This is a genomic window from Dyella humicola, assembly GCF_026283945.1.
GTDB lineage: Bacteria > Pseudomonadota > Gammaproteobacteria > Xanthomonadales > Rhodanobacteraceae > Dyella > Dyella humicola.
On record NZ_JAPDPC010000001.1, the window covers coordinates 171,582 to 227,634 of the forward strand.

56 protein-coding genes (2 of these 56 only partly in view) are annotated in these 56,053 nt (G+C 63.5%); 30 read left to right on the forward strand and 26 right to left on the reverse strand.

The annotated features are described in order from the left end of the window. The 6 genes from OUZ30_RS00745 to OUZ30_RS00770 form a co-directional block, all read left to right on the forward strand. On the forward strand, positions 1–159 hold the 3' portion of the coding sequence (locus OUZ30_RS00745) for a phosphopantetheine-binding protein (RefSeq protein WP_266151054.1). The gene continues 111 nt to the left of window position 1, outside the view; the window shows 159 of its 270 coding nt (coding positions 112–270); the start codon falls outside the window, past its left edge; the stop codon is at positions 157–159. Positions 160–336: 177 nt separating this feature from the next. Further along, positions 337–636 (forward strand): ApeI family dehydratase, encoded by a 300-nt coding sequence (locus OUZ30_RS00750; protein ID WP_266180241.1) that lies wholly within the window; start codon positions 337–339, stop codon positions 634–636. After that, complete coding sequence (locus tag OUZ30_RS00755) at positions 633–1,586, forward strand: lysophospholipid acyltransferase family protein (RefSeq protein ID WP_266180242.1); 954 nt, start codon at positions 633–635, stop codon at positions 1,584–1,586. Before OUZ30_RS00750 ends, OUZ30_RS00755 begins: the two co-directional genes overlap by 4 nt. Further along, positions 1,510–2,157 carry a LolA-related protein gene (locus OUZ30_RS00760; RefSeq protein ID WP_266180243.1) on the forward strand — a complete coding sequence of 216 codons (648 nt, stop codon included), beginning with the start codon at positions 1,510–1,512 and terminating at the stop codon, positions 2,155–2,157. Before OUZ30_RS00755 ends, OUZ30_RS00760 begins: the two co-directional genes overlap by 77 nt. 2 nt (positions 2,158–2,159) lie before the next feature. Next, positions 2,160–4,478 (forward strand): MMPL family transporter, encoded by a 2,319-nt coding sequence (locus OUZ30_RS00765; RefSeq protein ID WP_266180244.1) that lies wholly within the window; start codon positions 2,160–2,162, stop codon positions 4,476–4,478. Further along, positions 4,462–4,896 (forward strand): hotdog family protein, encoded by a 435-nt coding sequence (locus OUZ30_RS00770; protein WP_266180245.1) that lies wholly within the window; start codon positions 4,462–4,464, stop codon positions 4,894–4,896. The genes OUZ30_RS00765 and OUZ30_RS00770 overlap by 17 nt, the downstream gene beginning before the upstream one ends. 49 nt (positions 4,897–4,945) lie before the next feature. On the opposite strand, the gene OUZ30_RS00775 is transcribed toward OUZ30_RS00770, so the two are convergent. Genes OUZ30_RS00775 through OUZ30_RS00785 form a run of 3 tightly spaced genes read right to left on the reverse strand, consistent with a single transcriptional unit; the run spans position 4,946 to position 7,694 of the window. After that, positions 4,946–5,704 (reverse strand): glycosyltransferase family 2 protein, encoded by a 759-nt coding sequence (locus tag OUZ30_RS00775; RefSeq protein ID WP_266180246.1) that lies wholly within the window; start codon positions 5,702–5,704, stop codon positions 4,946–4,948. Continuing rightward, positions 5,701–6,498, reverse strand: a complete 798-nt coding sequence (locus OUZ30_RS00780) for a beta-ketoacyl synthase chain length factor (protein WP_266180247.1) — start codon at positions 6,496–6,498, stop codon at positions 5,701–5,703. Before OUZ30_RS00780 ends, OUZ30_RS00775 begins: the two co-directional genes overlap by 4 nt. Beyond that, complete coding sequence (locus tag OUZ30_RS00785) at positions 6,495–7,694, reverse strand: beta-ketoacyl-[acyl-carrier-protein] synthase family protein (RefSeq protein ID WP_266180248.1); 1,200 nt, start codon at positions 7,692–7,694, stop codon at positions 6,495–6,497. The genes OUZ30_RS00780 and OUZ30_RS00785 overlap by 4 nt, the downstream gene beginning before the upstream one ends. 73 nt (positions 7,695–7,767) lie before the next feature. Between OUZ30_RS00785 and OUZ30_RS00790 the strand changes: the two genes are divergently transcribed. Together OUZ30_RS00790 and hemF are read left to right on the forward strand one after the other, a co-directional pair. Next, positions 7,768–8,568: a SanA/YdcF family protein gene (locus OUZ30_RS00790; RefSeq protein ID WP_266180250.1), complete on the forward strand. Its 801-nt coding sequence runs from the start codon at positions 7,768–7,770 to the stop codon at positions 8,566–8,568. Between the two features lie 102 nt (positions 8,569–8,670). Continuing rightward, complete coding sequence (gene hemF / locus OUZ30_RS00795) at positions 8,671–9,573, forward strand: oxygen-dependent coproporphyrinogen oxidase (RefSeq protein WP_266180252.1); 903 nt, start codon at positions 8,671–8,673, stop codon at positions 9,571–9,573. A gap of 72 nt (positions 9,574–9,645) precedes the next feature. Here the strand turns inward: hemF and OUZ30_RS00800 are convergent, their stop codons facing one another. Continuing rightward, positions 9,646–10,311, reverse strand: coding sequence for a DUF4097 family beta strand repeat-containing protein (locus OUZ30_RS00800; RefSeq protein WP_266180253.1), 666 nt, complete (start codon positions 10,309–10,311; stop codon positions 9,646–9,648). Positions 10,312–10,459: 148 nt separating this feature from the next. Here OUZ30_RS00800 and gpmA point away from each other — a divergent pair, with 148 nt between their 5' ends. Continuing rightward, entirely contained in the window at positions 10,460–11,203 is a 744-nt protein-coding gene (gene gpmA / locus OUZ30_RS00805) for a 2,3-diphosphoglycerate-dependent phosphoglycerate mutase (protein WP_266180255.1), read from the forward strand. A gap of 120 nt (positions 11,204–11,323) precedes the next feature. Further along, positions 11,324–11,857 (forward strand): CcdC protein domain-containing protein, encoded by a 534-nt coding sequence (locus tag OUZ30_RS00810; RefSeq protein WP_266180257.1) that lies wholly within the window; start codon positions 11,324–11,326, stop codon positions 11,855–11,857. On the opposite strand, the gene glnK is transcribed toward OUZ30_RS00810, so the two are convergent. Then, a complete protein-coding gene (glnK, locus tag OUZ30_RS00815; RefSeq protein WP_243048302.1) occupies positions 11,854–12,192 on the reverse strand; it encodes a P-II family nitrogen regulator in 339 nt (112 codons plus the stop codon). The genes OUZ30_RS00810 and glnK overlap by 4 nt on opposite strands. A 190-nt stretch (positions 12,193–12,382) precedes the next feature. Here glnK and OUZ30_RS00820 point away from each other — a divergent pair, with 190 nt between their 5' ends. The 3 genes from OUZ30_RS00820 to OUZ30_RS00830 all read left to right on the forward strand — a co-directional run bounded on the left by OUZ30_RS00820 (position 12,383) and on the right by OUZ30_RS00830 (position 16,354). Then, a complete protein-coding gene (locus tag OUZ30_RS00820; protein ID WP_266180258.1) occupies positions 12,383–12,631 on the forward strand; it encodes an accessory factor UbiK family protein in 249 nt (82 codons plus the stop codon). A gap of 163 nt (positions 12,632–12,794) precedes the next feature. Next, complete coding sequence (locus OUZ30_RS00825) at positions 12,795–14,294, forward strand: YifB family Mg chelatase-like AAA ATPase (RefSeq protein WP_266180259.1); 1,500 nt, start codon at positions 12,795–12,797, stop codon at positions 14,292–14,294. Between the two features lie 260 nt (positions 14,295–14,554). Then, on the forward strand, positions 14,555–16,354 hold the full coding sequence (locus OUZ30_RS00830; protein ID WP_266180260.1) for a cation:proton antiporter: 1,800 nt from the start codon (positions 14,555–14,557) through the stop codon (positions 16,352–16,354). Between the two features lie 100 nt (positions 16,355–16,454). On the opposite strand, the gene aceA is transcribed toward OUZ30_RS00830, so the two are convergent. Further along, complete coding sequence (gene aceA / locus OUZ30_RS00835) at positions 16,455–17,759, reverse strand: isocitrate lyase (protein ID WP_266180261.1); 1,305 nt, start codon at positions 17,757–17,759, stop codon at positions 16,455–16,457. Between the two features lie 51 nt (positions 17,760–17,810). Beyond that, on the reverse strand, positions 17,811–19,406 hold the full coding sequence (aceB, locus tag OUZ30_RS00840) for a malate synthase A (protein ID WP_266180262.1): 1,596 nt from the start codon (positions 19,404–19,406) through the stop codon (positions 17,811–17,813). A gap of 256 nt (positions 19,407–19,662) precedes the next feature. Here aceB and OUZ30_RS00845 point away from each other — a divergent pair, with 256 nt between their 5' ends. Then, a complete protein-coding gene (locus tag OUZ30_RS00845; protein WP_266180263.1) occupies positions 19,663–20,571 on the forward strand; it encodes a LysR family transcriptional regulator in 909 nt (302 codons plus the stop codon). Between the two features lie 166 nt (positions 20,572–20,737). Here the strand turns inward: OUZ30_RS00845 and OUZ30_RS00850 are convergent, their stop codons facing one another. From OUZ30_RS00850 to OUZ30_RS00885, 8 genes are all read right to left on the reverse strand, one after another. Further along, a complete protein-coding gene (locus OUZ30_RS00850) occupies positions 20,738–21,493 on the reverse strand; it encodes a TonB family protein (protein WP_266180264.1) in 756 nt (251 codons plus the stop codon). 42 nt (positions 21,494–21,535) lie between these two features. Continuing rightward, on the reverse strand, positions 21,536–22,129 hold the full coding sequence (locus OUZ30_RS00855) for a 1-acyl-sn-glycerol-3-phosphate acyltransferase (RefSeq protein WP_266180265.1): 594 nt from the start codon (positions 22,127–22,129) through the stop codon (positions 21,536–21,538). Then, on the reverse strand, positions 22,126–22,548 hold the full coding sequence (gene arfB / locus OUZ30_RS00860; RefSeq protein WP_266180266.1) for an alternative ribosome rescue aminoacyl-tRNA hydrolase ArfB: 423 nt from the start codon (positions 22,546–22,548) through the stop codon (positions 22,126–22,128). The genes OUZ30_RS00855 and arfB overlap by 4 nt, the downstream gene beginning before the upstream one ends. A 69-nt stretch (positions 22,549–22,617) precedes the next feature. After that, the gene (locus OUZ30_RS00865) at positions 22,618–23,319 is read right to left on the reverse strand and encodes a pseudouridine synthase (protein WP_266180267.1); all 702 of its coding nucleotides are present in this window, start codon (positions 23,317–23,319) and stop codon (positions 22,618–22,620) included. A gap of 120 nt (positions 23,320–23,439) precedes the next feature. After that, positions 23,440–25,077, reverse strand: coding sequence for a ubiquinone biosynthesis regulatory protein kinase UbiB (ubiB, locus tag OUZ30_RS00870; RefSeq protein WP_283255923.1), 1,638 nt, complete (start codon positions 25,075–25,077; stop codon positions 23,440–23,442). A gap of 8 nt (positions 25,078–25,085) precedes the next feature. Next, positions 25,086–25,739: a ubiquinone biosynthesis accessory factor UbiJ gene (locus OUZ30_RS00875; RefSeq protein ID WP_266180269.1), complete on the reverse strand. Its 654-nt coding sequence runs from the start codon at positions 25,737–25,739 to the stop codon at positions 25,086–25,088. A gap of 70 nt (positions 25,740–25,809) precedes the next feature. Further along, complete coding sequence (trmL, locus tag OUZ30_RS00880) at positions 25,810–26,274, reverse strand: tRNA (uridine(34)/cytosine(34)/5-carboxymethylaminomethyluridine(34)-2'-O)-methyltransferase TrmL (protein WP_266180270.1); 465 nt, start codon at positions 26,272–26,274, stop codon at positions 25,810–25,812. 63 nt (positions 26,275–26,337) lie between these two features. Further along, on the reverse strand, positions 26,338–26,541 hold the full coding sequence (locus OUZ30_RS00885; RefSeq protein WP_266180271.1) for a hypothetical protein: 204 nt from the start codon (positions 26,539–26,541) through the stop codon (positions 26,338–26,340). Between the two features lie 272 nt (positions 26,542–26,813). Between OUZ30_RS00885 and OUZ30_RS00890 the strand changes: the two genes are divergently transcribed. The 6 genes from OUZ30_RS00890 (at position 26,814) to OUZ30_RS00915 (ending at position 34,212) form a co-directional block, all read left to right on the forward strand. Further along, on the forward strand, positions 26,814–29,687 hold the full coding sequence (locus OUZ30_RS00890) for a M16 family metallopeptidase (protein WP_266180272.1): 2,874 nt from the start codon (positions 26,814–26,816) through the stop codon (positions 29,685–29,687). A 93-nt stretch (positions 29,688–29,780) separates the two neighbouring features. After that, entirely contained in the window at positions 29,781–30,191 is a 411-nt protein-coding gene (locus tag OUZ30_RS00895; RefSeq protein ID WP_266180273.1) for a DUF4156 domain-containing protein, read from the forward strand. Positions 30,192–30,332: 141 nt separating this feature from the next. Further along, positions 30,333–30,827 carry a MarR family transcriptional regulator gene (locus OUZ30_RS00900; protein WP_266180274.1) on the forward strand — a complete coding sequence of 165 codons (495 nt, stop codon included), beginning with the start codon at positions 30,333–30,335 and terminating at the stop codon, positions 30,825–30,827. Positions 30,828–30,830: 3 nt separating this feature from the next. Then, a complete protein-coding gene (locus tag OUZ30_RS00905) occupies positions 30,831–32,972 on the forward strand; it encodes an FUSC family protein (protein ID WP_266180275.1) in 2,142 nt (713 codons plus the stop codon). Further along, the gene (locus OUZ30_RS00910) at positions 32,962–33,162 is read left to right on the forward strand and encodes a DUF1656 domain-containing protein (RefSeq protein WP_266180276.1); all 201 of its coding nucleotides are present in this window, start codon (positions 32,962–32,964) and stop codon (positions 33,160–33,162) included. The genes OUZ30_RS00905 and OUZ30_RS00910 overlap by 11 nt, the downstream gene beginning before the upstream one ends. 9 nt (positions 33,163–33,171) lie before the next feature. Continuing rightward, positions 33,172–34,212 (forward strand): HlyD family secretion protein, encoded by a 1,041-nt coding sequence (locus tag OUZ30_RS00915; protein ID WP_266180277.1) that lies wholly within the window; start codon positions 33,172–33,174, stop codon positions 34,210–34,212. Between the two features lie 99 nt (positions 34,213–34,311). On the opposite strand, the gene OUZ30_RS00920 is transcribed toward OUZ30_RS00915, so the two are convergent. Beyond that, positions 34,312–34,806, reverse strand: coding sequence for a hypothetical protein (locus OUZ30_RS00920; protein ID WP_266180278.1), 495 nt, complete (start codon positions 34,804–34,806; stop codon positions 34,312–34,314). A gap of 388 nt (positions 34,807–35,194) precedes the next feature. On the opposite strand from OUZ30_RS00920, the gene OUZ30_RS00925 reads away from it, so the two are divergent. After that, a complete protein-coding gene (locus OUZ30_RS00925; protein ID WP_266180279.1) occupies positions 35,195–36,124 on the forward strand; it encodes an MBL fold metallo-hydrolase in 930 nt (309 codons plus the stop codon). An 88-nt stretch (positions 36,125–36,212) separates the two neighbouring features. Here OUZ30_RS00925 and OUZ30_RS00930 read toward each other — a convergent pair whose 3' ends face one another. Together OUZ30_RS00930 and OUZ30_RS00935 are read right to left on the reverse strand one after the other, a co-directional pair. Continuing rightward, positions 36,213–37,676: a DUF2252 domain-containing protein gene (locus OUZ30_RS00930; RefSeq protein WP_266180280.1), complete on the reverse strand. Its 1,464-nt coding sequence runs from the start codon at positions 37,674–37,676 to the stop codon at positions 36,213–36,215. A 319-nt stretch (positions 37,677–37,995) separates the two neighbouring features. Further along, on the reverse strand, positions 37,996–39,333 hold the full coding sequence (locus OUZ30_RS00935; RefSeq protein ID WP_266180281.1) for an MFS transporter: 1,338 nt from the start codon (positions 39,331–39,333) through the stop codon (positions 37,996–37,998). Positions 39,334–39,481: 148 nt separating this feature from the next. On the opposite strand from OUZ30_RS00935, the gene cyoA reads away from it, so the two are divergent. The 5 genes from cyoA to OUZ30_RS00960 are packed head-to-tail and all read left to right on the forward strand — an operon-like array spanning position 39,482 to position 44,354. Continuing rightward, on the forward strand, positions 39,482–40,450 hold the full coding sequence (cyoA, locus tag OUZ30_RS00940) for a ubiquinol oxidase subunit II (protein ID WP_266180282.1): 969 nt from the start codon (positions 39,482–39,484) through the stop codon (positions 40,448–40,450). A gap of 36 nt (positions 40,451–40,486) precedes the next feature. Then, on the forward strand, positions 40,487–42,490 hold the full coding sequence (gene cyoB, locus OUZ30_RS00945; protein ID WP_266180283.1) for a cytochrome o ubiquinol oxidase subunit I: 2,004 nt from the start codon (positions 40,487–40,489) through the stop codon (positions 42,488–42,490). Between the two features lie 7 nt (positions 42,491–42,497). Further along, positions 42,498–43,121, forward strand: coding sequence for a cytochrome o ubiquinol oxidase subunit III (gene cyoC, locus OUZ30_RS00950; protein WP_425601502.1), 624 nt, complete (start codon positions 42,498–42,500; stop codon positions 43,119–43,121). Then, positions 43,118–43,516: a cytochrome o ubiquinol oxidase subunit IV gene (gene cyoD / locus OUZ30_RS00955; protein WP_266180285.1), complete on the forward strand. Its 399-nt coding sequence runs from the start codon at positions 43,118–43,120 to the stop codon at positions 43,514–43,516. Before cyoC ends, cyoD begins: the two co-directional genes overlap by 4 nt. 34 nt (positions 43,517–43,550) lie before the next feature. Further along, on the forward strand, positions 43,551–44,354 hold the full coding sequence (locus OUZ30_RS00960) for an SURF1 family protein (protein ID WP_266180286.1): 804 nt from the start codon (positions 43,551–43,553) through the stop codon (positions 44,352–44,354). A 33-nt stretch (positions 44,355–44,387) separates the two neighbouring features. Here the strand turns inward: OUZ30_RS00960 and OUZ30_RS00965 are convergent, their stop codons facing one another. The 3 genes from OUZ30_RS00965 to OUZ30_RS00975 form a co-directional block, all read right to left on the reverse strand. After that, positions 44,388–44,828, reverse strand: coding sequence for a hypothetical protein (locus tag OUZ30_RS00965; protein WP_266180287.1), 441 nt, complete (start codon positions 44,826–44,828; stop codon positions 44,388–44,390). A gap of 294 nt (positions 44,829–45,122) precedes the next feature. Further along, complete coding sequence (locus OUZ30_RS00970; RefSeq protein ID WP_266180288.1) at positions 45,123–45,719, reverse strand: GNAT family N-acetyltransferase; 597 nt, start codon at positions 45,717–45,719, stop codon at positions 45,123–45,125. A gap of 311 nt (positions 45,720–46,030) precedes the next feature. Further along, on the reverse strand, positions 46,031–46,237 hold the full coding sequence (locus OUZ30_RS00975; RefSeq protein WP_266151005.1) for a YdcH family protein: 207 nt from the start codon (positions 46,235–46,237) through the stop codon (positions 46,031–46,033). A gap of 100 nt (positions 46,238–46,337) precedes the next feature. Between OUZ30_RS00975 and ttcA the strand changes: the two genes are divergently transcribed. The 4 genes from ttcA (at position 46,338) to OUZ30_RS00995 (ending at position 50,494) form a co-directional block, all read left to right on the forward strand. Next, complete coding sequence (gene ttcA / locus OUZ30_RS00980; RefSeq protein WP_266180289.1) at positions 46,338–47,201, forward strand: tRNA 2-thiocytidine(32) synthetase TtcA; 864 nt, start codon at positions 46,338–46,340, stop codon at positions 47,199–47,201. Positions 47,202–47,230: 29 nt separating this feature from the next. Next, positions 47,231–48,430, forward strand: a complete 1,200-nt coding sequence (locus tag OUZ30_RS00985; protein ID WP_266180290.1) for an amino acid aminotransferase — start codon at positions 47,231–47,233, stop codon at positions 48,428–48,430. Positions 48,431–48,589: 159 nt separating this feature from the next. Continuing rightward, positions 48,590–49,507, forward strand: a complete 918-nt coding sequence (locus tag OUZ30_RS00990) for a recombination-associated protein RdgC (RefSeq protein WP_266180291.1) — start codon at positions 48,590–48,592, stop codon at positions 49,505–49,507. 216 nt (positions 49,508–49,723) lie between these two features. Beyond that, positions 49,724–50,494 (forward strand): M48 family metallopeptidase, encoded by a 771-nt coding sequence (locus OUZ30_RS00995; RefSeq protein ID WP_266180292.1) that lies wholly within the window; start codon positions 49,724–49,726, stop codon positions 50,492–50,494. A 7-nt stretch (positions 50,495–50,501) separates the two neighbouring features. On the opposite strand, the gene OUZ30_RS01000 is transcribed toward OUZ30_RS00995, so the two are convergent. The 5 genes from OUZ30_RS01000 to OUZ30_RS01020 form a co-directional block, all read right to left on the reverse strand. Then, positions 50,502–51,728: a porin family protein gene (locus tag OUZ30_RS01000; protein WP_266180293.1), complete on the reverse strand. Its 1,227-nt coding sequence runs from the start codon at positions 51,726–51,728 to the stop codon at positions 50,502–50,504. Continuing rightward, on the reverse strand, positions 51,725–54,031 hold the full coding sequence (locus tag OUZ30_RS01005) for a putative bifunctional diguanylate cyclase/phosphodiesterase (protein WP_266180294.1): 2,307 nt from the start codon (positions 54,029–54,031) through the stop codon (positions 51,725–51,727). The genes OUZ30_RS01000 and OUZ30_RS01005 overlap by 4 nt, the downstream gene beginning before the upstream one ends. A gap of 30 nt (positions 54,032–54,061) precedes the next feature. Continuing rightward, positions 54,062–54,733: a cupredoxin domain-containing protein gene (locus tag OUZ30_RS01010; protein ID WP_266180295.1), complete on the reverse strand. Its 672-nt coding sequence runs from the start codon at positions 54,731–54,733 to the stop codon at positions 54,062–54,064. A 180-nt stretch (positions 54,734–54,913) separates the two neighbouring features. Then, on the reverse strand, positions 54,914–55,915 hold the full coding sequence (locus tag OUZ30_RS01015; protein ID WP_266180296.1) for an alpha/beta fold hydrolase: 1,002 nt from the start codon (positions 55,913–55,915) through the stop codon (positions 54,914–54,916). A 96-nt stretch (positions 55,916–56,011) separates the two neighbouring features. Continuing rightward, positions 56,012–56,053: the end of a M1 family metallopeptidase gene (locus OUZ30_RS01020; RefSeq protein ID WP_266180297.1), read on the reverse strand. It continues 1,824 nt past the right edge of the window; 42 of the gene's 1,866 nt are visible here — the last part of the coding sequence; the start codon falls outside the window, past its right edge — the gene reads right to left on this strand; its stop codon occupies positions 56,012–56,014.

Consider the following 56,053-nt stretch of genomic DNA (forward strand, 5'->3'; position numbering starts at 1 on the left):
GGTGACCTCGGTCTGGATTCCATCGACGCGCTGGAGATCGCGCTGGCCGTGTCCAAGCGCTACGGCTTTCAGCTGCGCTCGGACAATCCGGAAAACCGCCAGATCTTTACCAGCCTGCGTACGCTGTCCGAACACATCGAACAGCACCGCGCGGCCTAACCCCCATGGGGCATGATGCGGTCAGAGCCTGCAGCTTTCCTCCGCCGTCGCCGGTTTAGCGAACAGGCAGATCCCGCCATGTCGTTCTCTCTCTCCTCGCACCAGAAGACTACGTCGCGGCTGTGGCATGGCGGCAGCTTGGCCCCAGCGGGCGCGTGGTAATGGCTCCACGTTGCCATGAGTAGCACCGTCTATCAGCGCGACATCTGCGTCGCGGCAGATCATCCCAGCCTGCCCGGGCACTTCCCTGGTGCGCCGCTGGTGCCGGGCGTGGTGCTGCTGGAGCAGGTGGCGCAGGCGTTGCGGGAGTGGCGCGATCTGCGCATGGCGCGCGTATTGGAAGTCAAGTTCGTGGCACCGCTGCTGCCGGATGAACGTGCCACGCTGGACTTGATCGACGCGGCCGGCCGCGTGCGCTTCGAAATACGTCGCGACGGCACCTTGCTGGCGCGCGGCCTGATCGAGGGGGCGCCGTGAGCGAACACTGGCAGAGCCGCCCTGAAGGTGGTGGACGTTTCGCGTTGTGGCTGATCCGCACGATCGCGTTGCGTGGTGGCCGCCCACTTGGCCGTCTATGCCTCTATCCGATCACACTCTATTTTTTCCTGCGGCGTGGGCCTGAACGGCTTGCCTCGCGGCGCTTTCTGGAGCGAGTCCAGGGCCGGCCGGTTTCCGCCTGGCATGTGATGAAGCACATCCACAGCTTTGCCGCGACCCTTCTCGATCGGATCTTCCTGCTGGCGCACGGCGAGAAGGGTTTCGATATTTCGGTGGAAGGGCTGGACGAACTCGAGGTCTGCCTTGCGCAGGGGCGTGGCTTGCTGTTGCTGGGAACCCATCAGGGCAGCTTCGAAGCCTTGCGCGCGTTGCGATCGCGGCGGCCGGAGGCTTCGCTGCGCGTCGTACTCGACAAGCAGAAAACACCTGCCATGACCGAGTTGCTGGAAGCGCTCGCTCCCGAAGTCGGCGACCAGGTGATCGATGCATCGCTGGGCGGCGCATCCATAACGCTCGCGGTGGCCGAAGCCTGTGAGCAGGGTGCCATGGTGGCCTTGCTGGCCGACCGTGGGCGCGAGCACGAAGTGTTGCGACGTACCCCCTTCCTCGGTGAACCCGCGCCCTTCCCCGTGGGTCCCTGGTTGTTGGCGCACTCGCTGAAAGTGCCGGTGATGCTGTGCTTCGGCCTTTACGAAGGCGGTAACCGCTACCGCCTCATCTTCGAACCGTTCGCCGAACGCGTGGAGATTCCGCGCCACGACCGCGCGCATGCGCTGGACGCGGTTATCGCCCGTTACGCCCTTCGCGTGGAACATTACGCGCAGGTTGCCCCCTACAACTGGTTCAATTTCTATGACTTCTGGCAGCAAGATGCTGGTGTTCCTGTCTGGAACGATGCTGTCGCTGTGCGTAAACGCGTCGGCGCCTGAAGACGCCGCCACGGCACGCGCGCTGGTGAACTCGCTAGGTCGTCCTGCGCCTGCGCGCACGGCCTTCGCCGAGGCACGTTTCCTCAAGTTGCTGGATCAACCACTGGTCGTGTCCGGCGAGTTGGCCTGGTTGGGCGGCGATCGCCTTGAGCGCCACGTGGAACACCCCAATCGCGAAGTCTCGAGCATCGCCGATGGCGAAGTAACCCAGCAGCGCGAGGGTCGTCCGCCGCGTCGCTTCTCGCTCAAGCGCGCGCCGCAGCTGCAGATCATGCTCGACAGCTTTGTCGCCTTGCTCGGCGGCGATTCCGCACGCCTGGAGCAGGCCTTTGCCATCCAGCATACCGTCGACGATTCGAAGCGCTGGACCCTGACGCTCACGCCGCGCGACCCGACCCTGGTGCGCACGGTCAGTCGCATCGAGATTGACGGACAGGGCAACGAGCCGCGCTGCATACGCATGCAGGAGGCGGACGGCGATCTCGCCATTGATCTGCTGGGTGACCTCGCCGCCAGCATGCCGGCGGCGCCCACGCGCGACGCCCTGGTGGCGCTCTGCCAGGGCGGATGAGCATGCATCGCGGCAGGCGACTGGTCCTGCTGGTGCTGTGGCTGGCGACGCTGGCCGCACTGGGCTGGATGGTGTCCCAGCGTCTGCGCATCAGCACCGATTTGCGCAGCTTCATGCCGGCGCCGACCACACCCGATCAACGCCTGTTGATGGAACAGGTCGGCGAAGGCCCCGGTTCACGGCTGTTGCTGCTCGCTATCGCGGGCAAGTTCGAGGATCAGCTCGCGGCATTGAGCCAGGCGTTGGCGGCGGCGCTGCGCAAGGATGACCACTACAGTCAGGTGATCAACGGCAGTTTCGACACCGCCTCGCTCGACGACAGGCTGTTGCCCTATCGCTATCTGTTGTCGCCGACGCTGGACACCCAGCGCCTGGATGCCGCGTTCCTGCGCGATGAACTGCAGCAACGGCTGGAAGATCTGTCCTCGCCGGCCGCCAGCTTGCTGAAGGGTTTGCTGCCGCGGGATCCCACGCTTGAAGTCCTGAAGCTGGCCGAGCGCTGGACGCCACCGACGTCGCCGGACGTGCGCAACGGCGTGTGGTTCTCGGCGCAGAATGAGGCTTTGCTGCTGGTGCAGACGCAGGCGCCAGGCTTCGACCCGGATGCGCAGACGATCGCCATCGACGGCATTCGCCGCGCTTTCGATGCTCTGCCCGGCCATCAGGGCGCCGCGCTCACGCTGAGCGGTCCTGGCTATTTCAGCGTGGTGGTGAACGCGCAAACGCGCGGCCAGGCCGAATGGATCGGTCGCATCTCCACCGTGGGTTTCGTCCTGTTGCTGCTGTTGGCTTACCGCAGTGTCAGCTCGCTACTGCTGTCGGCCCTGCCGATCGCCAGCGCTGCGCTGGCGGGCATCGCTGCGCTGGTGTGGTTGTTTCCTCAAGTGCACGGCATCACGCTGGCGTTTGGCTTCACCCTGTTGGGCGTGGCGCAGGAGTATCCGATACGCGTTCTCAGTCATCGCCGCGCCGGCGAGGACGCTGTGCAAAGCGTGCGCGAATTGTGGCCGCTGTTGATGACGGCCATCGCATCGGCCTGCATCGCTTATGCCGCGTTCTACGCCTCGGGCGTGAATGGATTGCGTCAGCTGGCGGTGTTCACCGTCACCGGGCTGCTAGTGGCGGGATGCAGCACGCGCTATCTGCTGCCTTATTTGTTGCCCGAGCGGGTGCGTGACGTGGCCGATATGCCGTGGTTGATCGCCGCGCGCCGAATCGTCGATGGGCTGCCGCGGCCGCGCTGGATTCCGCTGGTGGTCGCGCTGGCTACCGTACTGATGCTGGTCTTTGCGCAAGGCCCGTTCTGGCAAAACGATCTGGCTGCGCTCACACCGTTGCCGCGGGATCTGCTGCAGCGCGACGCGCGCCTGCGCGAGGCCCTGGGCGCGCCGGATGTGCGCTACTTGTTGATCCTGGCGTCATCGAGCGAGCAAGGCGTGCTGGAGCTATCCGAGTACATCGAGCCGGCGATCGTGGCTCTGGTGGCGCGACATGCGGTGGATGCGGTCGAGTTGCCATCGCGCTATCTCCCCAGCGAGGCCGTGCAGCGTGGGCGCCAACAGAAGCTACCGGCTCGTGCGCCGTTGCAGCAGGCGCTGAACGTGGCCTTGCAAGGCCTGCCGTTCCAGCCCGGGCTATTCGCCCCCTTCGTGGATGACGTGCAGAAGGCGCGCGAATGGCCGCCGCTCACGCCGACACGCTTTGCGGCGTCACCCTTGGGGCAACGCCTGTCGGCCATGCTGGTGCAGCGTGATGACCAGTGGCTGGGTCTGGCTACGCTCAGCGGACTGCACGACGTGGCAGCATTGCAGGCATGGGCGCAGGAAAGCGGTGGGGCCGTGCGTGTGCTCGATCTGAAGGATGCTGCAGAGTCATTGGTCGTCGATTATCGCGCACGCATTCTGCACGCCTTGCTTGCCGCAACAGTATTGCTTGCGTTGGTCATCACCTTCGCTTTGCGCAGCGTCCGCCGCGCCTGGCACGTGCTGGCGCCGATGACCCTGGCCACGTTCCTGGTGCTGGGGGTCGAGCGGGTGGCCGGCGTCGAGATCTCGCTGTTCCATCTGGTTGCCCTGATCCTCGCGGCCGGTCTCGGCCTGCACTATGCACTGTTCTTCGAGCGCGACACGGGAGATGCGGCCGAGCAGCGGCGTACCCTGCACGCCACCCTTGTCTGCGTGTTGTCGGCCCTGCTGGTGTTTGGCATGCTCGCATGGAGCTCCATTCCCGTGCTGCGCGCCATTGGACTGACAGTGAGCCTGGGTGTGGCCTTCCATTTCTGCCTTTCGATCGTCATGGCTCCGCATGCTCGCAAAGACTGACTGGGCGCAACTCATCCCTCATCAAGGCACGATGTGCCTGTTGGATGCCGTGCAGGCATGGGATGCCACCACCATCCACGCCACGACCATCGGCCATGCCAACGCCGACCATCCTTTGCGCGGCAAACACGGCCTGCACGCAGTCAACCTCGTCGAGTTCGGCGCGCAGGCCATGGCGGTGCACAGCGCATTGCTTTCGCGTGAGCGTGGCGTAATGGAGTCGCGCCAGGGCCGTCTGGTCAGCGTGCGGGACGTGGCGCTTTCAGTCGAGTTCGTCGACAAGCTCGATGGGCATTTGGACGTCCATGCGCAGTGCCTGTATGCCGACGACACGGGTGCGCAGTATGCATTCCGCGTGGAACATCGTGGTCAGGTGCTTGCGAGTGGGCGCGCCGCCGTTATCCATCCCGCCGCATGACCCATGACGAGTACTTTCCACCCGGCGACAGCGCCGGGTGCAGCTACCATCACGTTGCAGCCGTGTCGTAGACGAGCGGCTGCGACGCGCGTGAGCGCCGATAGCTGGCGAGGACGTTGCCGTTGTGAATTAGCTGGCCGATGGTGTAGCCGGTGATGCGCGCGATGTCGCGTACCGGGCTGAAGTGGCTGACGCGAAACTCGCGGTGGTAGCGCGACGCGATCGGCACGGAGACGACACCCAGGTTCTTCATGCGCGACGCCGTGATGAGAATGGCTGCCTCGAACACGAAGTTCTCGGCGGGCAGGTCGACCAGATCGAGGGCTGCACGTGGGTACCAGCGTTGTCCGCTCTGTGTATCGGCCACGGGCTGCGCACAGGCCCAGGAGATAGCCCAATCTGCGACCGCGTTGGCGCGACGGCGACCCTTCGGTTGCTGTTCGCGATCGAGCAGGCGCGCGCCGATCACGATATGGTCAGGAAAGCGTTGCGCAGCGGCGGCGATGCGCGGGATGTCGCTGGCCAGATGCTGTCCGTCGCCATCCATGGTGATGACGGCATCGAAACCTTGGCGCACGGCTTCACGGAAACCGGTACGCAGCGCTTCGCCCTTGCCCCTGCGCTGCGGATGACTCAGCAAGGTGACGGGCAGCGAGCCCACGATCTGTGGGGTGCGATCGTCCGAGCCATCGTCCACGACGATGACCGGTACGTTGAGTGCCAGCACCGATTCGACCACGCCTTGAATCGCCGCTTCCTCGTTGAGGCAGGGGATCAACACGCACCAGCGGGCGTCGGATGTATTCAAGCAACCTTCTCCAGTGAGACTCGCAAGGCCAGGGTCGCAGCCGCGGCGAGCGTACAGTGTCCCTCGCCATGTGCAAGATTTTGTAACAGCGGCCACGCCGATGCAGCGGTGGGATTGGCTTCGTGCCAGGCACCGGTGGGCGGTCCCGGGTGCAGAGCCAGGCCGGCATGCGGTTCGAGCGTCAGGACGAGCTTGCCGAGGCTGCGCAGGCCCTGCTCCGGTGCCAGTACCAGCGCGCAACCAAAGCTGGTGCGTGAGCCGCTCACCTCTCCCACCGGGCCGCTACCTGCGATGTCGCTACAGACCAACAGCACCGGACGCTGTTCGGCCTGACTCAAGGTGGCCGCCTCCAGCAAGCTCGCGCCAAAACTGGCGGGGCCAGCGCAGATGGCGCTGGATGTGGCGTGGCAGCCGGTCGCCATGGTCCAGTAGCCCGCAGGCGCGTTGTGCACCGAATTGTGGAAGCGCGTGGGCGAGAGTTCGGCGGGTGCCCGGGCGAGCGTGGCGCACATGTAGTCGGAAATCAGCTGGTCGCCATAGGCGGAGCTGAACACGCACGGCAGTTCGCTGGCCGAACGTTCACTCATGGCGACGGCTTGCCCGGCCACTTCGATGGCCAGCAAGACACTTTCCGGCGCGCGGCGCCGTTCGTTGGCGGGTAGGAACGTGGCCGGCGGTTTGGCCGAGGGCGGTGTCACCGCGTCACCCTTTTCCAGTGCCTGCAGCGCGGCGAAATCTCCCAGGGCCGTCGACCACAGGCCGATACCTTCGACGAAAACCGGCAGGGTGTTCATGCCGGTGCCCTGCCGAAGGCCAGGCAGGCGTTGTTGCCGCCGAAGCCGAAGGAGTTGCTCAGCGCTACATCGATTTGCCGCCGCTCGTTTTCCAGCGCCAACTGGGGACCGCATGCGGCATCGGGCGTCGTGCAGCCCAGGCTGCCCGGAACCAGGCCGTGTTGAATCGCCAAGAGCGCGAACACGGCTTCGAGAATGCCCGCGGCGCCCAGCGTGTGGCCCGTGAAGCCCTTGGTCGAGCTGGCCCGGGTGGACGCCGGAAAGGTCCGCGCGATGAGTGCGGCTTCCACTTCGTCGTTCTTGCGGCTGGCCGTGCCGTGCAGGTTGATGTAGTCGACCTGGTCCGCGCGCAAGCCGGCACGATCGAGAGCATCGCGCAGGGCGAGTTCGGCGCCCAGCCCCTCCGGATGCGGCGTTGACATGTGATGGGCATCGCTGGACTCGCCGTAGCCGAGCAAGCGCAATGCGCGGGGTGCGGCGTCGATGCGTTCGAGCAGGGCGAACCCGGCCGCCTCACCGACCGAGATGCCGCCGCGGCCCTGGTCGAACGGCCGGCACGGTTCCGGCGACACCAGTTCGAGCGCGTTGAACCCGAACAGCACGCTGTCGCAGAGGGTGTCGACACCACCGACGACGGCGGCATCCACCAGGCCCAGCCGGATCAGTCGCTCGGCATTCGCGAACACCTTGGCGCTGGACGAGCATGCCGTGGAGACGGTCAGGCAGGGCCCTTCCAGGCCGAGCGCCTCGGCGACGAAGCCCGCCAGCGAGTGCGGGGAATGGATCAGCGGGCGCCGCAGGTCCGGCGGCATATGGCCTTGCGCATCGAGGCGGCGATAGGCCTCCTCGGTGGCACCCATACTCGCGGTGGAGGTCGCCAGTACCAGGGCGACGCGCGCGGCACCGTAGCGCTGACGCGCGTCCAGCGCACGCTCCAGGAAATGGTCCTGATGCAGGCCCAGCCAGGCAAGGCGGTTGTTACGGCATTCCCACACGGCATGCGCGGCCGGCAGCGAGGCCTCTTCCACGCCATCCACACGGCCGATCCAGCAGGCCAGCGGCGCACTGCTGAAATCGTTCGGACGAAGTCCGCCGCGCGAGGCGGCAAGGGCGGCGACGTGGCTTTCAAGACCATGGCCAAGCGCCGAAGTGGCCGTAAAGGCACTGACGGCCAGGGGTTGGATCGGTACTGACATCGCGGGAGCCTAACCAGCGATCGTGGTATTTCCTAGTCTGGACAAACGGCGGTCGGGGCCGGCATTCATCTTTGTGCAGGGGCTGGCCACGGGCCGCGATTGCGTCTGCATCGCCAGCTGCGCACACTCGGGCACCGAGTTTGCCGTCGCCGCTGCCCTACCCGTGTCGCCCATCATCGCCCCCTTCAAACGTGGTCCCTGGCGCTATCTAAGCGATCGGGACGTGCTGCATGCCGCGGCAGTGACGCTAGTCGCACTGGTGCTGAGCCTGGGCTTGGTCTGGGTCGGCTATCTCATTCATGTGTGGCGCGTGGCGGTGCGTAGTCCGTTGACCCTGCCACGACGGATGACCGTACTGGTGTTCGGCCGTCGACTGGTGCACGACCAGCCCGAGCCGGAGTACCAACAGCGCCTGTCGCGCGCGCTGACCCTGATGCGGGCCGACCAGACCGACCACGTGTTGCTGCTGGGCGGTCGCAGTGGTGGCAGTGTCAGCGAAGCCGCCGCCGGACGTGCCTGGCTGCTTAAGCATGAGCTTCCGGCCGGGGTGACGCTGCAACTGGAACAGGCGTCGGTGGATTCGCTAGAAAATCTGCGCCACGCGCGCAGTCTGCTGCAGGAGGACGGCCCATTGATGCGGATGCTACCGCCCGTGGCTCTGGTCACCAGTCGCTATCACCTGGCGCGCTGTCAGCTGCTGGCGCGACGACTCGGCTTCGACTGCGTGCCGGTCGCCGCCGAACCGGCGCTCGTGCTCAGCCGGCGCTATCTGCTGCGGATGCTCGCCGAATCGGGTTATCTGATGTGGATCGACCTGGGTGCGCGCTGGGCGAATTTGATCGGCCACCGCCGCATCGTCGAGCGACTCAGCTAAAGCTACCGAAGCGGGTTGAAAGAGCGCGCGACGCCAGGTCGCATCGGTCGTCGCGCCGGGGCTTGTTAAGCTTGGCGAGTTCAGACGACGCCGAGTCCACCGATGAGCCAACAAGCCGATCTCGCCGAAACCTTCCTGCGCGACCTGCAGGACCGCATCTGCGCGGCCATCGAGCAGGTCGACGGCCAGGCCCGTTTCGAGGAGGACGCCTGGACCCGCCCCGCGGGCGGGGGCGGACGCACGCGCGTGCTGCGCGATGGTGCGATCTTCGAACAGGCCGGCGTTAACTTCTCCCGCGTCTACGGCCATCAGTTGCCGCCAAGCGCCACGGCCCATCGGCCCGACCTGGCCGGCGGCAGCTTTGTGGCCACCGGCGTGTCGCTGGTACTGCATCCGCGCAATCCACACATACCCACCACGCACGCCAACGTGCGCTACTTTGAGGCGAGCAAGGAGGGCGTGGAGCCGGTGTGGTGGTTCGGTGGTGGCTTCGACCTGACCCCGTTCTATCCGCACGACGAGGACGTGGTGCACTGGCATAGCGTGGCGCGCGACCTGTGCGAACCCTATGGCGCGGACGTCTATCCGCGCTACAAGAAGTGGTGCGACGAATACTTCTATCTCAAGCACCGTAACGAGACGCGCGGTGTCGGCGGCCTGTTCTACGACGACGTCAACGAAGGCGGCTTCGAGCGCTGCTTCGCCTTTACGCGCGATGTCGGCCAGGGCTTTCTCGACGCCTACTTGCCGATCGTGGAGCGCCGCAAGGACACGCCGTATGGTGAGCGCGAGCGCGAGTTCCAGCTCTATCGCCGCGGCCGCTACGTGGAATTCAATCTGGTATACGACCGCGGCACGCTGTTTGGCCTGCAATCGGGCGGGCGCACCGAATCGATCCTGATGAGCCTGCCGCCGCGTGTGCGCTTTGAATACGCTTATGAACCCGAGGCCGGTTCGCCGGAAGCGCGGCTCAGTGATTACCTGAAGCCGCGCGACTGGGTTTAAGCAGCGCCCCATCTTGAATCGTCATTCCAGCGAAAGCGGGGATGACAGAGCTATGCCTTGATGCTCCTGCCTTCAGTTCGCCGGCGGTGCATCGCCACTGAACTTCACCGGCGTAGCGCCCTTCACCGGACCGATCTGCGCGGAATCGCTCACCTGCAGCACCACGTCACGACGAAACTCCAGCGGACCCTGCACGACGGCGTGCGGGCCGATCACTACGTGCGGCAGCCGGTTGTTGCTGTTCCAGTTGAACCAGCCACCCGGCTTGTCAACCAGGATGCCGCCCTCGACATGGGAGTTGGCGCCGACCGTAATGTCGCCGTTGGTCGTCTGGATGCCGCCGCCTACATGAGCGGCATCAAGGGTAATGCCGCCGTTGACGGTGCTGGTCTTGCCGGCGACGTCGGTATGTTCACCCAGGCGAATGCCGCCATTGGTGGTGCTCACCGGGCCGGTGACGCGATCGCTGGCGCCCAGGGTGACCGAGCCGTTCACGGTATCGACGGCCGTCGCCTGGGATTTGTCGCCAAGCTCCACTGAGCCGTTGACGGTACTGGCCTTGAGTATGGTTGCGTTGTCGCCGACGCGGACAGCGCCGTTCACCGTGCTTACGTTGCCGGCTTGTTGGCCGGATTCGACATGCACGGTGCCATTGACCTTGCTGACGTCGTTATCCGCCGCCAGCGCGGACAAGGGCAGGGCCAGGCCAAAGGCAATCGTGATCAGGTTACGGCGCATAACAAACTCCACGTAGAGATATTGACCGCCGTAGGATGCCTGCCGGCAGCTGCGGGTTTAGCATGACCTTCGACAGGGGCCGGCCGGTCATTTGACGTACTCGGGGTCGAGCCTCACCATTTCACGTTTCTGGTTGCGAATTCCCGCCATGCACAAGCTCGTACTCATCCGACACGGCCAGTCCCAGTGGAACCTCGACAATCGCTTCAGCGGCTGGGCCGACGTGGATCTCACCGAACAGGGCATGGCCGAAGCCGCCGAGGCGGGTCGTTTGCTCAAGGCCGAAGGCTACACCTTCGATGTGGCCCACACCTCGGTACTCAAGCGTGCCGTGCGTACGCTGTGGGGCGTGCAGGACGCCATGGACCTGATGTGGATACCGGTGCATTTCGAATGGCGTCTCAACGAGCGCCATTACGGCGCGCTCACCGGCCTGAACAAGGCCGAGACCGCGGCGAAGTTCGGCGAGGACCAGGTCAAGGTCTGGCGCCGCAGCTACGACATCCCGCCGCCGCCGCTCGATCGCGCCGCCAACGAGTCGGTCACCGATCCGCGCTATGCCAAGCTGGACCCGAAGGACATCCCGGATACCGAGTGCCTCAAGGACACCGTCGCCCGCGTGCTGCCGTACTGGCATGAGGTGCTGGCGCCCGCGATCCGCGCTGGCCAGCGTGTCGTGGTGGCCGCACACGGCAATTCGCTGCGCGCGCTGGTGAAGTATCTGGACAACATCTCCGACGACGACATCGTCGAGCTGAACATCCCCAATGGCGTGCCGCTGGTGTACGAATTCGACGCCGACCTCAAGCCGCTGCGCCACTACTACCTCGGCGATGCCGAAGCGATTGCGGCCAAGATGGCCGCCGTGGCCAACCAGGGCAAGGCCAAGTAAGAGGCTGCCTAGCACCATCGTGGGTGACAGCTGTCACCCACGATGGCTGTGCCATGCCCATCGCCACCGCGGTGGGGGGTCCGATAAGCTGCGAAGCCTGTTCCCAGCGAAGGACTGCCCGTGGCTCCGACTGTGATTCCCTTCATCATGGTGCCGTTGATGGCGTTTGCCGTCTGGCGCCGCGTGCGCGGCAGCTTTGGGCGGCAGCCGATCCGCCGCCAGCGCATGACCGTTCGCATCGCCATCTTCGCGGTGCTTGGCGTGGTGCTCGCTGTTGGCGGTCTGCACAACCCGCGTTTGCTGGAAGGCCTGCTGGGAGGCGCCCTGGGCGGCGCCGTCCTGGGGCTGGTGGGGTTACGGCTGACCCGTTTCGAGCGCGACGCGAATGGCGCCGACGCCTATCTGCCCAACCCCTGGATCGGCGGTTTGCTGACTGTGCTGCTGGTTGCACGTCTCGGCTGGCGCTACCTGGTGTTGATGCCCCAGCTGCAACATCCGGCCATGGCCAACACCGCGCCCGGGTTCGGCAACAGCCCGCTGACCCTGGCCGTGTTCGGGCTACTGATCGGTTACTACATCACCTATTTCGCCGGCCTGCTGGTGCATCACCGCCGCTTCGAGCGCTCCCAGGCAGCGGCGCCTGCACGCTCTTAAAGCGCGTCGTTGTCCAACTCGCCGGTGCGGATGCGGATCACCTGCTCCAGCGAGCTGACGAAGATCTTGCCGTCACCGATCTTGCCGGTACGGGCGGACTGCTGGATGGCTTCGACCACGCGATCGAGCTGATCGTCGGCCACTGCTACCTCGAGTTTGATCTTGGGTAGGAAATCGACGACATATTCCGCGCCGCGGTACAGCTCGGTATGGCCTTTCTGGCGACCAAAGCCCTTCACCTCGGTGACGGTAATGCCCTGGACCCCCACTTCCGCCAGGGCTTCGCGTACATCGTCCAGTTTGAACGGCTTGATGACCGCAACCACCAGCTTCATGGGCATTCCTTCAAATCGTTGTGTTCGGCACCTCGTGCCGTGAGGCGCCATTTTGCCTGCCCGCAGCCCGAGCTGTCGCCTGGGTGCTTAGCGTGTAGGACAATGCCTACATCTTCTAGCGGAGCAAGCTGATGGTGGCGTTTAAAGAGATGAATCTACACTGCCCCCCGACGAGCTCGAGGTGCTGTCCATGATGGATAGGCAGGATATCGACCAACTTGCCCAGCGTCTTGTTTCGTTGGTTCCAAATGGATTGACCCAGGCGCACCAGGATTTGCGCACCAACTTCAGCGATGTTCTGGCGCAGGGATTGCGCCGCCTTGATCTAGTCACCCGCGAGGAGTTTGACGTCCAGAGCCAGGTCCTGGCGCGTACCCGCGCCAAAGTCGAGGCGTTGGAGAAACGAATCGCCGATCTTGAGGCCGGCGCTGCCACCTAAGGGGCGTAGCGCGGGTCCACGTCCCGGGAGCCGCCCCCGATCTGTCACCCTCACCCCGAGAACGATCGGGGGCGGCTGTTTTTATTCACAGGTCGCTTGAGGGATCCAACCCTGTGCTTCAACCTGGCAGTTGCGCTCGTCTCGCTCGTTCTGTGCCGGCGCCATGAGCCTCGCCGTTACGCTTAGCCGTGCCCAGGAAGGCGTGACGGCACCGCAGGTGATGGTCGAGGTTCATCTGTCCGGTGGCTCGCCGGACACCAATATCGTGGGTCTGCCTGAAGCCGCCGTTCGCGAGGCGCGCGACCGCGTGCGAGTGGCGATCCAGAACACCTCTTTTGAGTACCCGAATCGAAGGGTCACCGTGAATCTGGCGCCGGCCGAGCTGCCGAAGGATGGCGGCCGCTTCGATCTCGCCATTGCGCTGGGCATCCTGGCCGCCGGGGGGCAGGTGCCGCGCGAGAAGCTGGACGACTGCGAGTTTCTGGGCGAACTGGCGCTGTCAGGCGCGCTGCGCGGCGTGTCGGGCGTGCTGCCGGCGCTGTTGCGGGCTCGGGCACGCGGGCGTCGCGTCGTCGTGCCGCGCGCAAACGCGGCCGAGGCCGCCCTGGTTTCCGATGCCGATGTGCTGGTGGCCGACACGTTGGCCGAAGTATGCGGCTGGTTGCGCGGGGCACAGGATCTCGCTCTTCCGGCCGAAGCGCCTGAGGCCTGCACAGAATTGGCTGGTCCGGACCTCGCCGACGTACGCGGGCAGCTACAAGCGCGACGTGCGCTGGAGATCGCTGCCACCGGTGGCCATCATTTGCTGCTGGCAGGGCCGCCGGGCACTGGCAAGACCATGCTGGCCGAGCGCTTGCCCGGCATTCTGCCGCCGATGACCGAGCTAGAAGCGCTGGAAACCTGCGCGGTGTTGTCGGTGGCCGGACAGGCCGTGGACCCCTCGCGTTGGCGTCGGCGCCCGTTCCGGGCGCCCCATCACACGACATCGGCCATCGCGCTGGTGGGCGGTGGCTCGGTGCCTCGGCCGGGCGAGATTTCGCTGGCGCATAACGGCGTGCTGTTCCTGGACGAGCTGCCCGAATTCGGTCGGCATTTACTGGATGTATTGCGGGAGCCGATGGAGTCCGGTCATATCGTGATCTCCCGGGCGGCGCGGCAATCGGCCTTCCCGGCCCAGTTCCAGCTGGTGGCGGCGATGAACCCCTGCCCCTGCGGCTACGCCGGCGATCCGCGTAAGCATTGTCAATGTACGCCGGACCAGATCCAGCGTTACCGCGCACGTATTTCGGGACCGCTGCTGGACCGCATCGACCTGAGTCTGGAAGTGCCGCGCGTACCACTGAGCGAATTGGATACGCCACGCGGTGAGCACGACGAGGACTCGGCCACGGTCCGGGCCCGGGTGGTGCGGGCGCGGAAGCATGCCTTGATGCGGGCAGGTCGCTCCAATGCCGAAATCAGCACGCGCGAACTGGAACGGGACTGCGCCCTGGGGCCGGCCGAGCGGCGTTGGTTCGATGCAGCGCTGGAGCGCCTGGGCTTATCGGCCCGCGCTTATCACCGCACGTTGCGGGTGGCTCGCACCATTGCCGACCTCGATGGCGGGGCAGCCTTGCTGGACCGCTCGCACCTTGCCGAGGCGTTGACCTACCGGCATTTCTGAGGGGGCGCCGGCTGGCGCGAGGCAATTGTTGTACTGATGGGTATTGACTTGTTCGGCAAGCGGGGTAATATTTGTACCCGCTAGTTCGCAAATGAACTATGCCCGCCACCCCGGTATCGGTACTCCCTCCCCCTCCCCCGTCCGATACCGGGGCTTGGCCCCCTTCCTCCCCCTTCATGTTCATCGGTCCGCCAAATGGTGGACGTTGCTGCTGCGCGCGTGCTCCGATAGGTCCCTGACGGGCACGCGAAGGATGGCGCATGGCGGCTGACCTTGGACTGTTGCTGGTTTGCCTGCTGGGCATCGGTTTCTTTTGCCAGTGGCTGGCATGGCGGGTAAGGCTGCCGGCGATCCTGTTCCTGCTGTTGGCGGGCATCCTGCTTGGGCCGGTGGGTCATGTGGTGGCGCCGGATCAACTGCTGGGGCCACTGCTGTTCCCGGTGGTGTCGCTGGCCGTGGCGGTGATCCTGTTCGAAGGCAGCCTTACCTTGCGCTTCAGCGAATTGCCCGGCATCGGCGGCGTGGTCCGTGGGCTGGTGACCTATGGCGCCGTGGTCGCCGTGCTGCTGCTGGCGCTGGCTGCCCACTACCTGGCGGACTTGAGCTGGGAGGTCTCCCTGCTATTTGGTGCGCTCACCTGCGTCACCGGGCCGACGGTGATTGCGCCGATGCTGCGCACGGTGCGGCCGAACGCGCGTATCGCCAACACGCTGCGCTGGGAGGGCATCGTGATCGATCCGCTCGGCGCGCTGTTCGCCGTGCTGGTGTACGAAGCGATCGTGACGCACGAGCAAGGCCACACCCTTGGCGTGTTCCTGCTGGTGATCGGTTGTGGCATGGCAATCGGTCTGGCCTCGGCCTGGCTGCTGGCCGCCCTGCTGCGCCGTCACATGATTCCCGAGTACCTGCAGAACTACGGCGCGCTGGTGACCGTGTTGCTCGCGTTCTCGTTCTCCAACACCATCACCCACGAGTCCGGCCTGCTGGCGGTCACGGTGATGGGCATCGCGCTGGGCAATATGCGCGATGTGCATATCGAGGACATTCTCGACTTCAAGGAAAACCTCACCACCCTGCTGGCCTCGGTGCTGTTCATCCTGCTCGCGGCGCGACTGGATTGGCCCTTGCCCGATGGCGTGTTGTGGTCGGGCATCGCGATCTTCATCGCGGCACAACTGGTGGTGCGTCCGCTCACGGTGGCGATTGCCAGCGCCGGCAGCTCGCTAAGTTGGCGCGAGCGTGCCTTGATTGCGTGGGTGGCGCCGCGTGGCATCGTCGCGGCGGCGGTGTCCGCCCTGTTTGCGCTGCGGCTGGATGATCTGCAGCTGCCGGGTGCCGAGGCGCTGGTACCGTTGGTGTTCATCCTGATCGTCGGTACGGTGGTATTGCAGAGCGCCACCGCGCGCCCTTTGGCACGCTGGCTGAGAGTCGCCGAACCCGATCCCAACGGCGTGTTGATCTATGGTTCGGATCAAGCGGCGCGCGCGGTAGCGCGAGCACTGGCCGATGCCGGGTTCCGCGTGATCGTGGCGGATGAGCAGTGGGAAGGTATCCGTCAGGCGCGCATGGATGGATTGACCGCGTTTTATGGCCATCCCGCCAGCGCCTATGCGGAGCGACATCTCGACCTCACCGGTATCGGTCGCTTGCTGGCGATGTCGACGCATCGCGAGCGCAACACGCTCGCCTGTGTGCACTACCGCCGGGACTTTGGGCGCGAACGCGTCTATCGATTGCGCAACGAAGATCCACAGGACGCGAGTGAGCGAGGCGAGCTGGTGCGGAGTCTGCTGGCGCCGCCGCTATTCGCTGCCGACATGACGCATCAGCGTTTCATCCAGCTGCTGGCGCAAGGCTGGCGCATCAAGTCGACACGCCTCACGGTCACCTTCGACTGGCCGCACTTCATCGAACAGTATGGTTCCGACACCGTGTTGTTGTTCGGCGTGGAAGAAAAGGGCGCGCTGCGCGTGGCGTCGGTGAAGCGAGAGCTGGAACCTCGTCCTGGCTGGACTGTGACTACGCTGGTGCCACCGGAAGCGACCGAGCGATCTGGCTGATCGGCGCGGGCCGCCCTTCCCTGCGTAGCGTGCGCGGAGAGCCTGGCTCTCCGCGCACACGCCGGCATCCTTGCTGGCTCACGCGACGCGCTGCATCGCGTCAGGCCGCGCTTGCCTGTCGCGACGCGTGGAACTGTTGCTCTTCGGTGGAGCCCTTGAGCGCCGTGGTGGACGACTGGCCCTGCTGGATCGCCTGGGTCACGGCATCAAAGTAGCCGGTGCCCACTTCACGCTGATGCTTCACCGCGGTGAAGCCCCGCTCGGCAGCGGCGAACTCGCGCTCCTGCAGTTCGACGAAGGCGCTCATCTGGCGGCGTGCGTAGCCGTGGGCCAGATCGAACATGCCGTAGTTGAGGCTGTGGAAGCCGGCCAGGGTGATGAATTGGAACTTGTAGCCCATCGCGCCGAGTTCCTTCTGGAACTTGGCGATCGTGGCGTCGTCGAGGTTCTTCCTCCAGTTAAAGCTGGGCGAGCAGTTGTAGGCAAGCAGCTTGCCCGGGTACTTGGCGTGGATGGCTTCGGCGAACTTGCGCGCCTCTTCTAGGTTCGGCTTGCTGGTTTCGCACCACACCAGGTCGGCGTAGGGCGCATAGGCGAGGCCGCGGCTGATCGCCTGGTCCAGGCCCGGACGCACGCGGAAGAAGCCTTCCACCGTGCGCTCGCCGGTGATGAACGGCCGGTCGTTCTCATCGATATCGGAGGTGATCAGGTCGGCGGCATCGGCATCGGTGCGCGCCACCAGCAGGGTCGGCACGCCGAGCACATCGGCAGCCAGGCGCGCGGCGTTGAGCTTGTCCACCGCTTCGCGTGTTGGCACCAGCACCTTGCCACCCATGTGGCCGCACTTCTTCACCGAGGCGAGCTGGTCTTCGAAGTGAACGCCAGCCGCGCCGGCTTCGATCATCGCCTTCATCAGTTCGAACGCATTGAGTACACCGCCGAAACCGGCTTCCGCATCGGCCACGATCGGCACCATCCAATCGATGTCGTGCAGATCTTCCGCGTGATGCAACTGGTCGGCGCGCAGCAAGGTGTTGTTGATGCGCTTGACCACCAGCGGCACCGAGTTCGCCGGATACAGCGACTGGTCCGGGTACATCTCGCCAGCGACGTTGGCGTCCGCCGCGACCTGCCAGCCACTGAGATAGATCGCCTGCAGGCCGGCCTTCACCTGCTGCATGGCCTGGTTGCCAGTGAGCGCGCCGAGTGCGTTGACGAAGTCTTCCTTGTTCAGCGATTGCCACAGACGCTCGGCGCCACGACGGGCGAGCGAATGTTCCACCGCCACCGTGCCGCGCAGACGCACCACGTCGGCGGCGGAGTAATGGCGCTGGATACCGCTCCAGCGAGGGTTGTTGCTCCAGTCGAGAGCGATCTGGTCGGCAGTGGGCAGCGAGTTCTTCATGAGCGTGTCTCCCTTGCTTATCGGTGATGCCTTGATGCCATCAGTGGAAGGTCAGAGCTGCGCGTAGGCGGCCAGGGTGAGGAAGTCGCCGAGCTGATCGGCATGAGTCAGTTTGGAAAGCAGGGCGGCGGCCTCGTCGGCGCGAGCGGCGTAAGCCGCGCTGCTGTCGCGCATGCGATGGGTGTGCTTGGCGAGTGCGTGATCGAACAGGGCCAAGTCGATTGGCGCGTGATCGGTGAACTCCAGCGGGCCGTGGTGCAGCCACTGCCACACCTGTGCACGTGCGATCTCGGCGGTGGCGGCGTCTTCCATCAGGTGATGGATGGGCACACAACCCTGGCCATCGAGCCACGAAGCGGTGTAGCGCAGCGCCACTTCGACGTTGTTGTCGAAGCCGGCACGGCTGATCGAGCCGCTGCAGGGTGCGATCAGGTGGTTGCGTGTCACGCAGACATCGGCACGTACGACGCCCAGTTGGTTCGGCGAAGGCATGTATTGGTCGAACACCTCCTGCGCCACCGGCACCAGCGCGGGATGAGCCACCCAGGTGCCGTCGTGGCCGGCCTGCACTTCGCGCAGCTTGTCGGCGCGCACCTTGGCCAAGGCAGCCTCGTTCGCGGCCTCGTCGCCCTTGATCGGAATCTGCGCCGCCATGCCGCCCATGGCGAACGCGCCGCGGCGATGACAGGTCTGGATCAGCAGCTCCGAATACGACTTCAGGAACGGCACCGTCATCAGCACCTGGCTGCGATCCGGCAACAACCGATCGCCGTGGGCGCGGAAGGTCTTCAAGTAGGAAAAGATGTAGTCCCAGCGTCCGCAGTTGAGGCCGACGATGCGGCCGCGCAGCGCGTGCAGGATTTCGTGCATCTGGAACGCGGCCGGCAACGTCTCGATCAGCACCGTGGCCTTCATGCTGTCCGGCGGCAGGTCCAGCTCACTTTCGGCGGCGGACATCACCTCGTTCCACAGCGCGGCCTCTTCCATCGCTTCGAGCTTGGGCAGGTAGAAGTACGGCCCGCGATCGCGCGCCTGCAGGTGGCGGGCGTTGTGGAAAACGTACAGGCCGAAATCGACCAGGGCGCCAGCCATCGGCTCACCGTCCACGCTGATATGGCGTTCCGGCAAGTGCCAGCCGCGCGGACGCACCACCAGCACGGCGGGGTTCTGCTTGACCCGGTACTGCTTGCCGTCGTGCGAGACGTATTCGATCGAGCCATTCACGGCGTCGCGCAGGTTGATCTGGCCGTCGATCTGGTTGGCGAAGGTGGGGGCGGAGGAATCCTCGAAGTCCGCCATGAACACCTTCGCGCCGGAGTTGAGCGCGTTGATGATCATCTTGCGCTCGACCGGGCCGGTGATTTCCACGCGGCGGTCGCGCAGGGCGGCCGGGATCGGTGCGACCGTCCAGTGGCCCTCGCGGATGGCGACGGTGTCCGTGCGGAAATCGGGCAACTCGCCAGCGTCATAACGGGCCTGGCGCAGCTTGCGGGCGGCCAGCAGTTCCAGGCGCCGCGCGTCGAAACGACGGTGCAGGTCAGCCAGGAAGGCCAGCGCATCGGGGGTGAGGATGGCGTCGTGCTCCGGCCCGGTAGCGCCATGGACCTGGGCCGGCTGGGTGAGGACGCGTTCCTTGGGGACGGCCATGGCAAATCTCCGTGATGACGATGCGATGACACTAGGTCACGGAGAATTGCTTTGACAAAGCAAATGTTTCAATTTTTGATATTATATTTATCAATACATGTTGCAACTTATTGAGTCGCAAGCCATGAAACCGGTCCGGTCGGCGCCAAAAAAGGCAAAAAAAGCACCTGTTGAGCCGCCAAGACGGCGAAAAGGCGATGAGTCGACCGCCAGCGAGTCGGGTCGGTTTTATTACAAGGGCAACCGCCAGAAGCAGATGCGGGCCTTTGTCTACACGGTGAAGCTGGGCACCCTGACGCGAGCTGCCGAAGCGCTCTATTTGTCTCAGCCATCGGTGAGCCTGCAGTTGCAGGCCTTGGAGCGCGAACTGGGGGTGAGCCTGCTCGAGCGTCGGCGCCGCCGTATCAATCTCACCGACGCGGGCGAAGCCCTTTACGAACTGGCGCGACCGCTGGTCGAGGGCTGGGAGAACCTGGATCGCGATTTCCAGGCCAGGGTGAAGGGTATGCAGGGCGGCCGCCTGACCATCGCGGCGGGCAGTTCGACCATTCAATACCTGCTGCCCGACCTGGTGCGCCGCTATCGCGAACGCTTTCCTTCGGTGCATCTGCAGTTGGCCAATGTGACGGGCAAGGATGGGCTGGCGCTGCTACGTGCGGATGAGGCGGATTTTGCCGTTGGCTCCATGCTCGACGTGCCCAACGACATCGCCTGGGCCCCGGTGCATCACTACGACCCCATGCTGATCACGCCGCTGGATCATCCATTGGCCGCCAAGGACAGGATCACGCTCGAGGATTTATCGCCCTTCGGTCTGATCCTGCCGCCGCAGCGACTGTCCACCTATCGACTGGTGGATCTGGTCTTCCAGCAACGCCAGGTGCCCTACAGCGTGGCCATCGAAGTGGGCGGCTGGGATGTGATCAAGGAATACGTGGCGATGGGCCTGGGCATCTCCATCGTCACCGGCATCTGCATCACCGAGGCTGACCGTTCGCGTTTGGCCGTCCGCAACATGAAGCAGTATTTCCCGCAGCGCAGCTACGGCGTGGTGATGCGCAAGGGGAAGTTTCTCAGTGAAGAGGCGCGGGCGTTCGTCGACCTGGTGCGTCCGGGCTTACTGACGCATCGCGACTACGATGAGCCCGGCCACTCGGAACGCTAAAGTGTTCCGTCATTCCGGTGAACGATGGGAACCGGAGGGTTCACAAACGCACAACAAACCGCTGCATTCCAGCTTTGGCTTGAATGACGATCATGAAATGGATCGGCACTTGGCCGGCGCGACGAGACTATGAGCGGGCTCTAAGCGCCTCGTCGGAAAAGCGCGATCAGGGTGATTGGTTCTTCAATTTCAGCGGGCTGTCCAAAGCCAGAGCCTGCACGCCGGCATCCGTCTTGGGCCCGTCAGCAGGGGAATCGACCGCTCGCTCCAGCTGCAGATCGATGCGAAGGTCGTTAACGTTATTTTGTAAGTAATAGGTAATGGGCATGCGCACCCAGGTTGCTACGGCATGTCCCGCGACCGTTTCGGGTTTGGCATGCCAGTCCTTCATGGCGATCGTCGCGCTGCGCACGAATTCATTGACCGGGTGTTTCAGCGTACTGCTGGCTGATTCGAGGCGAATGTTGCTGAGTGAGCCATCCGGTTGTACCTGGGCGAGCATGGTCAGCTCGGCCTGGATGCGGGCATGGATCATGTCGACTGGATACCTGAGGGAAGACGACTTTTCGATCATCGGGCCATTGCTGAGATAGCGAACGCGGGCGTCATAGTCGCGTCCGTTCTTGCGAAGCTGGAAGTTGACGTGCAGGTACGTATGCGCAGGAGCCGGGGCGCCATTGAGTGTCGCTGGCACGAACTCCCATTGCCGCATGGTCGTTTCGGCCAGAGTGGTTAACGAAGCCGGAAGCTTCTGATTCGCCGCAGGGAGTATTTCCAGCTTCGATATTTTGCCCTGAGAGTCGACGTCGACGACAGCAGTGGCAAACAACGTCGAGTCATACCAGCCATCATCTTTGGCCACTTCGGCGTGCAGAGCGAATGCTGCCAATGACGAGGCTGCGTACAAACTCCACTTCCTCATACCTTTCCCCTCGCATGAAAGCGGTGATATCAACCCAGCTGATCAATTGGCGTTGCGATGCTTTCCTCGATACGGCGTAAACAGCTCGCGGATCTTCGCCATGTCCGCATCATGGTCGTCCGTGGCGCGTATCACGGGGCCGAAGGTGAAGGTCTTGCTGGGATAGTCGATAAAAAGGGTCTGGATCGGCACGTTGGCGTCGTGTGCGATGCGTAGGAAGCCGGACTTCCAGTGCGTGACCTTCTTGCGCGTTCCTTCCGGCGTAATGCCCAGCCACATCCGTTCGCGCTCGTTGAAACGCTGCACCATCTGGCCCACCACATTGAGCGCCGCGCTGCGATTGATCGCGATCATGCCGATCGGGCGCAGGATGATGCCCAGCGGGCCATCCAGCACTTCGCGCTTGATCATGATGTTGATGTCGACGCCCAGCCCGATCTTCATCAGCAGGCCGTAGTAGCCGTCCCAGTAGGACGAATGCGGCGCGCCGATCAGGATCAGCTTGCGCTCGTTCGCCGGTTCGCCGAGCAGGCGCCAGCCGCTCAGGCGCAGCAGTACACGCGCCAGCCAGGGCCAGAATCGGCTATTGAGCTTGGGTGCTTCGGGCGGGGCGGATGGCAACATCCGGTTACTCATTCACGACTCCAGTCACGCGAACGCGTCTGCTTGATCTTGCCTCGCTGCTGTTTGCCGGCGAGGCGCCGCTCTTTCGAGCCGCGGGTGGGCTTGGTGGCGATGCGTGCCTTGGGGGGCACCAGCACGCCGCGGATGATCTCGACCAGTCTTTCGCGCGCGTCTTCGCGGTTGCGGGCCTGGTCGCGGAAGCGCCGCGCCTGGATCACCAGCACCCCGTCGTCGGTGAGGCGGCGATCGCGGCGGGCCAGCAGGCGCTCACGCACGGGTTCGGGCAAGGACGGCGAGTGCACCACGTCAAAGCGCAGCTCGACCGCACTTTCGGTGCGATTGACGTGCTGGCCACCCGGACCGTCGGCACGCAGGAAGCGCTCGGTCAGTTCGGTCTCGGGTAGGGCAATGGATCGGCTGACGGTGAGCATGGCGTGCAGTTTAGCGGGCGCGCATCATACGCTGCCATGGCTCGCGGCAAAGCGCGCCGACAACCGGCCTCAGCCAGCGGGCAGGGTCCAGCTGAAGCGATCGAGCAAGGCCTGGTAGGCGGTGTCCAACGGTGCGTCGATACGCATGGGCGCGCCGGAGACCGGATGGGAAAAACTCAGGCGCCAGGCGTGCAACAGCATGCGATGGCAGCTGAAATACTGCTTGTACAGGCGGTTGTGATCGCCGCGGCCGTGCTGGCAGTCACCAATGATCGGGTGATGGATATGCGCCATGTGCTTGCGGATCTGGCGAAAGCGACCCGTCTCCGGCTCCGCCAGTACCAGGGCATAGCGTTGCTGTGGATAACGGCCGAGCTCGATGGGTACTTCCACTGTGGCCAGGCGCTGGAAGCGGGTGCGCGCATCGCGTCGCGGGCCGGTGTCGCGTGAGCCGGGCAGGGCATAGTCGATCAGCCCTTCCTCTGGCTCCGGCCAGCCACGCACTACGGCCAGATACTGCTTGTGCACATCGCGCCCCATGAACTGCTCGCCCAACGTGGCCGCAATCTCGGACGAGCGCGCGATCAGCAGGACCCCGCTGGTGGCACGATCCAGCCGGTGCGCCAGATACACGATGCCACCGACCTGCTCGCGCAGCTGGTCGATCAGGAATTCCTCGGCGTTGCCGACCATCTTGGAGCGGTGCACGGCCAAGCCCGCGGGCTTGTTCACCGCGATCAGGGCGTCGTCTTGGTAGAGGATGTCGAGCATGAGTGGCCGGATAAGTCTGCTTTCATGAAGGTGGCGGCGCATCCACCGACCAAAGTCGCCATCCCAGCGGCTCTCAACAGCCGGATGGCTGGTCACACTGGGATGACGGTGGCTTACGAATCAGCGTCGAGGCCAGCCGATGGCGAACGCGAAGACGCCAATAACGGCTGTTGCAAGTGAGGGCCAGACACCATGTTCCGCTGCTTGCGTCCACAGCACCGCGCTGCAAATCAGCAAACTGCTACCCAGCAGCCCATAGGCCAGCGCGCGTTGGCTGCGCTGCGCATCGTCGCGCTGCTGCGCCAGTGCGTTCGGATCGCTGACGCTGCGCTGCTCGCCGCGCGCGACCTGCCGCAGCGCATCGCGGATCAGTTCCGGAAATTCCGGAGCGGCATGCAGCCATTCCGGCAGGCGGCGGCGGACCGTGCGCAGGGTCCGTAGCGGACTGTAGCGTTCACGCAGGATGCGCTTAAGCACCGGGTGCGCCACGGCCCAGATGTCGATCTCGGGATCGAGCATGCGGCCCACGCCTTCGATATTCAGCAAGGTCTTTTGCAGCAGGATCAACTGCGGCTGCAAAGTCAGCTGATAGCGGCGCGCGGTCTGGAACAGTTTGACCACCAGCTCGGCCAGCGAAATCTGCGATAGCGGTCGTGTGAAATACGGCTCGCATACGGTGCGTACCGCAGCGGTCAGCTCGTCCAGTCGCACGGTGGAGGGCATCCAGCCAGCATCGACGTGCAACTGCGCGATGCGCGCGTAATCGCGTTCAAACAGGGCGATGAAGTTCTGCGCGAGCCAGTACTGGTCCTCTTCCGGCAGCGAGCCCATGATGCCGAAATCCAGCGCGATGAAGCGCGGTTCGGTCGGTCGCGTGGTATCCACCCAGATGTTGCCCGGGTGCGCGTCAGCGTGGAAAAAGTTGTCGCGGAATACCTGCTCGTAAAACAGGCGCACGCCTTTCACCGCGAGCGCCTTGCGATCAATGCCTGCCGCATCAATGGCGGCAATATCGTCGCTGCTGACGCCGCGCACGCGTTCCAGCGTAAGCACGCCGCCCGTGGTCAGCTCCCAATGCACGGCCGGCACGTACAGATCGACGCCACTCTCGAAGTTGCGCCGAAGCAGGCTGGCGCTGGCGCCTTCACGCTGCAGATCCAGCTCGTTTTCCAGCATCTTCTCGACTTCGGCGACCACGTCGAGCGGGCGGATCTTGTCGGCATTGGGGTGCCAGCGCTGTGCCAGTTCACCCAGCGAGCGCAGCAGTTTTACGTCGCGATCGATGCGCTTTTCGATGCCCGGACGCAACACTTTCACCACGACCTCGCTGCCGTCGTGCAGGGTAGCAGCGTGTACCTGCGCGATCGACGCCGAGGCGAGAGGCGTTTCGTCGAAGCGGGCATAGAGCTGGCTGATCGGCGCCTTCAGCTCCCGCTCGACAATGGCGCGAGCTTCCGCGCCCGCGAAAGGTGGCACCTGATCCTGTAGTTGGGACAGCTCGTCGGCGATATCGGCCGGCACCAGATCGCGGCGCGTGGACAATACCTGGCCGGCCTTGACGAAGATCGGCCCGAGCTCGGTCAGCGCCAGACGCAGGCGTTCGCCGCGCGGCATGCTGCGCACGTCGGCACGTGGCCGGGCCACGAACGGGCGCACCACTTTGAGCGGGCGGAACAGATGCGCCGCATCGACCAGTTCGTCGAGCCGATAGGCCAGCAGCACGGAAGCGACACGCAAGACGCGCGGCACGACGTTCAAAGGTGTCGTCACGCGGCGGGTCCTTTGCGCAGACGTTGTTCGAGGCGAGCGAGCCGTGCTTCGAGCCGGTCGCTGCGTTCGCGCAGTTCGTCGACACCGTCGAGGAAGGTTTCCACTTCGCCCGGCGCTGCGACCACGCGTACTTCGTCACGCAGCCAGTCCGCCGTGTCGGTGGTCAGGTGGCTGGCTGTCTCGCGGGCGTGGGCGAGCGCTTTGCGCACGGCCTTGGCCAGCGGCACGCCGAGCACGTCGCCGAACGTGCGCGCGAACGCTTCCTCGAAATCCGGTGCGAATTTGCTGGCGAGTTTCTCCAGGCGCCGCGCGAGTTCGGCGTCGCCCGCGATCTCCACCTTGCCTGGCGCCACGCCGTCGTCGTCGCGCTTGAGCAGCATGGCGAGCAGGCTGCCCGGCGTCGCGGCTACGCGCAGATGGCTATCGTCCTGGGCGGGTCCGACCTTCAGGCGGTCACCGTCGACGGTGACGGATAGCGCCAGCTCGGGGCCGCGCAGATGCAGTTGCACGCTGCGGCCATCGAGCGCGGCCAGGCGCGAAACCGTATCCGGATCGAGCGACAAGGTGTGGTTGAGCGCGGTTTCCAGCGCGCGTCCGGCGAGAGCGCGAAGCGGGCGAGGGAGCAGGGAGCGGGAGACGGCTTCAGTCATGGCGGACATTGTAGCGGCTCACCGCTTAGTACCTCCTCTCCCCTTCGGGTCGCCCGGCGGGGAGAGGGAGTCAGGTAGCGCCAAGGAATCCAAGTTGACGCCAAGCCTCATAGACCGCCACAGCAACGGTATTGGAAAGGTTGAGGCTGCGACTGTTCGCTCGCATCGGCAGGCGCAGACGCTGAGCCTCGGGAATGGCATCGAGCACGTCGCCGGGCAGGCCGGCCGTTTCGCAACCAAACAGCAAGGCGTCGCCTTCAGTAAACCGGGCATCCACGTGGGCAACGCGGCCGCGTGTCGAGAACGCAAAGACGCGTGGCTGGCCGACGCTCTGCAGGCAGCTGGCAAGATCGTCATGCACGGCCAGCTGCGCATATTCGTGATAGTCGAGGCCTGCGCGTCGCAGGCGGGCATCGTCCAACTCGAATCCCAGCGGGCGGATCAGGTGCAAGGTCGCGCCGGTGTTGGCGCAAAGCCTGATCACATTGCCGGTGTTCGGCGGTATCTCGGGTCTGAAAAGAATGACATGCAACATCCGGCCATTATCGGGGTTCGTGCGCGCCCCTTACAGCACCGGAACGGATGAGCGTCCCGGCGCTCAGCCGTTGATCCGCGGGCACACGATGCCGTCGGGCGGCAGGGCGCAGGTGGTGGGGGCGGCGATCAGCAGTTGGCCTGCGCTACCGGCGGCGGCGAGACGAACGGCGTCCGGCGAAGCGGTTACCATGGCGCCAAGCACCAGGCCGCAAACCAGAAGGCAGACGACGAAGAGGCCGCGCAGCATCAAGGTTTCGAATTTCATGATCATATCTCCGATGAAAGTGGGTGAGTCCTACATCGGATATGTGGCAAGCAGCGTGCCAACCCCTGATGGCGATCTAAGCTAAGGAATTTATTGAGTTTGTTTGCGTGGTGGCGCGTGCGCATGGCTGTCCGCGGACAGCGGCCGAGCAGAACCGGACAGCCCGGCGGACAGTCCGGCAGGCCTTAGACACCCCTGTCATTGGTCATTTGCCAAGGTGGAAGGGCACCGATAGCCTCCGAGTGTTCATTCTGCGAAACAGGAGTGTCTCCATGGCAAGAAAGCCCCTCGCCCTGCTCGTGGCAGGACTGCTCAGCGTGTCGACCGGGTTGCCGGCGATCGCGGCGCCGAATCTGGCGACCGAGCAGGCCGCCCATGCTGTTCCGGACATCGCCTATACCCGCTTCACCCTGCCCAACGGACTGACCGTGGTGGTCCATGAGGACCACAAGGCGCCGGTGGTTGCGGTGAGCATCTGGTATCACGTCGGTTCCGCCGACGAGCCCAAGGGCAAGACCGGCTTCGCTCACCTGTTCGAGCATTTGATGTTCTCCGGCTCGGAGAACCACAAGGGCACGTACTTCCAGCCGTTCGAGCTGGCCGGTGCGACGGACATGAATGGCACTACTTGGTTCGACCGCACCAATTATTTCGAAACCGTACCCACCACGGCGCTGGATATGGCGCTGTGGATGGAGTCAGATCGCATGGGCCATCTGCTCGGCGCGATCGGCCAGAAAGAGCTCGATACGCAGCGCGGCGTGGTGCAGAACGAAAAGCGCCAGGGCGAGAACCGCCCTTACGGCCGCGTCGACCAGAACATCCTGTCCAACACCTATCCGGGCAATCACCCCTACCAGCACGACACCATCGGTTCGATGGCCGACCTCAATGCGGCGTCGCTGGCCGATGTGAAGCAGTGGTTCCACGACTATTACGGCGCCGCCAACACCACCCTGGTGCTGGCCGGCGACATCACCGTGGAACAGGCCCGGGCGAAGGCCGAGAAGTATTTCGGTGATATTCCGGCCGGTCCGGCCGTGCCGCGTCAGCAGGCATGGATCACGCCGCTGACCAAATCCACCCGTGGTGTGCAGCACGATCACGTGGCGCAGCCGCGCATCTATCGCACCTGGGTCGTGCCGCAGCTGGGCAGCGACGATTCGATCCAGCTCGATTTGGCTTCCACCGTGCTGGGCGGCGGCAAGACCTCGCGTCTGTATCAGCGCCTGGTCTATCAGGACAAGCTGGTGGATAGCGTGTCGGCGAGCATCGCACCGTTCGCGTTGGCCACCCATTTCCAGATCCAGGCCGACGTGAAGGACGGCGTGGACCCGGCCAAGGTCGAAGCCGTCATCACCGAGGAGCTCAACAAGTTCCTCGCTGAAGGTCCGACGGCGGACGAGCTGGAGCGGGCCAAGATCGGCAATCGCGCGGGCTTCGTGCGCGGGCTTGAGAAGGTCGGTGGCTTTGGTGGCAAGGCGGTGATCCTGGCCGAAGGTCAGGTGTACCGCGGCGATCCTGGTGCCTACAAAAAGGACCTCGAGCGCGCCGATACCGCCACCCAGGCCAGCGTGAAGGCGGCCGCCAACAAGTGGTTGAGCAAGGGCGATTACCTCCTCACCGTGCTGCCCGCCGGCAAGGACTTCAATCCGGACACGGAAGACGCCAAAGTCGTCGCGCTCAGCGCGGCTGACGATCGCCCGACGCCCAAGTTGCCGGCAAAGCACGACTACACCGTGGCCAAGAGCCAGCTCGACCGCAGCACGGGCGTGCCCCAGGTCAGTCAGTTCCCCGACCTCAGCTTCCCGACGCTGGAGCGCGGCAAGCTCAAGAACGGCATCGAAGTCGTGCTGGCCCAACGTCACACCATTCCGGTGACGCATGTGCAGCTGATGTTCGACGCCGGCTACGCCGCCGATCAGGGGCACAAGCTCGGCACGGCCAGCTTCACCACCACGCTGATGAACGAGAGCACCAAGGATCTCGACTCCGTGGAAGTGGCCAAACGCAAGCAGCGCCTGGGCGCGATCACCCGCGTCGGTTGCGGGCTGGATGCCTGCTCAGCCTCGCTCAATGCGATGAACGACCAACTGCAGCCCTCGCTGGAGCTGTTTGCCGATATCGTGCGCAACCCGGCGTTCAAGGCGGAGGACATCGAGCGCATCCGGGGCCAATGGCTGGCTACGATCGCGCAGGAAAAGACCCAGCCGTCGGCCCTTGCACTGCGTACCTTGCCGCCGCTGATCTACGGCGCGAATCACGCCTACGGCATTCCATTCACGGGTACCGGCACGGAGCAGGCGATCAAGTCGATGCAGGCTGTCGATCTGGCCGCGTTCCAGAAAGACTGGCTGCGCCCGGACAACGTGAAGATTCTGATTGCGGGTGACACCACGCTGCAGCAGATCATTCCTCAGCTTGAAGCTGCCTTTGGTGACTGGAAGGCGCCTGCAAGCGCGGTACCGAAAAAGAACATCGCCAAGGTGACCGCACAGCCCAAGCCGCGCGTGTTCCTGATCGACAAGCCGGATGCGCCGCAGTCGCTGGTGCTCGCCGGTCTGCTGGCGCCATCGAGCAAGGCGCCCAACGAGCTCGCCATCGACATTGCCAATGGTGCCTTCGGCGGCAGCTTCACCTCGCGCCTCAACATGAACCTGCGTGAGGACAAGCGCTGGGCCTATGGCGCCTTCAGCTTCATGCGCGATGCCATTGGCCAGCGCCCGTTCCTGATGTACGCCCCGGTGCAGACGGACAAGACTGCGGAATCCGCACAGGAAGTGCTGAAGGAGGCCACCGAGGTCATCGGTCCGCGTCCGCTGACCACGCAGGAAGTGAACAAGATCAAGGACTCGAACATTCGCGGCCTGCCCGGCAGCTTCGAGACCAGCGCCGCGGTACTGGGCGCGATGAGCGAGATCGTGCAGTTCGGCCGCCCGGACGACTATGTGCAGACGCTCAAGGCCCGTACCGAGGCGGTCGGTCAACCCGATGCTCAGGCGGCGATCAAGGAGATCATCGAGCCCGGCGCCCTGACCTGGGTCATCGTGGGCGATCTCAAGAAGATTGAGCAGCCGGTGCGTGCGCTCAACCTGGGCGAGCTGCAAGTGATCGACGGTGACGGCAAGCCTGTACCATCGAAGTAAGTTCCTGTGGGGACCTGTTCACGTCCCCGCGTTAGGATGGAGGCCGGACGGGCGACCGCCCGGCTTCTTCATATCCATGTTGCGGAGTAACCCATGCGCAAGACCCTGCTGCTGCTCGTTCCCATCGCGCTACTCGGCGCCTGCACCTGGGGCATCACCCTGGACGATGCTGCGAAGAACGTCCGCACGGCCTGGACCGGTGATGTGTCCTCCTGCCATGACCTGGGCAAGGTGACGGTGTCGGTGATGGACCATGTCGGTCCGGTCAACCGCAATGACATCAAGGTGCGTGACGAGCTGGAAGTGATGGCTCGCAATGAAGCGGCCAAAATGCATGCCGACACGATCAAGCCGCTGGGTGACTTGACCGACGGTTCGCAGCCCTGGGGTGCCTACCAGTGCGGCACCGCGCAGCTGGCGCCGAGCAACCATCCCGCTGGCAAGCCGCCCGGCCCTGCCAGCGCACCTGGCTCGGCGGAGACGTTTCCGGTCAAGGGCGGATGAGCCGACCAGCATTCCCTGAAAAAAAGGCGCCCTCGTGGCGCCTTTTTCACATCCAAGAGATGACGCTCTTGCACGTACTCCGCGACAGCCATAAAATTCACTTATATATATTACATATATGTATTAATTAGGCCGAGCGCCATGAGCAGCTTCCTCCCCACCGAACAGCGACTGGATATCACCTGCCAGCGGCATCCAGCGTTTCCGCGCGAGCCAGCGGTGCTGATTCGGTTGATCAAGCACATCTACAAGCGTGTGCATGACGACGCCAACGCCATGTTGCGGCCATACGGCATCAATCATCCGGAGTACAACCTGCTGATGATGCTCTACGGCACGGCGAGCTATACGCTGCACCCCACTGAGTTGGCTGATGCAGCGGGCGAGAAGTCCGCCAACATCACCCGCCTTACTAACGAGCTTTGCGACAAGGGGTTGATCGCGCGTCACGCCAGCGACGAGGATCGCCGCAAGGTGTCGCTCACGCTGACTGCCGAAGGGGTGGCTGTGATCGAGAGTTTTCTGCCCGATGTGTGCGCGCTGTTGGAGCGGCAGGTGGGCGGACTGCATCCGCGCGATATGGCCCAGTTGGAGCGCCTGCTGAAGAAATTCAGCGCACAGCTGGAGCGCGAATAGGCCATGTCAGCCGTTTCCCACGACCTCCCGGCGAATCGACGCTGGCCCTGGCTGGCCGAGTTCCTCATCGGCGAGCGGCAGTCGTGGATCTTCGTATTCAAATGCATGCTCGCTTTCTACATCGTCGCCTGGCTGGCGATGGTGTTCCAGTTGGAGCAGCCATCGACGGCGATGATCACCGTATCGATCGTGATGCATCCGCAAAGCGGCATCGTGCTGGCCAAGAGCTTCTATCGCGCCATCGGCACGGTGGCCGGCAGCTTGTGTGGTTTGCTGATGTTGGCGGCCTTTCCGCAGCAGCGCGAATTGTTCCTTTTCAGCCTCTCGCTATGGGTCGGCGTGTGTTCGGGCGGCGCCGTGCTGTACCGCAACTTCATGTCCTACGGCTTCGTGCTGGCGGGGTATACCGCGGCGATCGTGACGTTGCCGGCGATCAACAACCCGTACAACGTCTTCTACTCCGCGGTCCTACGCGTGAGCGAAGTGATGCTGGGCATCATCGTTGCCGGCGTGATCAGCGATATCGTGCTGCCCGTACGCCTGCGCGACGTGCTACTCAGGAGTGCCCGCGAGCAATATCAGCACTTCATCGAATTCGCTCGCGGCAGCCTGGGTGGCCATATTCCGCGTTCCGAGATGGAGCAGGCGCAACTGCGCGTTGTACGAGCCGCCGTGCAGCTGGAAGACCTGCGCTCGTCCGTGATCTTCGAAGACCCTGAGGCACGCGCGCGCAGCAGCCGATTGCAGCTGCTCAACCTGCGTTACATGGCGGCCGCCACCAGCTTCCAATCATTGCATCATCTGATCAACCGCTTGCAGCGCAATAACCATCCACGTACGGCGGACGCGGTGATCAAGCTTTATGCGCCCGTCGGCGAGGCGCTTTCGCTGGACCCCGTCGAGCGCACCGAGCCGCGGCTGTTGACCGCCCGCCTGGAGGCAAGCGAGGCCAGGCTGCCGGCCTTAGCCGCGGAACTACGTGGTGAGCTGCGCCAGGACCCGGAGCTGCTGCTGGAATTCGACACGGGTGCCATGCTGCTGCGCCGCTTTGTCAGGGAGCTGTGCGACTTCACGGCGCTCAAGGTGACGGTGCGCGAGACCCAAGGACGCTTGCAAGGTACGGTGGAGCGCGTCGAATTCAAGCGCGCCAACGACTATGCTCCGCCACTGATTGCCGTGGTGCGCACCTTCCTCACCATGCTCACGCTGGGCGTGTTCTGGTTTGCTACGGCATGGCCGTTTGGTCCCAGTGCGATGTTGCTGGCGACCGTCTTCAGCGGTCTGCTGGCCACGTCGCCAACGCCGGTATTGGCCACGGTCAACACATGGATAGGCTACGCCATGGGCTTGGCCGGTGCCTATGTGGTGACGTTCTGGTTGCTGCCGGGCAGCGACGGTTTCGTGATGCTGATGCTCGCCACCACGCCGCTGCTGCTGATCGGGCCTTACCTGACGGCGCGCAACGCGACCCTCCCGGGCGTCGGCGCCGGCTATACCCTGGGCTTCGTCTATATTTTGGCGTTGAAGAACCCGATGGAGTACAACCCGGAGCGTTTCATCAACGACAGCATCGCCTCGCTGTTCGGCCTGATGATGAGCGGGGCGGCCTTCATGGTGATCCCGACGGTGATCGGCACGCAGTGGTTGCGCCGTCGACAGCTGCAACGGCTGCGCCGACAAGTGACGTTTGCCGCCACCGCCCCGATGGCAGGCCTCCTCTACCGATTCGAGAGTGCCAACCGCGATCTGTTCCATCAGATCGTCTCCTTCACCCAACCCAAGAGCGCAGAATCCAAGGAGCTGTTGGCCTGGGCCCTGGCCGTGAACGACTGCGGCCGCGCCGTGATCGAGTTGCGCCAGGACATGCTGCATGCGGAGCTGCCGCCGCCGCTGATGGAAGTGATGCAGAAAGCGGTACTTGCGCTCGCCCAACTGTACGACGAGCCCGACTCCGCGCGCTGGCAGCAAGCGGATGACGCCATCGACCATGCACTTACCTTGACCATGCAGACCCTACCGCTGGCACGCGCGAGCTGTCAGCCTGCGCTGGCGCACCTGTTGCAACTGCGCACGGCGCTGCGCGATGACCAGTCTGCGCTTGGGCCCTACATCATCAAGGCACCGGAGACGTCCCATGCCCCGTGAAATCGCCCTCGCCGACGCGTTGGTCCCTAGCATTCTGCTGGTGTATCTCGGCTGCCTGCTGGTGCTGTGGGTGGTTGACACCATCGTCGGTCGTTATGGTCTGTACCGCTATGTCTGGCATCCGTCCCTGTTCCGTGTCGCCTTGTTCTTCTGCCTGTTCGGCGCGGTCGGCCTGTTGTTGTACCCCTGAGTCACCGATATGAAGATCCAGACCCAGCCTTTGCTTCGCTTTCTCATCACGGCCTCCGTCGTCGTCCTTGCGCTAGTGCTCGGCCACGCGCTGTGGCGGCACTACCTGTATTCGCCATGGACGCGCGATGGCCGCGTTCGCGCCGAAGTTGCACGTATTGCCCCCGACGTTTCAGGTCTGGTCACCCGGGTGGCCGTCGTCGACAACCAGATCGTGAACAAGGGCGATGTGCTCTTCGTCATCGATCCCGAGCGCTTCCATATCGCGCTGGCGCAGGCCGAAGCCAACCTCGCTGCCGCCAAGGCCAGCGCTCGCGCGGCCGGTGCCAATATCGATGCGGTGTTGGCCAGCGCCTCCGCGCGTAGGGCCGAGTACGACATGCGCCAGGATCAGGCACGGCGCAGACAGGACCTGGCCGACGTGGTGCCAAAGGAAGAGCGCACCGACGCCCGCTCTGCCGCCGATACCGCGCGCGCCGTCTGGCAGCAAGCCCAGGCCAGTGGCCACCAGGCCACGGCGTCGCGTGAACAGGCAGAGGCCGCCGTGGTGCAGGCGCAAGTTGCCGTGGATCGCGCCCAGCTGGATATCGCGCGTACCGAAGTGCGCGCACCGGTGGACGGTTACGTGACCAACCTGGATGTACGCGTGGGCGATTACGCCGCCGCTGGCAGTCCGCGCCTGGCCCTGATCGATCGCCACAGCTATTACATCTACGGCTACTTCGAGGAAACCAAGTTGCCGAGCATCCGCGTGGGCGATCCCGTCAGCATCCGTCTGCTGAGTGGCGGCACGCGCCTGACGGGCCGCATCACCGGCGTGGCACGGGGCATCACCGATCGTGACAACCCCACCGGCAGGGATCTGCTGGCCGACGTCAATCCGACCTTCAACTGGGTGCGTCTGGCCCAGCGCGTCCCGGTGCGCATCGACATCGATGAATCCAGCATTCCCGCCGATGTCGTGCTGGCAGCCGGCATGACGGCGAGCATCGATGTGCAGCCACGGCGAGTGCTGGATCGGGATAGGAGCCAGGGCAAATCCTCGCCCTAGTGAAACGCCCGGCGCGCGGACCAGGCGTGCCAGGCGTTCTCATCATGCTATCCACCGATGGGCGGCGTGGCGAGGCCAGGCCGTCTGCCAGCCGGCCGATCAGCCCTCGGAGGGCGCCACATTCATGCAGGTTTCGACGTGGTCGAAGAACCACGAGTCGTCTGTCGGAAAATGCGAGTAGTACTTGGCGATAGTATTTGCACCTACTGGCTTGATGTCGACAAGAGCGATGACGGGACTGTTTGCGGTTTCCCGAATTTCAATCGTCGTCCCGCTGTACAGCACGATTCTTTGCAGGCTGAGCGACTTTTCCGACCAGGCATTGACGACGCAATCGGCCACTGCTTCGGCGCTGCCAATGCCGGCATAAGTGGCGGTTGGCGCCGAATCACGCAACGACAGCACGTTGGTACATCCTGTGAGGAGTGTCGCGATAACAGCGCATGCCAAATATTTCTTCATCGTTACTTCTTCCGTTGGATTCACATTACTACGGCAGGGAAACGCGGTTATCCCGTTCCACGCCTGACCGTCGATGGGCTGGGTCGAACGATTGTACTTGCGCCGTAGAATATTGCCTTTCAGTCGGCGCATCTTTCTCAGGAACGTTCGTATGGGAACCGTGGAGTACATCCCCGGCGAAATCGTGGCGGCATGTTCTGGCGCCGGTGTGGGGCAGCAGAGGGTCGGCCGTGAATGACAACGCAAAACCACGCAGCGTGTTCAGTCCCATCGCGCTGTTGGGATTCATCCTCTTCTGTTGCCTGCTTGGCTGGGGTGTGGCCACGCACTCACGGGCGCTTGGCGTAGGGTTGATGTTTGTCTACGCGGGATGGCTCGTGGTTGGCTCGGGCGCCGTGGTCTGGCGCTGGTGGAGACGGGGCCAACCCGAATAGACGGGGCGTCATCCGGGCAGACGATCACGCTAGCATGACTGGCGACGTCGCTTGATATGGGGTCCATACACGTCTGGGGAACGCCCATGTTCAAGCTGACCCTCGTTGCCGCGATCCTGATATTCGCCACTGTCAGCAGTGTTGCCGCGCCGGTTGCACCGCCCCTGGAGCTGGTGGTGCTTGGGTCCGGTGGTCCCGGGGCGACCGGGCGTGCCGGGGCGGGGTACATCGTGCTGGTCGACGGCGAGCCTCGCATCGTGGTGGATGCTGGGCCCGGGACGTTTGTGCGCCTGGGCGAGGCCAAGCTGTCATTGGACAAGATCGATATCGTCTTGCTGACGCATCTGCACATCGATCACACCGGCGAATTGCCTGGGTTGTTCAAAGCGCGAGCGATCTCAGCCGGTGGTCCGGTCAATCTTCGGGTCTTTGGTCCTACAGGACATCATGGCGAAGGCGACGATGCCACCTTCCCATCCACCAGCCGCTTTATCGATCTGCTATTCGGACCTGCGGGTGCGTATAGCTACTTGCGCGACTTTGCCGCGCCGATGACGATCAAAGCGACGGATATCGATGCGTCGGCGAATGCCCCGAAGACACCGAAGATCATTTATTCAGAGCATGGCCTGGATATCGGCGCGATAGCGGGTCACCATGGCGATGCGCCCGCAGTGATCTATCGCATCGACTATCGCCATCAGAGCATCACCTTCAGCGGTGACATCGATGCCAAGGGCATCGACAATCTGGGTCGTATTGCGCAACACACCAACCTGCTGGTGTTCAATTGCGTGGTGCTCGATCCACCGGGCTCAAGGCCCGTGCTCTATACCTTGCACACCCCGCCCAAGACGATTGGCGTGGTGGCCGCCGACAGCGAAACGAAAAGACTGCTGCTCAGTCATTTGTCACCCTCGATTGATCAACAGCGTGCCAATGTGGAGGCATCCATCCGTGCGCATTATCAGGGGCCGGTCGTGTTCGCCGAAGATGGCATGCGTTTGCAGCCTTAGGCGCCTTTCGCTCCGGCGCTGATCCTCGCGCTGGCATTCCAGCGCGAAGACGTCCGTGGCTCGCCATGGTGGGTCAGCCGCTGCTGCCTTAGTCGATCGTTGCGGCCTGGATGCGTCCCGCCCTGGCTGCCTTGACCATGGCGGCATGGTCGCGGTCGTTTTGGTCGGCGTAGGCCACGGAAAATGATGCGATGGCGTCGGCGAAGGCATCGCTCTTGCCGAGGTAGGCGGCCAGAAGCACGGCATCTCCTGATCGCGCGTGCGCCCGTGCCAGGGTGTGTGCACACAGTCGGCCATAACGACGCAGGTTCGCCGCGCCCATCAGTTCGACCTGCGGCGAGATCTTGGCGTCGCGTAGTTGGCGTATATAGAAATGGCGCTTCGGCCCTTCCGTCCAGCCAAGGAAAATATCGCTCGCCGATTGCATCAGCCGCTGGCCGGCAACGACGCGTTGCCCCTGGTGCGCATAAGGGTTCCTGCCGACAAACGGGTCGATCACCGACTGCCGCGCCTCCTTGAACTGCAGGAACAGGGGGTCGCCGCTACCGGATACGAACAGGATGATGCCGCAGTAGGTGCCCACGCTGCCAACGCCGACGACCTTGACGGCGGCGTCGACAGACTCAAAGCGCTCCAGCAGGATTCTTCGTTCCGGTTGCAGCGAATCTAAATAGAGCTCGAATGCGCGCGCACGCACTTCCGGGCTGATCACGTTTTGCATTTCGGCGTCGTGATAGAGCAAGGGTGGCTCGTCCTGGATCCGTGCAGGAGAGCCGCCAGTCACCGTCAACTTGACGAATTCCTTCATGTGAGCGGTGTGCTCCTTCGCCTTGCGCACGTTCTTGCTAGCCAGCTTTTTCATCTGCTCGTCCTGCATGCGGCCGATCACCGCCTCCAGGTCGATGTGGTCATACCAGGCGTCGAGCAGCGGCATGTCCGCGTACTCGGCCAGGTGGTCACGATACGAGGAGGCGGCCGCCCACGCGATGTCCTGCGCATCATCAGCCGAGCAGGCATTGGCGCGCGCAGCGACGACTAGGCTGGCGCAGAGCCGCTTCACATCCCATTCCCACGGACCGATGGTGGTCTCGTCGAAATCGTTGATGTCGAATACCAGCTTGCGTTCGGGCGTGGCAAAGCCGCCAAAGTTCACCAAGTGGCAATCCCCGCAGATCTGCAGATGGATGCCCGTGTTGGCGGTCGAGGAAAGATCACTGGCCATGATCGCGGCAGCGCCCCGGTAAAAGGCGAAGGGCGAAGCCATCATGCGGCCATAACGGATCGGCACCAGCGACTCGACCCGGCCTTTCGATGTTTCGATCAGGATATCGACGGGGTCCCGCCGGGGTTTCGGCGCCCGCCAGCCACCCAGCGACTTTCGTGAGCACTTGTCACGTATGGCTCTCGCCATTTCCTGCCTTATTTCCACCGCTTGATGAAAGCTGTCCTGCGACAGGTGCGAACCTTTGCTTGCCGCAGACTTGGGCTTGGCGTCACGGGCCTTGTGCTTGGATGCGCGCTTGGCGGTGCGCTGTTCGGGTGCGGCGGACATGCGTGCCCCCTCGTCGGAAAAGAGCGTGGGTCGAAACGGGCTGGCCTACTGACCAGTGCTCCATTTGACACCTGGGCCAGGTAAAGAAAAACCGTAGAACTACGGTGAATCGCACGAAGTCGTGAAAACGCAGCCTCTCGGCGAAAGGCCCGACGCGCTGGCTGCGTCTCGGGTTTTGACCAGAGGCGCCTCGTCGCTCTCCTTGATCCGTAAGTGATGCCGTCTCTCACGGCGCGCACGCCCTCGATGGGCGATAAGCAAGAGTGCATCTGGCTGCTGGCTGAGTGCCACCGGGTCCCGCTGACCATTTCGTGGCAAGTCAGTCGCGTGTTGCCAGTGCGCGATTGACCCTCAAAGCCACCAGTGTGCAGGCCACGCCGGAGAGAAGATAGGCGCTGACGGCGACCAGGCCGAATCGGGTCGACAAGCCGAGCGCCACCAAAGGTGCGAAGGCTGCGCCGATCAACCAGGCGAAGTCGGTGGTCAATGCTGCGCCGGTATAGCGAAAGCGGGACTCGAAATTGGATGTAACGCTGCCGGCGGCCTGGCCGTACGACAGCCCAAGCAAGGCGAATCCCACGATGATGAAGGTGTTCTGCGCGTGACGATCGCCGCCCAGCAGCCAGGGTGCAAACAGCGCAAAGATGCCGATCAGCGCGGCGGCCATTCCAAGTGTAGTGCGGCGGCCGATGCGGTCGGCGATGAGTCCGGATGCGATCACCCCAAGAATGCAGGCCACGCCGCCGACGATCTGCACGACCAGTACGGCGTCGATCGATTGCGTCGTGCCCAGCGAAATCCAGGACAGCGGAAAAATCGAGACCAGGTGGAAGAGCGCGTAGCTGGCCAGTGCGGCAAAGGCGCCAAGGAAAATATTGCCACCCTGTGCGCGCAGCATGTCGAACATGCCGATGGGTTCGAGCTCGCGCTCTTCCATCAATCGCGTGTATTCCTCCGTGACGACGAGTCGCAGCCGGGCAAACAAAGCGACCACGTTGATCGCGAACGCGACGAAGAACGGATAGCGCCATCCCCAGTCGATGAAGTCGTCGTGGTCGAGGTTGGCATGCAGGAACAGGAACAGGGCGCTCGCGACCATGAAGCCGATGGGCGCGCTCAACTGCCCAAGCATGGCGTACCAGCCGCGCCGTTGCGGCGGCGTATTGAGTGCGAGCAGGGATGGCAGCCCGTCCCACGAACCACCGAGCGCAATGCCTTGAAGGATGCGGAACAGGATCAGCAAGGCAATTGCCCACGCGCCAATGTCCTTATAGCTGGGCAGGAAGGCGATGCCTGCGGTTGCGCTGCCAAGCAGGAACAATGCGATCGTGAGCTTGGTGCCACGACTCCACCGGCGCTGGAAAAGCATGAACACAGCGGTGCCCAGCGGCCGCGCGATGAAGGCCAGTGAAAATATCGTGAAGGCATACAGCATGCCGTTCAACTGCGTTTCGAACGGAAACAGGACGGTCGGAAAGACCAGCACGCAGGAGATGCCGAACACGAAGAAGTCAAAGTATTCCGACGTTCGGCCAATAACCACGCCAATGGCGATTTCGCCCGGCGCGACCTTCGCGTGAGTCTGCAAGCGCCGGATTTCCTCGGCCGTGGTGCCGCCGGGCGGGCGATGATCTTCCTGCATGGTGCTTGACATCATCGTTACTCAGAATGAGGGAGGATGTGGCCGCCGCAGTATGGCACCGCCGCGCCTCACAGCGTTATTGGAAAGTGGCCTGTTCCGGTATCGCGCCGATTGGCGTACCGTTTTCAACCATCCTTTGTCGGTTGCGTCGTCGGTTATGTCCATGAAGGCTCTCCGCGGACTGCTGCTACCTATCGCTACCTTGCTCACGGGCTGTAGCACCGTGCTCATGTCGCCGTCCGGCGACCTCGCGCTGCAGCAACGCAACCTGATCATCATCTCGACACTGCTCATGATGATCATCATCGTGCCGGTGATCGCGCTCACGCTGCTGTTTGCATGGCACTACCGGGCGTCCAACAAAAAAGCCACTTACGATCCGGAATGGTCTCATTCCACCATGCTCGAGCTGCTGATCTGGTCGGCTCCGCTGCTGATCATCATCGCGCTCGGTGCGGTGACCTGGGTCAGTACGCACAAGCTTGACCCGTTCCGTCCACTCGAACGCCTGTCGTACGGCCGTCCAGTTCCAGCGGGTGTCGAACCGTTGACGGTCGAGGTCGTAGCGCTCGATTGGAAGTGGCTATTCATATACCCCGAGCAAGGCATTGCCACCGTGAACGAACTTGCCGCGCCAGTGGATCGTCCGATCCAGTTCAAGATTACGGCGTCGACGGTGATGAACTCGTTCTTCATTCCGGCCCTGGCCGGCCAGATCTACGCGATGCCCGGCATGGAAACCAAGCTGCAGGCGGTGATCAACAAACCCGGTGCGTTTCAAGGCTTCTCGGCCAATTACAGCGGCGAGGGTTTTTCAGGCATGCACTTTCTCTTCCACGGCGTGAGCGAGGAAGGGTTCGCCCAGTGGGTTCAGCGTGCGAAAGCCGACGGCGGTTCCCTGGATCGTGAAGCCTATGTGAAGCTCGCCGAGCCAAGCCAGAATGATCCCGTACGTCGTTACGCAGCGGTAGAGCCAGGTCTTTTCCTGGCGATCGTCACCCGCTGCGTGCAACCCGATAGTCCCTCGTGCATGAAGCCCATGAAGGTGCAGGCTGCGGGCAACGAGGGTGCCTCTCGCGCTGACCAAGAACCGGAAGGCGTGAAAGCCATCACCATGGCCCATCCCAAGTGATCCCACTGACCGTCTAATCGCGCTGCGGTGTCCAAGATGTCTGACCATCTCGACCTTACCAAGCTGATCTTCGGTCGCCTCACCTTGCAGGAGCTGCCGCTGCATGTGCCGATCGTGCTGGGGACGTTCGTCGTAGTGATGCTCGGCGCCATCGCCTTGATTGGCGTGATCACCTATTACCGCTTGTGGGGCTACCTGTGGCGGGAGTGGTTCACCAGCATCGACCACAAGAAGATCGGGATCATGTACATGATCCTGGGCATCGTAATGCTGCTGCGTGGTTTCTCGGACGCGATCATGATGCGTGCGCAGCAAGCTATCGCCTTCGGTGATTCAGCGGGCTATCTGCCGCCCGAGCATTACGACCAGATCTTCACGGCGCATGGGGTGATCATGATCTTCTTCGTTGCCATGCCGATGGTGACGGGCATGATGAATTTCGTCATGCCGCTGCAGATCGGCGCGCGCGATGTGGCGTTCCCCTTTCTCAACAACTTCAGTTTCTGGATGACCGTCGCCGGTGCGATGCTGGTGATGTCATCGTTGTTCATCGGCGAATTCGCCCGTACCGGCTGGCTGGCCTATCCACCGCTGTCCGATATCGCGTCGAGTCCTGATGCGGGCGTGGATTACTACATCTGGTCCTTGCAGATTGCGGGCATCGGCACCTTGCTTTCGGGCATCAACCTGCTGGTAACCATCATCAAGATGCGTGCGCCTGGCATGACATTGATGAAGATGCCGATCTTCACCTGGACGGCGCTGTGCACCAATGTGCTGATTGTCGCCGCCTTCCCGGTGCTGACGGCCGTGTTGGCCATGCTGGCGCTGGATCGCTACGTAGGCACCAACTTCTTCACTACCGAGCTTGGCGGCAACGCCATGATGTACGTGAACTTGATCTGGATCTGGGGCCATCCCGAGGTCTACATCCTGGTGTTGCCTGCGTTTGGCATTTTCTCCGAAGTGACCTCCACCTTCAGTCGCAAGCCGCTGTTCGGTTACGCGTCGATGGTGTACGCCACGGTCGTGATAACGGTGTTGTCCTACTTGGTATGGCTGCATCATTTCTTCACCATGGGCTCGGGTGCCAGCGTCAATTCGTTCTTCGGCATCACCACGATGATCATCTCGATTCCCACGGGAGCAAAGATCTTCAACTGGCTGTTCACCATGTATCGCGGCCGCGTGGTGTTCGAAGTACCGATGCTATGGACGGTGGCCTTCATGGTCACGTTCGTGATTGGCGGCATGACCGGTGTGATGCTGGCGGTACCACCGGCAGATTTCTCACTGCACAACAGCCTGTTCCTGGTCGCGCACTTCCACAATGTGATCATCGGCGGCGTGATATTCGGGCTGTTCGCGGGAATCAACTATTGGTTCCCGAAAGCGTTCGGCTACAAGCTCGATCCGTTCTGGGGCAAGTGCTCGTTCTGGTTCTGGGTGGTGGGTTTCTATTTCGCCTTCTTCCCGCTGTACTGGCTTGGTTTCATGGGCGTGACGCGCCGGCTTAGCCACTTCGACGATCCTTCGTTGCAGATCTGGTTCCAGATCGCCGCGTTCGGTGCCTTCCTGATCCTTCTCGGCATCTTCAGCATGCTGATGCAGTTCTGGGTCAGCTTCCGCCGTCGCCATGAGTTGCGCGATGTCACGGGCGATCCCTGGGGCGGACGCACGCTGGAATGGTCGACGTCGTCACCGCCGCCACAATACAACTTCGCGTTCACCCCGCAGGTGCATCAGGGCGATGCGTGGTGGCAGATGAAGCAGCACCACTATCAGCGGCCGACAGATGGCTTCCTGCCCATCCATATGCCGTTGAACACATCGGCCGGCATCATTCTCGGCGGCCTTAGTTTCGTGTTTGGCTTCGCAATGATCTGGTACATGTGGCCACTGGCGGCCGTGTCCTTCGTGGCGCTGCTGGCGGTGGCCATCGGCCACACCTTCAACTACCACCGCGACTACTACATACCGGCCGACGAAGTGCACCGCGTCGAAGCATCCCGCTCAGAGCTGCTGGCCAACCATGTCTGACACATCGATCACCATGGCGGCAGGCGGCGGCTCGCCGGAGGCCTTGAGCTTCCACGTGGCGGGCGATCATCACCCGGAGAACGGCACTTTGCTGGGCTTCTGGGTGTACCTGATGAGCGACTGCCTCATCTTCGCGTGCCTGTTTGCGGCGTACGGCGTACTTGGCCGGGAATTTGCGGGAGGACCGACCGCTGCCGAGGTTCTCGAGCTTCCCACCGTTGCGATAAACACGACGCTGTTGCTGCTGTCATCGATCACCTATGGCTTTGCGGTGCTCGAAATGCAGCGCGATCGGCAAAAACCGATGATGTTGTGGCTGGCCATCACCGGGCTGCTGGGTGCCGGATTCATAACGCTGGAGCTGAGGGAATTCGCGCACCTGATCTCGATCGGCGCCGGTCCGCAGCGCAGCGCCTTCCTGTCATCGTTCTTCGCTTTGGTTGGGACGCACGGCCTGCACGTAAGCAGCGGTATCCTGTGGCTCATCGTCTTGATGGTACAAGTGAGCAAGAAGGGCCTGATTTCAGCCAATAAGCGGCGGTTGATGTGCCTGTCGATGTTTTGGCATTTTCTTGACCTTGTATGGGTCGGCGTCTTCAGCTTTGTCTACCTGATGGGGGTGCTGCCATGAGTGCTCACACCGAGTCGGAACATGGCCACGGCGAGACCGCTGAGCATGCTCACGACGACCTGGGCATCCATGCCACCCTGAAGGGGTACCTCACCGGCTTTGTGCTGGCTGCGATCCTCACTATCATTCCGTTCTGGTTGGTGATGAGCGGCGGCTTCGAAAAGTCGAGCACCACGGCCCTCGTGGTGTTGGCGTTTGCCGCGGTGCAGATCGTGGTGCACATGATCTATTTCCTGCACATGAATACGAAATCCGAGGGTGGCTGGAACATGTTGGCCCTGGTCTTTACCATCGTGCTCGTCGTCATCACCTTGAGTGGATCGATCTGGATCATGTACCACCTCAACAGCAACATGATGCCTTCGCAGATGCAGGATCCGGCGAACCTGCCGTGACGCCGCGCGCAGATAACGCGATCATCGCTCGGTCATGACATCCACCACGGCACCACCTGACGAGGTCGTACGCGGCCCGCGAGGTCCACTTGGGCTGAGCTTGCTCGCAGCCTTCGCGCTGCTGCTGTTCGCTGGCTTCGTGGCCCTGGGTACGTGGCAGGTCAAGCGCCTCGCCTGGAAGCGCGATCTCATCGCCCACGTCGATCAGCGCGTGCACGCGCCTCCCGTCGCCGCACCGGGTCCTGAGCAATGGGCCCATGTCACCGCCGATGCCGATGAGTACCGGCATGTCAGCCTCACCGGCGTGTTTCTGCATGATCGGCAGACGTTGGTATGGGCCGCGACCGATCTGGGCAGCGGCTATTGGGTAGTGACGCCGCTACGGATGGCTGACGGCGACATCGTGTTGGTCAATCGAGGCTTCGTGCCGACCGACTGGTGCGCTCTGCGCGGCCAATGCGCGCCCGGGCCTGGCGGCGAAGTGACGCTTACCGGTCTGCTGCGCATGAGCGAGCCGTCAGTGATGCTTCGTCGCAACGATCCCGCGCAAAACCGCTGGTATACGCGTGACGTGGCGGCGATAGCCCAAGCCCGGGGGCTGCAGCGGGTTGCGCCTTACTTCGTCGACGCCGACGCTGCGCCGACTCTTGCAGCGGATGGCAAACCCTCATGGCCGACAGGTGGCCTCACGGTCATTGCCTTCCCCAACAATCATCTCGTCTACCTGATCACCTGGTACCTGCTCGCCCTGATGGTGGCGGCCGCCGCCTTCTACGTGGGGCGCGAGGAATATCGCCTGCGACGCAAGGCGCGAGCCGGGGCAGGTCAGTCAATTTAATCGATGCTGCGCTTTGACGGCCGAGCCAAGGGATCAGAGCCCGAATGATTCGAACAGCGGCGAGAGCTGCAATTCGCCTGCAGGTTCCGCAAACGTAGCAGCCGCGGCATCGAGCAGTTGATGGTCTACCGGGTGCAAGGCGTAGACGTGCGCGTTGGAGGCTACTTCATCGAGGATCAAGCCAAGCGCGAAGGTGTACGAGGATCGAAGCGCTTCGTTGTTGCGATAGGCCTCAAGACGCGTGCCGGCAGCCAAGGCAATCGCGGCAATGGCAACCCGATGGGGTTTCGGACCGATCCTTCCTTCAAACAGCTCAGGCTTCTGCGCCCACACCTGGGTCACCAGTTGGCTGGCGAGGGTCTTGGGATCGCCTTGCAGGAGTCCGATCCTGAGCTGCTGATCCAGCAGCGATTCGATGGCGGTGACCGCCTCGGCGCTGGTCCCGGCGCTGCCCTTGGCTTCGAAAAGGTCCACGATCGTGCTCCTTCCTGGCCGCGGTGCCGAGCACGGGCATTCCGCGCTCGCCCGAGGGCAGGGGGGATTGTCGCAATGAATTACGCTGTGGACGAGACTTTCTTTCGATATAGAACCAAACTTTGCGATGACCGTCGCTAAACGGCAGGATCTTGGCGGTCAAAACCTCGGTCTTTTCCTCTGACGAACGCCGCCCAGACGGGTGCTTGTGCAGGCTTTCTGAAGGACGCCTGCCGTTTCTGTCGCCGTCGCACGCTTTGCCGCCAAGGCCATTCCGATGGCGATCCTGGCAACTCAGCCCGCCAGCCGCTCCAGTCGCAAGCTCAGCCATCGCGATACGTCCGGCCATTCACTGGCGATGACGCTGTAGCACACCGTATCTCGCAGGCTGCCATCCGGGCGCCGCTTATGTGCGCGGAGCACGCCATCACGACGTGCGCCCAGGCGTTCAATGGCGCGCTGCGAGTCGAGGTTGCGACCGTCGGTGTGAAACTCCACCGCCACGCAATCAAGCGATTCGAAGGCATGTCGCAACAACAGGCGCTTGCAGGCCGTGTTGACGTGGCTTTTCTGCCAGCGCCTGGCGTACCAGGTATAGCCGATGGCAATGCGAGGTAGTTCCGGCGCGAATTCGTAGAAGCGCGTGGTGCCGATGATCTCGCCCGTCGTCTTCTCACGTATCGCGAACGGCAGCATATGGCCCGCAGCATGTCCCTCAAGTGCCTTGGCGATGTACGAGGCCGCTTCGCCCGGTGCAGGGGCACTGGTAAACCACAGTTTCCACAGCTCGCCATCGGCCGCCGCCGCTTCCAGTGTGGGCGCGTGCTCCATCGTCAAGGGTTCAAGCAGAACATAGGCATCTTGCAGATGGAGCGGGGCGAGCGAGGGCATGGGGTCTCCGGTACGACTGAAGTCATCCACGTAGACGATAAGCGAGAGCGGACGCTATGTCTTCAATGCCGCCGCCACCACCAGTACGCGCGGCGATACAGGCGTAGGCGTAGGTGCCGGCATAGTTTGGTACTCAGGCAGTACCAACGCCTTCGCCAAGCGGCGAAGGGTGCGTACGCTATTGCTCTGGGTACTAGAAGGCCTATCTTTCGCTTCGCCTTCGGCCGGGTGCCCGGCGACTGCGCATCCATATGAGCAAGACAAAACGCAGGACTTTGGTCCCGCGCTTTTTTTCGGGGCGATTTTCGCGTTCAGGCGTCCAGATCGGGAATCAGCCTGCTTTCCAGGCGCGCGATGTGGTCTTTCAACAACAGCTTGCGCTTCTTGAGCCGGGTAAGTTGCAACTCGTCGCGTCCGAGCGAGTCGGCCAGGTGCTCGATGGCAACGTCGAGATCGCGGTGTTCGACACGTAATTCGGCCAGCAGATGGGCGATCTCGGCTTGGTCCTGGACCTGCATGTGGGCGGCGGCAGCTAGGTAATAGTGGCCGATTGTACCGCTGACGGACCGCGGGCGGTCAGCCGGCTACAATGGGAGGCCGACCCGCTCGATCCTGATCATGTCCGCCCAGCCCGACTCCACTCGCAAGCAGCATCACGAGGCCGCCAAGCTGGCCAAGCGCCTGCGCCACCAGGTGGGCCAGGCCATTGCCGACTTCAGCATGATTGAAGGCGGCGACAAGGTGATGGTCTGCCTTTCCGGCGGCAAGGATTCTTACACCTTGCTCGACATCCTGCTGTCACTGCAGGCCAAGGCGCCCGTTCGCTTCGACTTGATCGCGGTGAACCTGGACCAGAAGCAGCCCGGGTTTCCCGAGCATGTGCTGCCGGAATACCTCACCGGGCGCGGCGTGCCTTTTCATATCATCGAGCAGGACACCTACAGCACAGTCACCCGCGTCATCCCCGAGGGCAAGACCATGTGCAGTTTGTGCTCGCGCCTGCGGCGCGGTGCGCTGTATCAGTGGGCCGCCAACAACGGTGTCACCAAGATCGCGCTAGGCCATCACCGTGACGATATCCTCGCCACGTTTTTCCTGAACATGTTCTATCAGGCCCAGCTCAAGGCCATGCCGCCCAAGTTGCGCTCGGACGATGGCCGCCACGTGGTGATCCGGCCACTGGCCTATAGTCGGGAAAGTGATATCGCCGAGTTCGCGACGCAGCAGCAATTTCCGATCATTCCGTGCAATCTTTGCGGGTCGCAGGAAAACCTCCAGCGCAAGGCGGTTCGGCGCATGATGGAGGACTGGGAAAAGCAGCAGCCGGGGCGTAGCGAGAATATTTTTCGCGCGCTGGGGCAGGTATCGCCCTCGCAGCTGGCTGATCGAAATCTGTTCAACTTCGCCGCGCTCGGTGCGCGCGAAGGTAGTGCCCGCGCCGAAGCGCGTCAGTGGCTTGCCGGTTCGCCGGACGAGTCGTGAACCCCTCAACTTACCCAACGAGTAGCGCCGTGTCTCTTTTTGCATCCGTTGAAATGATCCCGGGCGATCCGATCCTGGGACTCTCCGAGGCCTATGTCGCCGATGCCCGTCCGGGCAAGGTCAACTTGGGCGTGGGCATCTATTACGACGAACAGGGCCGTATCCCCGTGATGCGCGCTGTGCGCGACGTTGAGCAGGCGCTGGCACGGGAAGCCAAGCCGCGTGGCTACCTGCCGATCGACGGCATGCCGGCTTACGATCAGGCTACCCAGAAGCTGGTGTTCGGTGCGGACTCGTCGCTGCTCGCTGCCGGTCGCGTGGCCACTTCGCAGACCATCGGCGGTAGCGGCGCGCTGCGTATTGGCGCGGATCTACTGAAGCATGTGCTGCCGAACGCCAAGGTGGCCCTCAGCAATCCGAGCTGGGAAAACCATCGCCTGGTGTTCAGCTCGGCCGGCTTCGAGGTGGTCGATTACGCGTATTACGACGCGGCGACGCATGGCCTGAATTTCGCCGGCATGCTGGCGGACCTGGACAAGCTGGAGCCTGGCAGCATCGTGCTGTTGCATGCCTGTTGCCATAACCCCACGGGCGTGGACCCGACGGCCGAGCAGTGGAAGCAGGTGGTCGCGCTGGTGAAGGCGCGTGGTCTGATGCCGTTCATCGACATGGCTTACCAGGGCTTCGACAAGGGCATCGAGGCCGATGCGATGGCGGTGCGTCTGTTCGCCGAGTCGGGCATCGAGTCGTTCGTCGTGGCCAACTCGTACTCCAAATCGTTCTCGCTGTATGGCGAGCGCGTGGGGGCACTGTCCTTCGTCGGCAAGGATCGCGAGGAAGCCTTGCGCGTACAGTCGCTGGTCAAGCGCACCATCCGTTCCAACTACTCCAGCCCCGCCACGCATGGCGGCGCACTGGTGGCCGCCGTGCTCAACAGCGCCGAGCTGCGTGCAGTGTGGGAGCAGGAGCTGAGTGAGATGCGCGAGCGCATCCACGGAATGCGCGCCGGCATGGTGGAAAAGCTAGCCGCGGCGGGTGAGCCGCAGTACGGCTTTATCCAGCAGCAGGCAGGCATGTTCTCGTACTCGGGCCTGAGCAAGGCCCAGGTCGATCGCTTGCGCGAGGAGTACGCCATTTACGCCGTCGGTACGGGGCGCATCTGCGTGGCGGCATTGAATCGGGCGAACCTAGATACGGTGGTGAACGCCGTCGCTGCCGTCAGCCGCTGAGCCTCGAATTACCTCACCGTCGTCCCAGCGGCTCTCAACAGCCGAATGGCTGGTCAAGCTGGGACCCAGTGCCTTTTGCGCATAGCTAATCACGCTGGATCCCAGCGCACGCCCCCCTTTCGGGGTTCGCTGGGATGACGGCCTAAGAACGGATAACGAATGTTTTTTCGCAACCTCACGCTTTTTCGCTTTTCCCCCGCCGTTGCCGAAGATTTGAAGCGCCTGGACGAGGCGCTGCTCGAGCATCGCCTGCGTCCCTGTGGTCCCCTGGAAATGGGCACCAAGGGTTTTGTGGCACCGGTGGGTCGCGGCGAGGAAGCGGCGCTCACCCACGTGGTCAACGCCTGCACCATGGTGACCGTGGGCAGCGAGGACAAACTGCTGCCCAGCTCCGTGGTGAACGACGAACTTCACCGCCGCGTGCAGAAGATCGCTGAAGAAGAAGACCGCAAGGTCGGTGGCCGCGAGCGCAAGCGCATCAAGGAGGATGTGCTCAACGACCTGGTCCCGCGCGCCTTTATCCGTAGCTCGCGCATGAAAGCCTATGTGGACAGGAAGCATGGCTGGCTGGTGCTGGACACCTCCAGCCGCAAGTCGGCCGAGAATGCATTGACCCAGATCCGCGAGGCCCTGGGCAGCTTCCCCGCCGTGCCGCTGGCGCCGGAAGAGGGCCCGCGCGTGCTCATGACCGACTGGCTGGCCAACGGTAACTTGCCTGCTGGCCTGACCCTGGGTGACGAGGTGGAGCTGCGCGACCCGGCCAGCGCCACCGGTGCCATCGCCAAGTGCCGCCGCCAGGATCTGGACAGCGAGGAAGTGAAGGAGCACCTGCGCAACGGCAAGCAGGTCTTCCAGCTCGGTCTCATCTTCGATGAGCGCATGAGCTTCGTGCTCGGCGAAGACCTGATCGTGCGCAAGCTGAAGTTCCTCGACGTGGTCCTGGACGAGATGGGCGATAGCCATCAGGACGCGGCTGCCGAGGCCGACGCCAGCTTTGCCCTGCTCACGCTGGAGCTGGAGCGCCTGCTGGGCAAGTTGGAAGAGTGGTTCGGCCTGCCGCGGCCGGCTGAGGGCTGAGCGGCCCCTGTTTTACCCCTGATGCCACCCCCGCTGGGTGGTTGGCATTTGGTAAGTCATTATTTATGTTGAATTTATCGCCATCGGTCCGCACGGACGCTCCCGCGCGGCCTGAGGGCGAGTCATGGCCCGTCTTGCGAAGCCTGCATGCTTCCCCCACATCAGCTAGGGGACACTAGCGGCCGGGACGCCAGGTAGCAGCAGGGCAGGCGGGACATGACGCAGCATCTAGAAGGCGATTGGCTGGAACTGGCGACTGCGAGCGGCACGACGATCCGTGTGCTCAAGGCCGCGCATCCGCGTGCCCGTCGCTTGCGTCTTACGGTGACGCCCAAGGGCGCGCGTCTGTCGTATCCGCACGGCACGCATCCGGCCCAGGTGTCGGCATTCCTGCGCCATCACGCCGACTGGCTCGAGCGCAAGCTCGATGAGCTGCATCTCATCGTCAAGCCGTTGCCACCGTTGCGCGTCGGCGTGCCCACCGAATTTCCCTTGCGCGGTGAAACCGTGCTGCTGGATTGGGCCGAAGGTCCCTACCCTCGAGTGGAGGCGAGCGAAGGCACGATCACCCTGGTGATTCCACGTCCACACACGCGTGCCGTACCCGTGGCGCGTGGACTGCTCGCTTCCTTCTTCGAAGCGCAAATGCGTCGCGACGTGTCGCGCTGGCTCGCCGGCTACGTGCCGCAACTCGGTCTCGCGCCGACGGCCTTACGCATCCGTGCGATGAAGAGCCTGTGGGGCAGCCTGGATACACGTGATCGCATCAATCTCGATCTCGCACTGGCGCTGGCGCCACCCGCCGCACTTCGCTACGTGCTCGCCCACGAACTCTGTCACCTGAAGGTGCGCAGTCATTCGCCGCGCTTCTGGGCGCAGGTGGAAGGCATCTTTCCTGACTGGCGCGAGCAGCGCGACTGGCTGCGCCTCAACGGCGCGTGGTTGAAGACCGAGCTCGACCGCCTGATTGCAGACGTCGCCGACTGAGTCTGGATCAATAAATCAGGCGTACGCCAACTTGCGTCTGCGTATCGGAATATCGGGTCGGCAGTCCCAATACCCGCAGCGCCGAGCGCGAACCTTCGATGTGCAAGACTTCAGCGGTGAAGCGCAGCCACGAGCGTGGCCGCCAGTTGATCGCGGCCGTTACCGCGTTACCGCTTTCGCCCAGTCCCAGCGGGGACCCGTTGAGGTCCTCGCCGGTGCTGAAATGATCGAAGCGTAGCGCCGGCCGCCAAGCGCCACGATTCCACCCAGCGAGCAGGAACGCGGAGCGAAAACGCGTCGTGCGGTTGGCGCCGGGTGCGGTGTCGATCTCGGTGCTGCCGTCCATGGCCTGCGCTATCCATGTCACCGGGCCGGTATCGGTGCGTGCACCTGCACTCCAGAAAACGGTGCGCCACGCGAAGACGTCGGGTGAACCCTCGTAGTCCGTATGCGCAGCCGGGTCGGCGCGATTGTCGTAGCGCATGAGGGTCAATTCGCCGACTTCGGTCGAATGCCACGTCAGGGCTGCATACCAGCCCCAACGTCCATCGATCTCCTGGAACGGGTCGTAGCGCGGGTGGTCGGGGTCGCCGAACGCGTTGACGAAGGCATCGGGTTCACGCAGGGAGCTGCCCAAGCCATAGGTCAGATCACTCAACGACCAGCCGCGAACAGCCAGCAAGGTCCCGGCGGGATCGTTACCCTTGAACAGCGAGCCGGTGGCTTCGAGGGTGTTGTCGGTGCCACGCCATTCGAGCTGCCCCTGCAGACCCTTCGCGCGCAGTTCCTCACCGACCCAGCTGTTGATGGCCGACGGTGTGAGCGTCCAGGGGCTGGTCCAGCCGATGGCGTCGTTTTCCAGCGAGATGGGCGGCAGGAAGGCGCCGGCCTTCACTGACCAACGCCAGGCGCTGGTGGAGACGGGCCGATAACGCAGATAGGTTTCGACGACGTCGAGCGTGTGGCGGTCGGAGGTTTGATACTGCACGTCCGCATAGACAAGCCACGCGGGTGTCAGCTGTGCCAGGCCGATCAGCGCCGCACCGCCGAAGCGGGGCTCGGTGTCGCCTCCGCCGAACCGCGCCTTGCCGAAGCCACCCTGCGTCCAGCTGGTCTGGTCGGGCGCGGCAACGAGGCGTTCATCGATATAGGCGTGGAGGCTGGCATCCTGCGCCGCGGCGACACGGCTCAGCGCCAGCGCGAGCAGGCAGGCACAGCCCACCGCACGCGTCATTGCGTGGCTCCGACCTCGAATCCGATGGCGAAGTGCTCAAAACTGTCAGTGTCGAGCGCCGGAGCAAGAAAATGACCCTGCGCATGATCACAACCTATCTTGGTGAGATAGGCCAAGGCCGCGGCATCCTCGACGCCTTCGGCGGTTACCCCATAACCGAGTCGATGCGCGAGCTCCACGATGGAGCGCACGATCATCCGGTCGTCTGCATGCGTGGCAAGACCCTGCACAAACATCTTGTCAATCTTCAATTCGTGCACCGGAAGCTTTCGGAGATAGGCAAGCGATGACTGGCCCACTCCAAAGTCATCGACGGCGATACGCAAGCCTAGATCGGCCAGCTCGCGCAGGACTTGAATCGCGATGACCGGCTCGCCGATCACCGCGCTCTCGGTGATCTCCAGTCGCAGTCGCTCGACCTTCACCCGATGCAAGGTGAGCAGATGCGCGACGCGCCGTGGCAGTTCGAGATCGTGCAGATCGCGCGCCGACAGATTGACCGCAATATGCCAGTTCAATCCCTGCGCCGACCAACGCTGCAATTGCGAAATGGCGGTCGCCAGCACCCAGCGTGTCACGCGGTGGATGTTGCCGGTTTCCTCGGCCAGCGTGATGAAGGCATCCGGTGGCACGAAGCCGAGCTTGGGATGCTGCCAACGAATCAGCGCCTCGGCGCCATCGATGACCTGTTCGCGCAGGCTCATTTTCGGTTGATAGTGCAGCACCACGTCGTTGCGTTCGATGGCGTCGCGCAGGTCACCCATCAGCGACAGGCGTTCGGGGCGATGCGGATCGCTGGCTGCATCGTAGAAGGCCACGGCTTGCGGTACCCGCAAGGCGGCAAACAAGGCTATCTCGGCCCGTTGCAGCAACTCGCTGGCGGCACGGGCGTGGTCCGGATGCATGGCAATGCCCACGGCCGGCACCGTATCGATCGAAACGTCCGGCTCCTGATAGGGCTTGTTCAGCACCTCGAGCAAGTGCAGCGACAGGGCGATGGCCTCGGCCCGGCCCGCATGCGGCAGCCAGATCAGAAAGGCGGTATCAGAAGCGCGCGCGGCGAAGCCTGCCGTGGCCGTTTGCCGGATCCGCTCGGCCGCATCGCGCATGAGTCGTTCGCTCAGCGCATGGCCCACGGTCTTGATGATCTCGGGAATGCGGGTGAGGCCCACCATCAACACCGCGCCTTTGTCTTGCTCCTGCAGACTTCGCTGGATGAAGGCTTCCGCGGCGGTGCGGTTGGGCAGTTCCGTGGTGGCATCGTGCAGGGACTGAAACCGGATGCGGTCTTCGCGCTGACGAATCGACTGGGTCATGGTGGAGAACGCCGTGGCCAGTTGCCCCAGTTCATCCTGGCGTTCGACCGCGGCTGGCGCGCTGTAGTCGCCCTGCTCGATACGCCGCACGGAGGCCGCCAGCGCTTCGATCGGCCGAGAGACCCCACGCGCTATCAGCCAGGCACCGAGCAAACCCAGCACCAGGCCCAGCGCGAGCAAGCCGAGCCATGTCGAAAGGACCGAATGGTACGGACGCAGCGCATCATCGAGTGAATAGCCAATCACGGCCTGGACGGGCGCACTCTCCTGCAGTGGGCTTAGCGGCCGCGCCAGCACCAGATACTCGTGCCGGCCGACCTTTTCGAGGGCGGGTTGGGGTGTCAGGGATGACAAGCCACCCATCAGATCGACGCGTGAATCGCTGCGGGCGACCACATCCCATCGGGACGCCTGCGTCCGCGCCACCAGCTCGATGTCCTTGGGCAGCGCCGATAGATGCTGCATGCGCGCCAGAAAGGCATCGTCGATAGGGATGCCGGCGCCTATCAGCGCGACCGGCTGCGGTGCGTAGATCGGTACCACCACCATCCAGTACGCCTTGCCGTCCAAGGCCACCACGGCAGCCGTGCGCTGGCTGAACGCACGATCGATCAGGTCGGGAAAGGGAAAGCGCTGTAGCGAAGACGATCCGCCAAGCGTGTCCACTTGGATAGTCCCGTCCAGTCCCATCATGAGCATGCGCGACGCACCCACGCGCCGGCCGTGATTGCGCAGCACCGAGAACACCGTGTCCTTGTCATGCTGCGCGATGGCGGCGCGAAGCGCGTAATCGAGCGCGAGGATCTGCACGCTTTCGGCCACGCGGGAAGAAATATCGTCCAACTGATCGACGAAGGCATCCGCCGAGACCGTGAGCTGGCGCTTACCCTCGGCGACGAGCTGGCGGTGGGTGACTTCGGAAACCAAAACAGCCGTCAGCGCCTGCACCGCGACGATCGTCGTCACGACGAACAGAGCCAATCGCATGCGGAATCCGATGATGGCCATGGCTGCCGGTCAATACCCCAGGTGTTCGCGGTCGATCTGCAGGCGCGGATCGGGGATCAAGGACAAGGCCATCGTGATGGGGTCCGGAGACGTGTTCCCATCGAGATGGATGGCACGCACGACGTCGGGTCGCCCGGGGTGCAATTGCGGATGCCATAGATGCAGGGTGTATTGACCCGTCGGGAGGCGCGGCAGGGTGATCTGTCCGTCGGGTCCGGACACGGCGATGTTCTCTGCATCGGACACGTACAGGTACGTGATCATGTGATCGTGGATGTTGCAGCCGACCGCAGCGATGCCGGTGTGATCCAGGGGCAGCGGGGGCGAGCTTTCGCCCGGTCGCAACACGAACTCGAACGACTTGATCGGTGAGAACGAGTAGACGTGATGGCGCGTGGTATCGCTGTTGCGGAAAACCACCATGTCGCCGGGCCGGAACACCTGGACGTAGGGACGAAAGGTCTCATCCTTCTGGTCGATGATCCTGGTGGCCGAAGCAGGGCGCTCATTCGAGGACAGTTTGGCCGAATCGAGCGCCGGGGCATCGCGCGTCACGGTGAGCACGGCGTCGCTGACGGGCTTGCCGTCGCCGCCGATCACCTTCACGGTCAGATCACTCGCTGCTGCCGGCCATGCGATCGGCAGCACGAAGGCCATGACTATCATGCGTAGCCAACGCATCGATATTCCCCTGGGTTCCCCGCGGGCTAGCCTACAGCACCCGGCGGGTTCGCAACCACAGGGGCTGCCCCCCAGGCTTATGGGCCGGCTTTAGTGGCGGAGAACTGGCGTCCGGCGCCACGCGGGGCGCCGGGGCCAAGGCCGGCAAGGGGCAGGCTTCCTACGGCCGGGCTTGCGTGCTCAGTGCGACAGCGCAAACGCGGTCAGGATGCGCGCCGTCTCTTCCGGCTTCTCCAGGATCGGCATGTGATTGCAGCCGGTCAGTACGCTGGTGCTGATGGCGCTGGCGTTCTTGAGGCCGTTGCGCAGGCTGTCGAGGGCGGAGATATCGACGATCTTGTCGTCGTGGCACCACAGCCCCAGCACCGGCAGGCTCAGCTGGTCGAGACGGTTCTGCACCGACAGGTACTGCGAGGGTTCGCGCAATTCATTGAACGTGTGTTCGATGAAGGCGCGGTTGGTCTGGTTGCGCTTGACCAGTACGTCGACGAAGCGACCTGGCATGGAGGGCGGCGTGACGAAGGCCAGCGAGGTGGCGCGTTCGAAGCCTGCGCGATCGTCATACACGAAGGGATTCTTGCCGGCCATCGCCGCGCGCGAGAAGTCGTTCTCGTTGGTCTTGAGGCCAAACGAGCTCAGCAAGGCCAGCTCGGCCACGTGTTCCGGGTGCTCGGCCGCGTAGACGCCGGCGATCGCACCGCCCATGGAATGGCCGATCAGTACAAAGTGCGGCAAGTGCAGGGCTTCGACGAAGGCCTGCAAGCGTGCCGCCTGCGCATCGATGTTGTAGCTGGCGCCCTCGACGCGGCTGGATTCGCCCCAACCGGGCAGGTCAGGTGCGATCACGTGGAAATGCGGCGTCAGCAGCTCGGCCTGCTTGAGCCACGCTTCCTTGCTCGCGGCGAAGCCATGCAGCAGCAACAGCGTGGGGCCCTGACCACCTTCGAAGTACACCCAGTTCGTATCGCCGACCTGCACCGAATGCGTCTCGACATGGGCTGACATGGCCTGCCGCTTGATCTCGGCCTTCATCAGCCATTGCGGCGCGAACAGATAGGAGCCGCCCAGCCCCACCGCCAGCAGCATGGCGACAAAGGCGAGGAACTTCAGCCGGCGCAGCGCCAGGCGCTGCCACAAGGGGCGCGTTGAAGTCGGGGCCTTGGGCGGAGTCGGTGACGTCATGGGGTGTGCTCGTTGGGCGAGAGAGAATGGGCGCCGTGGTGGCGCGACCATCGATGGCGTCGCCCGCCTCCTTTTGCAAGGAGGCGGGCGCAGGTCTTACTTCTCGGTCTTGTCGCCCTTCTTCGCCTTGGCGAACAC

Bases quoted from the DNA above. Each gene is read 5' to 3' on its own strand.
- hemF (WP_266180252.1), top strand. From the start codon at position 8,671: ATGAGCCAACAAGCCGATCTCGCCGAAACCTTCCTGCGCGACCTGCAG.
- aceB (WP_266180262.1), bottom strand. From the start codon at position 19,406: ATGGCCGTCCCCAAGGAACGCGTCCTCACCCAGCCGGCCCAGGTCCAT.
- OUZ30_RS01015 (WP_266180296.1), bottom strand. From the start codon at position 55,915: ATGACGTCACCGACTCCGCCCAAGGCCCCGACTTCAACGCGCCCCTTG.
- OUZ30_RS00890 (WP_266180272.1), top strand. From the start codon at position 26,814: ATGGCAAGAAAGCCCCTCGCCCTGCTCGTGGCAGGACTGCTCAGCGTG.
- OUZ30_RS00905 (WP_266180275.1), top strand. From the start codon at position 30,831: ATGTCAGCCGTTTCCCACGACCTCCCGGCGAATCGACGCTGGCCCTGG.
- OUZ30_RS00850 (WP_266180264.1), bottom strand. From the start codon at position 21,493: ATGAGGAAGTGGAGTTTGTACGCAGCCTCGTCATTGGCAGCATTCGCT.
- OUZ30_RS00930 (WP_266180280.1), bottom strand. From the start codon at position 37,676: ATGTCCGCCGCACCCGAACAGCGCACCGCCAAGCGCGCATCCAAGCAC.
- OUZ30_RS00935 (WP_266180281.1), bottom strand. From the start codon at position 39,333: ATGATGTCAAGCACCATGCAGGAAGATCATCGCCCGCCCGGCGGCACC.
- OUZ30_RS00750 (WP_266180241.1), top strand. From the start codon at position 337: ATGAGTAGCACCGTCTATCAGCGCGACATCTGCGTCGCGGCAGATCAT.
- OUZ30_RS00895 (WP_266180273.1), top strand. From the start codon at position 29,781: ATGCGCAAGACCCTGCTGCTGCTCGTTCCCATCGCGCTACTCGGCGCC.
- cyoB (WP_266180283.1), top strand. From the start codon at position 40,487: ATGTCTGACCATCTCGACCTTACCAAGCTGATCTTCGGTCGCCTCACC.
- cyoD (WP_266180285.1), top strand. From the start codon at position 43,118: ATGAGTGCTCACACCGAGTCGGAACATGGCCACGGCGAGACCGCTGAG.
- OUZ30_RS01010 (WP_266180295.1), bottom strand. From the start codon at position 54,733: ATGCGTTGGCTACGCATGATAGTCATGGCCTTCGTGCTGCCGATCGCA.
- OUZ30_RS00765 (WP_266180244.1), top strand. From the start codon at position 2,160: ATGCATCGCGGCAGGCGACTGGTCCTGCTGGTGCTGTGGCTGGCGACG.
- glnK (WP_243048302.1), bottom strand. From the start codon at position 12,192: ATGAAGCTGGTGGTTGCGGTCATCAAGCCGTTCAAACTGGACGATGTA.
- OUZ30_RS00900 (WP_266180274.1), top strand. From the start codon at position 30,333: ATGAGCAGCTTCCTCCCCACCGAACAGCGACTGGATATCACCTGCCAG.
- aceA (WP_266180261.1), bottom strand. From the start codon at position 17,759: ATGAAGAACTCGCTGCCCACTGCCGACCAGATCGCTCTCGACTGGAGC.
- OUZ30_RS00770 (WP_266180245.1), top strand. From the start codon at position 4,462: ATGCTCGCAAAGACTGACTGGGCGCAACTCATCCCTCATCAAGGCACG.
- OUZ30_RS00830 (WP_266180260.1), top strand. From the start codon at position 14,555: ATGGCGGCTGACCTTGGACTGTTGCTGGTTTGCCTGCTGGGCATCGGT.
- OUZ30_RS00960 (WP_266180286.1), top strand. From the start codon at position 43,551: ATGACATCCACCACGGCACCACCTGACGAGGTCGTACGCGGCCCGCGA.
- gpmA (WP_266180255.1), top strand. From the start codon at position 10,460: ATGCACAAGCTCGTACTCATCCGACACGGCCAGTCCCAGTGGAACCTC.
- OUZ30_RS00825 (WP_266180259.1), top strand. From the start codon at position 12,795: ATGAGCCTCGCCGTTACGCTTAGCCGTGCCCAGGAAGGCGTGACGGCA.
- OUZ30_RS00800 (WP_266180253.1), bottom strand. From the start codon at position 10,311: ATGCGCCGTAACCTGATCACGATTGCCTTTGGCCTGGCCCTGCCCTTG.
- OUZ30_RS00995 (WP_266180292.1), top strand. From the start codon at position 49,724: ATGACGCAGCATCTAGAAGGCGATTGGCTGGAACTGGCGACTGCGAGC.
- cyoA (WP_266180282.1), top strand. From the start codon at position 39,482: ATGAAGGCTCTCCGCGGACTGCTGCTACCTATCGCTACCTTGCTCACG.
- ttcA (WP_266180289.1), top strand. From the start codon at position 46,338: ATGTCCGCCCAGCCCGACTCCACTCGCAAGCAGCATCACGAGGCCGCC.
- OUZ30_RS00970 (WP_266180288.1), bottom strand. From the start codon at position 45,719: ATGCCCTCGCTCGCCCCGCTCCATCTGCAAGATGCCTATGTTCTGCTT.
- OUZ30_RS00885 (WP_266180271.1), bottom strand. From the start codon at position 26,541: ATGAAATTCGAAACCTTGATGCTGCGCGGCCTCTTCGTCGTCTGCCTT.
- OUZ30_RS00780 (WP_266180247.1), bottom strand. From the start codon at position 6,498: ATGAACACCCTGCCGGTTTTCGTCGAAGGTATCGGCCTGTGGTCGACG.
- OUZ30_RS00785 (WP_266180248.1), bottom strand. From the start codon at position 7,694: ATGTCAGTACCGATCCAACCCCTGGCCGTCAGTGCCTTTACGGCCACT.
- OUZ30_RS00920 (WP_266180278.1), bottom strand. From the start codon at position 34,806: ATGCGCCGACTGAAAGGCAATATTCTACGGCGCAAGTACAATCGTTCG.
- OUZ30_RS01000 (WP_266180293.1), bottom strand. From the start codon at position 51,728: ATGACGCGTGCGGTGGGCTGTGCCTGCCTGCTCGCGCTGGCGCTGAGC.
- trmL (WP_266180270.1), bottom strand. From the start codon at position 26,274: ATGTTGCATGTCATTCTTTTCAGACCCGAGATACCGCCGAACACCGGC.
- OUZ30_RS00925 (WP_266180279.1), top strand. From the start codon at position 35,195: ATGTTCAAGCTGACCCTCGTTGCCGCGATCCTGATATTCGCCACTGTC.
- OUZ30_RS00820 (WP_266180258.1), top strand. From the start codon at position 12,383: ATGATGGATAGGCAGGATATCGACCAACTTGCCCAGCGTCTTGTTTCG.
- OUZ30_RS00915 (WP_266180277.1), top strand. From the start codon at position 33,172: ATGAAGATCCAGACCCAGCCTTTGCTTCGCTTTCTCATCACGGCCTCC.
- OUZ30_RS00760 (WP_266180243.1), top strand. From the start codon at position 1,510: ATGACTTCTGGCAGCAAGATGCTGGTGTTCCTGTCTGGAACGATGCTG.
- OUZ30_RS00910 (WP_266180276.1), top strand. From the start codon at position 32,962: ATGCCCCGTGAAATCGCCCTCGCCGACGCGTTGGTCCCTAGCATTCTG.
- OUZ30_RS00990 (WP_266180291.1), top strand. From the start codon at position 48,590: ATGTTTTTTCGCAACCTCACGCTTTTTCGCTTTTCCCCCGCCGTTGCC.
- arfB (WP_266180266.1), bottom strand. From the start codon at position 22,548: ATGCTCACCGTCAGCCGATCCATTGCCCTACCCGAGACCGAACTGACC.
- OUZ30_RS00865 (WP_266180267.1), bottom strand. From the start codon at position 23,319: ATGCTCGACATCCTCTACCAAGACGACGCCCTGATCGCGGTGAACAAG.
- OUZ30_RS00875 (WP_266180269.1), bottom strand. From the start codon at position 25,739: ATGACTGAAGCCGTCTCCCGCTCCCTGCTCCCTCGCCCGCTTCGCGCT.
- OUZ30_RS00845 (WP_266180263.1), top strand. From the start codon at position 19,663: ATGCGGGCCTTTGTCTACACGGTGAAGCTGGGCACCCTGACGCGAGCT.
- OUZ30_RS01005 (WP_266180294.1), bottom strand. From the start codon at position 54,031: ATGCGATTGGCTCTGTTCGTCGTGACGACGATCGTCGCGGTGCAGGCG.
- OUZ30_RS00975 (WP_266151005.1), bottom strand. From the start codon at position 46,237: ATGCAGGTCCAGGACCAAGCCGAGATCGCCCATCTGCTGGCCGAATTA.
- OUZ30_RS00855 (WP_266180265.1), bottom strand. From the start codon at position 22,129: ATGAGTAACCGGATGTTGCCATCCGCCCCGCCCGAAGCACCCAAGCTC.